The organism is Fructobacillus fructosus KCTC 3544 (assembly GCF_001438695.1).
Taxonomy (GTDB): Bacteria; Bacillota; Bacilli; order Lactobacillales; family Lactobacillaceae; genus Fructobacillus; species Fructobacillus fructosus.
Window position 1 is genome coordinate 1,782 of the sequence record NZ_JQBH01000007.1, and the last position, 57,272, is coordinate 59,053.

Annotated in this window: 62 protein-coding genes, 3 tRNA genes, 1 other RNA gene, 1 riboswitch and 2 other annotated features (1 of these 69 only partly in view); of the genes, 14 read left to right on the forward strand and 52 right to left on the reverse strand. The window is 45.1% G+C overall.

The genetic code is table 11. The features are described from left to right. Together IV71_RS07735 and IV71_RS03900 are read right to left on the reverse strand one after the other, a co-directional pair. Positions 1-534: BRO-N domain-containing protein (locus IV71_RS07735; RefSeq protein ID WP_082621255.1), on the reverse strand; the 534-nt coding region annotated here is incomplete at its 3' end. Positions 535-546: 12 nt separating this feature from the next. After that, positions 547-780 (reverse strand): helix-turn-helix transcriptional regulator, encoded by a 234-nt coding sequence (locus IV71_RS03900; RefSeq protein WP_010691491.1) that lies wholly within the window; start codon positions 778-780, stop codon positions 547-549. Positions 781-919: 139 nt separating this feature from the next. Between IV71_RS03900 and IV71_RS03905 the strand changes: the two genes are divergently transcribed. The 8 genes from IV71_RS03905 to IV71_RS03940 all read left to right on the forward strand — a co-directional run bounded on the left by IV71_RS03905 (position 920) and on the right by IV71_RS03940 (position 7,286). Continuing rightward, positions 920-1,633 (forward strand): LexA family protein, encoded by a 714-nt coding sequence (locus IV71_RS03905; protein ID WP_010691490.1) that lies wholly within the window; start codon positions 920-922, stop codon positions 1,631-1,633. Positions 1,634-1,648: 15 nt separating this feature from the next. Further along, the gene (locus IV71_RS03910) at positions 1,649-2,455 is read left to right on the forward strand and encodes an SHOCT domain-containing protein (RefSeq protein ID WP_082139159.1); all 807 of its coding nucleotides are present in this window, start codon (positions 1,649-1,651) and stop codon (positions 2,453-2,455) included. 47 nt (positions 2,456-2,502) lie between these two features. Further along, positions 2,503-3,054, forward strand: a complete 552-nt coding sequence (locus tag IV71_RS03915; protein WP_010691488.1) for a DUF5067 domain-containing protein — start codon at positions 2,503-2,505, stop codon at positions 3,052-3,054. 70 nt (positions 3,055-3,124) lie between these two features. Next, a complete protein-coding gene (locus tag IV71_RS03920) occupies positions 3,125-3,394 on the forward strand; it encodes an NINE protein (RefSeq protein WP_010691487.1) in 270 nt (89 codons plus the stop codon). A 58-nt stretch (positions 3,395-3,452) separates the two neighbouring features. Then, positions 3,453-3,947, forward strand: coding sequence for an MscL family protein (locus tag IV71_RS03925; RefSeq protein ID WP_010691486.1), 495 nt, complete (start codon positions 3,453-3,455; stop codon positions 3,945-3,947). 67 nt (positions 3,948-4,014) lie between these two features. Beyond that, entirely contained in the window at positions 4,015-4,335 is a 321-nt protein-coding gene (locus IV71_RS03930; protein WP_010691485.1) for a DUF898 family protein, read from the forward strand. Positions 4,336-4,397: 62 nt separating this feature from the next. Then, complete coding sequence (locus IV71_RS03935; protein WP_056995018.1) at positions 4,398-6,017, forward strand: SIR2 family protein; 1,620 nt, start codon at positions 4,398-4,400, stop codon at positions 6,015-6,017. 201 nt (positions 6,018-6,218) lie between these two features. Next, positions 6,219-7,286 carry a site-specific integrase gene (locus tag IV71_RS03940; RefSeq protein WP_010691484.1) on the forward strand — a complete coding sequence of 356 codons (1,068 nt, stop codon included), beginning with the start codon at positions 6,219-6,221 and terminating at the stop codon, positions 7,284-7,286. Positions 7,287-7,447: 161 nt separating this feature from the next. Here IV71_RS03940 and IV71_RS03945 read toward each other — a convergent pair. After that, a tRNA-Ser gene (locus IV71_RS03945) sits at positions 7,448-7,535 on the reverse strand. Positions 7,536-7,615: 80 nt separating this feature from the next. Further along, positions 7,616-7,945, reverse strand: coding sequence for a hypothetical protein (locus IV71_RS03950; protein WP_010691483.1), 330 nt, complete (start codon positions 7,943-7,945; stop codon positions 7,616-7,618). Positions 7,946-8,021: 76 nt separating this feature from the next. On the opposite strand from IV71_RS03950, the gene IV71_RS03955 reads away from it, so the two are divergent. Next, entirely contained in the window at positions 8,022-8,669 is a 648-nt protein-coding gene (locus tag IV71_RS03955) for an NAD(P)H-hydrate epimerase (protein ID WP_010691482.1), read from the forward strand. Positions 8,670-8,703: 34 nt separating this feature from the next. Here IV71_RS03955 and rlmH read toward each other — a convergent pair whose 3' ends face one another. The 29 genes from rlmH to IV71_RS04090 form a co-directional block, all read right to left on the reverse strand. Continuing rightward, positions 8,704-9,183 (reverse strand): 23S rRNA (pseudouridine(1915)-N(3))-methyltransferase RlmH, encoded by a 480-nt coding sequence (gene rlmH / locus IV71_RS03960; RefSeq protein WP_010691480.1) that lies wholly within the window; start codon positions 9,181-9,183, stop codon positions 8,704-8,706. A gap of 525 nt (positions 9,184-9,708) precedes the next feature. Further along, on the reverse strand, positions 9,709-10,470 hold the full coding sequence (locus IV71_RS03965) for a M15 family metallopeptidase (RefSeq protein ID WP_010691478.1): 762 nt from the start codon (positions 10,468-10,470) through the stop codon (positions 9,709-9,711). A gap of 49 nt (positions 10,471-10,519) precedes the next feature. After that, a tRNA-Lys gene (locus tag IV71_RS03970) sits at positions 10,520-10,592 on the reverse strand. Positions 10,593-10,790: 198 nt separating this feature from the next. Continuing rightward, positions 10,791-11,786, reverse strand: coding sequence for a UDP-glucose 4-epimerase GalE (gene galE / locus IV71_RS03975; protein ID WP_010691476.1), 996 nt, complete (start codon positions 11,784-11,786; stop codon positions 10,791-10,793). Between the two features lie 12 nt (positions 11,787-11,798). After that, the gene (locus IV71_RS03980) at positions 11,799-12,542 is read right to left on the reverse strand and encodes an acyl-[acyl-carrier-protein] thioesterase (protein ID WP_010691474.1); all 744 of its coding nucleotides are present in this window, start codon (positions 12,540-12,542) and stop codon (positions 11,799-11,801) included. Next, positions 12,535-13,437, reverse strand: a complete 903-nt coding sequence (rsmI, locus tag IV71_RS03985) for a 16S rRNA (cytidine(1402)-2'-O)-methyltransferase (RefSeq protein WP_010691473.1) — start codon at positions 13,435-13,437, stop codon at positions 12,535-12,537. Before rsmI ends, IV71_RS03980 begins: the two co-directional genes overlap by 8 nt. Before the next feature lie 2 nt (positions 13,438-13,439). Beyond that, entirely contained in the window at positions 13,440-14,399 is a 960-nt protein-coding gene (locus IV71_RS03990) for a DNA polymerase III, delta prime subunit (protein WP_010691472.1), read from the reverse strand. Further along, on the reverse strand, positions 14,399-14,722 hold the full coding sequence (locus IV71_RS03995) for a cyclic-di-AMP receptor (RefSeq protein WP_010691471.1): 324 nt from the start codon (positions 14,720-14,722) through the stop codon (positions 14,399-14,401). The genes IV71_RS03990 and IV71_RS03995 overlap by 1 nt, the downstream gene beginning before the upstream one ends. A 3-nt stretch (positions 14,723-14,725) precedes the next feature. Beyond that, complete coding sequence (gene tmk / locus IV71_RS04000; RefSeq protein WP_010691467.1) at positions 14,726-15,376, reverse strand: dTMP kinase; 651 nt, start codon at positions 15,374-15,376, stop codon at positions 14,726-14,728. Between the two features lie 9 nt (positions 15,377-15,385). Further along, positions 15,386-15,652: a DUF2508 family protein gene (locus IV71_RS04005; protein ID WP_010691466.1), complete on the reverse strand. Its 267-nt coding sequence runs from the start codon at positions 15,650-15,652 to the stop codon at positions 15,386-15,388. Beyond that, positions 15,649-16,254, reverse strand: a complete 606-nt coding sequence (recR, locus tag IV71_RS04010) for a recombination mediator RecR (RefSeq protein ID WP_010691464.1) — start codon at positions 16,252-16,254, stop codon at positions 15,649-15,651. The genes IV71_RS04005 and recR overlap by 4 nt, the downstream gene beginning before the upstream one ends. A gap of 9 nt (positions 16,255-16,263) precedes the next feature. After that, the gene (gene dnaX, locus IV71_RS04015) at positions 16,264-18,264 is read right to left on the reverse strand and encodes a DNA polymerase III subunit gamma/tau (protein ID WP_010691462.1); all 2,001 of its coding nucleotides are present in this window, start codon (positions 18,262-18,264) and stop codon (positions 16,264-16,266) included. 42 nt (positions 18,265-18,306) lie between these two features. Continuing rightward, positions 18,307-18,393: signal recognition particle sRNA small type (ffs, locus tag IV71_RS07740), an RNA gene on the reverse strand. Positions 18,394-18,443: 50 nt separating this feature from the next. Continuing rightward, positions 18,444-18,986 carry a nucleoside deaminase gene (locus IV71_RS04020; protein ID WP_010691459.1) on the reverse strand — a complete coding sequence of 181 codons (543 nt, stop codon included), beginning with the start codon at positions 18,984-18,986 and terminating at the stop codon, positions 18,444-18,446. After that, positions 18,986-19,615, reverse strand: coding sequence for a class I SAM-dependent methyltransferase (locus IV71_RS04025; RefSeq protein ID WP_010691457.1), 630 nt, complete (start codon positions 19,613-19,615; stop codon positions 18,986-18,988). Before IV71_RS04025 ends, IV71_RS04020 begins: the two co-directional genes overlap by 1 nt. Before the next feature lie 71 nt (positions 19,616-19,686). After that, positions 19,687-20,052, reverse strand: a complete 366-nt coding sequence (gene rplL, locus IV71_RS04030; protein ID WP_010691455.1) for a 50S ribosomal protein L7/L12 — start codon at positions 20,050-20,052, stop codon at positions 19,687-19,689. 44 nt (positions 20,053-20,096) lie between these two features. After that, positions 20,097-20,618, reverse strand: a complete 522-nt coding sequence (gene rplJ / locus IV71_RS04035; RefSeq protein WP_010691452.1) for a 50S ribosomal protein L10 — start codon at positions 20,616-20,618, stop codon at positions 20,097-20,099. A gap of 24 nt (positions 20,619-20,642) precedes the next feature. Next, positions 20,643-20,762, reverse strand: a sequence feature (ribosomal protein L10 leader region). Positions 20,763-20,798: 36 nt separating this feature from the next. Further along, entirely contained in the window at positions 20,799-21,491 is a 693-nt protein-coding gene (rplA, locus tag IV71_RS04040; protein WP_010691450.1) for a 50S ribosomal protein L1, read from the reverse strand. Beyond that, on the reverse strand, positions 21,491-21,952 hold the full coding sequence (rplK, locus tag IV71_RS04045) for a 50S ribosomal protein L11 (protein WP_010691448.1): 462 nt from the start codon (positions 21,950-21,952) through the stop codon (positions 21,491-21,493). The genes rplA and rplK overlap by 1 nt, the downstream gene beginning before the upstream one ends. 119 nt (positions 21,953-22,071) lie before the next feature. Next, a complete protein-coding gene (gene nusG, locus IV71_RS04050) occupies positions 22,072-22,641 on the reverse strand; it encodes a transcription termination/antitermination protein NusG (RefSeq protein WP_010691447.1) in 570 nt (189 codons plus the stop codon). Positions 22,642-22,743: 102 nt separating this feature from the next. Continuing rightward, complete coding sequence (secE, locus tag IV71_RS04055; protein WP_010691446.1) at positions 22,744-22,920, reverse strand: preprotein translocase subunit SecE; 177 nt, start codon at positions 22,918-22,920, stop codon at positions 22,744-22,746. A 9-nt stretch (positions 22,921-22,929) separates the two neighbouring features. Then, on the reverse strand, positions 22,930-23,079 hold the full coding sequence (gene rpmG, locus IV71_RS07745) for a 50S ribosomal protein L33 (protein ID WP_010691445.1): 150 nt from the start codon (positions 23,077-23,079) through the stop codon (positions 22,930-22,932). A gap of 58 nt (positions 23,080-23,137) precedes the next feature. Further along, positions 23,138-23,701, reverse strand: a complete 564-nt coding sequence (locus IV71_RS04060) for a hypothetical protein (protein ID WP_010691444.1) — start codon at positions 23,699-23,701, stop codon at positions 23,138-23,140. A 39-nt stretch (positions 23,702-23,740) separates the two neighbouring features. After that, a complete protein-coding gene (gene rlmB, locus IV71_RS04065) occupies positions 23,741-24,493 on the reverse strand; it encodes a 23S rRNA (guanosine(2251)-2'-O)-methyltransferase RlmB (RefSeq protein WP_010691442.1) in 753 nt (250 codons plus the stop codon). After that, the gene (locus IV71_RS04070) at positions 24,477-24,896 is read right to left on the reverse strand and encodes a Mini-ribonuclease 3 (RefSeq protein ID WP_010691441.1); all 420 of its coding nucleotides are present in this window, start codon (positions 24,894-24,896) and stop codon (positions 24,477-24,479) included. The genes rlmB and IV71_RS04070 overlap by 17 nt, the downstream gene beginning before the upstream one ends. A gap of 195 nt (positions 24,897-25,091) precedes the next feature. Continuing rightward, positions 25,092-25,541 (reverse strand): hypothetical protein, encoded by a 450-nt coding sequence (locus IV71_RS04075; protein WP_010691440.1) that lies wholly within the window; start codon positions 25,539-25,541, stop codon positions 25,092-25,094. A 113-nt stretch (positions 25,542-25,654) separates the two neighbouring features. Continuing rightward, entirely contained in the window at positions 25,655-29,314 is a 3,660-nt protein-coding gene (rpoC, locus tag IV71_RS04080; RefSeq protein ID WP_010691439.1) for a DNA-directed RNA polymerase subunit beta', read from the reverse strand. Between the two features lie 22 nt (positions 29,315-29,336). Further along, positions 29,337-32,966, reverse strand: a complete 3,630-nt coding sequence (gene rpoB, locus IV71_RS04085) for a DNA-directed RNA polymerase subunit beta (RefSeq protein WP_010691438.1) — start codon at positions 32,964-32,966, stop codon at positions 29,337-29,339. Between the two features lie 749 nt (positions 32,967-33,715). Beyond that, entirely contained in the window at positions 33,716-34,459 is a 744-nt protein-coding gene (locus tag IV71_RS04090; protein WP_010691437.1) for a sulfite exporter TauE/SafE family protein, read from the reverse strand. 135 nt (positions 34,460-34,594) lie between these two features. Between IV71_RS04090 and IV71_RS04095 the strand changes: the two genes are divergently transcribed. The 4 genes from IV71_RS04095 (at position 34,595) to IV71_RS04110 (ending at position 39,066) form a co-directional block, all read left to right on the forward strand. Beyond that, positions 34,595-35,287 (forward strand): response regulator transcription factor, encoded by a 693-nt coding sequence (locus tag IV71_RS04095; protein ID WP_010691436.1) that lies wholly within the window; start codon positions 34,595-34,597, stop codon positions 35,285-35,287. Then, positions 35,268-36,263 (forward strand): sensor histidine kinase, encoded by a 996-nt coding sequence (locus tag IV71_RS04100; RefSeq protein ID WP_010691435.1) that lies wholly within the window; start codon positions 35,268-35,270, stop codon positions 36,261-36,263. Before IV71_RS04095 ends, IV71_RS04100 begins: the two co-directional genes overlap by 20 nt. A gap of 96 nt (positions 36,264-36,359) precedes the next feature. Further along, positions 36,360-37,115 carry an ABC transporter ATP-binding protein gene (locus IV71_RS04105; RefSeq protein ID WP_010691434.1) on the forward strand — a complete coding sequence of 252 codons (756 nt, stop codon included), beginning with the start codon at positions 36,360-36,362 and terminating at the stop codon, positions 37,113-37,115. A gap of 1 nt (position 37,116) precedes the next feature. Then, positions 37,117-39,066 (forward strand): ABC transporter permease, encoded by a 1,950-nt coding sequence (locus IV71_RS04110; RefSeq protein ID WP_010691432.1) that lies wholly within the window; start codon positions 37,117-37,119, stop codon positions 39,064-39,066. A 47-nt stretch (positions 39,067-39,113) separates the two neighbouring features. Here IV71_RS04110 and IV71_RS04115 read toward each other — a convergent pair whose 3' ends face one another. The 3 genes from IV71_RS04115 to trpS all read right to left on the reverse strand — a co-directional run bounded on the left by IV71_RS04115 (position 39,114) and on the right by trpS (position 42,551). Continuing rightward, positions 39,114-40,559, reverse strand: a complete 1,446-nt coding sequence (locus IV71_RS04115; RefSeq protein WP_010691430.1) for an amino acid permease — start codon at positions 40,557-40,559, stop codon at positions 39,114-39,116. Between the two features lie 86 nt (positions 40,560-40,645). Then, positions 40,646-40,817, reverse strand: a riboswitch (Lysine riboswitch). Between the two features lie 18 nt (positions 40,818-40,835). Beyond that, positions 40,836-41,387, reverse strand: a complete 552-nt coding sequence (locus tag IV71_RS04120) for a hypothetical protein (RefSeq protein WP_158534693.1) — start codon at positions 41,385-41,387, stop codon at positions 40,836-40,838. A gap of 147 nt (positions 41,388-41,534) precedes the next feature. Next, positions 41,535-42,551 (reverse strand): tryptophan--tRNA ligase, encoded by a 1,017-nt coding sequence (gene trpS, locus IV71_RS04125; protein ID WP_010691425.1) that lies wholly within the window; start codon positions 42,549-42,551, stop codon positions 41,535-41,537. Between the two features lie 132 nt (positions 42,552-42,683). Here trpS and IV71_RS04130 point away from each other — a divergent pair, with 132 nt between their 5' ends. Then, the gene (locus IV71_RS04130) at positions 42,684-43,664 is read left to right on the forward strand and encodes a ketopantoate reductase family protein (protein WP_010691423.1); all 981 of its coding nucleotides are present in this window, start codon (positions 42,684-42,686) and stop codon (positions 43,662-43,664) included. 39 nt (positions 43,665-43,703) lie between these two features. Here the strand turns inward: IV71_RS04130 and solA are convergent, their stop codons facing one another. The 16 genes from solA to IV71_RS04210 all read right to left on the reverse strand — a co-directional run. After that, positions 43,704-44,831, reverse strand: coding sequence for an N-methyl-L-tryptophan oxidase (solA, locus tag IV71_RS04135; RefSeq protein WP_056995020.1), 1,128 nt, complete (start codon positions 44,829-44,831; stop codon positions 43,704-43,706). 43 nt (positions 44,832-44,874) lie between these two features. Then, positions 44,875-45,118, reverse strand: a binding site (T-box leader). 114 nt (positions 45,119-45,232) lie between these two features. Beyond that, a tRNA-Glu gene (locus IV71_RS04140) sits at positions 45,233-45,304 on the reverse strand. A 95-nt stretch (positions 45,305-45,399) separates the two neighbouring features. Further along, entirely contained in the window at positions 45,400-46,269 is an 870-nt protein-coding gene (locus tag IV71_RS04145) for a LysM peptidoglycan-binding domain-containing protein (RefSeq protein WP_010691421.1), read from the reverse strand. Positions 46,270-46,415: 146 nt separating this feature from the next. Further along, positions 46,416-46,856, reverse strand: a complete 441-nt coding sequence (locus IV71_RS04150; protein WP_010691420.1) for a F0F1 ATP synthase subunit epsilon — start codon at positions 46,854-46,856, stop codon at positions 46,416-46,418. An 11-nt stretch (positions 46,857-46,867) separates the two neighbouring features. Next, positions 46,868-48,268: a F0F1 ATP synthase subunit beta gene (atpD, locus tag IV71_RS04155; protein WP_010691419.1), complete on the reverse strand. Its 1,401-nt coding sequence runs from the start codon at positions 48,266-48,268 to the stop codon at positions 46,868-46,870. 48 nt (positions 48,269-48,316) lie between these two features. Beyond that, positions 48,317-49,234 carry a F0F1 ATP synthase subunit gamma gene (locus IV71_RS04160; protein ID WP_010691418.1) on the reverse strand — a complete coding sequence of 306 codons (918 nt, stop codon included), beginning with the start codon at positions 49,232-49,234 and terminating at the stop codon, positions 48,317-48,319. Positions 49,235-49,245: 11 nt separating this feature from the next. Next, entirely contained in the window at positions 49,246-50,763 is a 1,518-nt protein-coding gene (atpA, locus tag IV71_RS04165) for a F0F1 ATP synthase subunit alpha (protein ID WP_010691417.1), read from the reverse strand. Between the two features lie 12 nt (positions 50,764-50,775). Continuing rightward, on the reverse strand, positions 50,776-51,318 hold the full coding sequence (gene atpH / locus IV71_RS04170; protein WP_010691416.1) for an ATP synthase F1 subunit delta: 543 nt from the start codon (positions 51,316-51,318) through the stop codon (positions 50,776-50,778). Between the two features lie 9 nt (positions 51,319-51,327). Continuing rightward, a complete protein-coding gene (gene atpF / locus IV71_RS04175; RefSeq protein ID WP_029489868.1) occupies positions 51,328-51,837 on the reverse strand; it encodes a F0F1 ATP synthase subunit B in 510 nt (169 codons plus the stop codon). Positions 51,838-51,859: 22 nt separating this feature from the next. Further along, positions 51,860-52,087: a F0F1 ATP synthase subunit C gene (gene atpE / locus IV71_RS04180; protein ID WP_010691413.1), complete on the reverse strand. Its 228-nt coding sequence runs from the start codon at positions 52,085-52,087 to the stop codon at positions 51,860-51,862. 89 nt (positions 52,088-52,176) lie between these two features. Further along, positions 52,177-52,893, reverse strand: a complete 717-nt coding sequence (atpB, locus tag IV71_RS04185; RefSeq protein ID WP_010691412.1) for a F0F1 ATP synthase subunit A — start codon at positions 52,891-52,893, stop codon at positions 52,177-52,179. A 347-nt stretch (positions 52,894-53,240) separates the two neighbouring features. Continuing rightward, a complete protein-coding gene (locus IV71_RS04190; protein ID WP_010691411.1) occupies positions 53,241-54,515 on the reverse strand; it encodes a uracil-xanthine permease family protein in 1,275 nt (424 codons plus the stop codon). A gap of 67 nt (positions 54,516-54,582) precedes the next feature. Then, positions 54,583-55,293: a 2,3-diphosphoglycerate-dependent phosphoglycerate mutase gene (gene gpmA, locus IV71_RS04195; protein ID WP_010691410.1), complete on the reverse strand. Its 711-nt coding sequence runs from the start codon at positions 55,291-55,293 to the stop codon at positions 54,583-54,585. Positions 55,294-55,420: 127 nt separating this feature from the next. Further along, the gene (locus IV71_RS04200; RefSeq protein WP_010691409.1) at positions 55,421-55,621 is read right to left on the reverse strand and encodes a cold-shock protein; all 201 of its coding nucleotides are present in this window, start codon (positions 55,619-55,621) and stop codon (positions 55,421-55,423) included. Positions 55,622-55,823: 202 nt separating this feature from the next. After that, entirely contained in the window at positions 55,824-56,498 is a 675-nt protein-coding gene (locus IV71_RS04205; protein WP_010691408.1) for a DUF4811 domain-containing protein, read from the reverse strand. A 1-nt stretch (position 56,499) separates the two neighbouring features. Beyond that, positions 56,500-57,272, reverse strand: partial view of an MDR family MFS transporter gene (locus tag IV71_RS04210; RefSeq protein WP_010691407.1) — the 3' portion only. 733 nt of this gene lie beyond the right edge of the window; the window shows 773 of its 1,506 coding nt (coding positions 734-1,506); the start codon falls outside the window, past its right edge — the gene reads right to left on this strand; the stop codon is at positions 56,500-56,502.

Sequence of the window (57,272 nt, forward strand, 5' to 3'; positions counted from 1 at the left end):
TCCACGTTCGTCACGATCGATATGATGCAAAGCTCCATACTGATGAACACGTTTAGATACTGCTCGTGCAATAGCGTTACTATCAGTAGCCGTGATTACTTGGTTTTCAATATAGGTATCTACTTTTGTTTCGATACCATGTACCTGTTCCTTAAGCTTGGTTGTCCCTTGGGCAATCAACGCAATCTTTTCGAAGTCATCCATTGGCTGAACAGAATAGCTACCCGTCTTGCGAATGCTTGGCAGCACTTCTGACGTGACCCAGTCCTGGAACTTTTCTGCTTGTGGGCTATTAGCCTTAATCGCTAACTTATACAATTGCGGTTCCGTGATGAAATCACCACGTTTTACCAGTTGTCCAGAAGTGGACAATCCAAGGTATTGATTAAGCCTTGACCATCGAACGACTTCGTTGCCACTTTTGGCAACGGTCGTAATTCCAACACCTTTAGCCACTGTTTCTGCGTCGAACAAAATTTGTCCGTTTTCTTCTTTGACCTTCAGGTTGTCAAATACCTTTACTTCATTTGCCATGTTGGCCTCCCATCAGCTAATTACTTTTTCATTCTGTACAACAAGAATTACATCTTTTGCAAAAAAAATATCGTTTACTGTTAGTCCGTTTCCGATCGCCTTTGTGATCTTTTCCATAGTCTCTTTATTCGGGTTTGAACCATTTAGAATATCAGTAATCGTCCCTCGAGAAACTTTTGCTTTTTTTGACAAAGAAATATTGCTAAAGCCATAGAAACCCATAATTTTTCTTAAATTATTGTTCATTTCGCTCTCCTTTCTTTAACTTATGTACTAATCATACAACAAGAATTACATATTGTAAAGCGTAAATTACATAATAATAATATAAATGTATAGTAAACTGTACATATAGTAAAGCAAGCAATACATAACGGGTGTAAATATGCTGAATAATAATCAATTAGCAATCAAAATAAGCCAGCTTAAAGGCAGTGATAGTTACCGAGAAATGTCACAAAAAACTCATGGCAAGGTATCGCATTCTTATTTCAATACACTAATCAATGGTGACACTAGAAATAAGCAACCAATCAAGCCAAGTCCTGACAAGCTTCGTGCTATTGCTGATGCGTACTCTTTGAAAACAAGCTATAAAGAATTAATGACATTGGCTAATTATGATGATGATGTACAAAACATACCCAATGAATTAACTATCAGTTCTACCCCATCTACTGTATCTATTCCTATCTATGGTCGCATCTCTGCAGGATACCCCGAAGGCGCTAAAGAAGACATCGAGGGTGATATTGATGTTCCTAATAGAATATCTAATCGCTACTCATCTGATGAGCTAATCGCTTTAAGAGTTAATGGCGAAAGTATGAATAAAGTCATCCCCAATGGTGCTGTTGCTATTCTTGCAAAAATCGATAAATGCGATATTACTAACGGTGACATCTGTGGGGTCATTATTGACGGAGAAGCCGCTACACTCAAACACGTGTATCAGTACCCTGATCGTATTCGATTTGAACCGGATAGTTGGTTGAAGGAAGAATTTAAGCCTTTTGAGTATAATAAAGAAGACGTCGAGAACGGACAGCCACCTATTCAGATTATTGGCAAGCTAGTCCATCAGCAATCATCATTTTAATTGAAAGGATTTTTTATGAAATGTGCTTTATGTGGCAACAAGACAACAATGTTCACTTCATGGCCGGTTAATGTCGGCCATGGATTAATTGAAAAAATTGATTCTGCATGCTTATTAAAATTAGGAATTAAAAAAACAGATATAAGGTCACAAAATGCAATTAAACGCTTTTCAATTGATTCCCTAAGAAAAATGATTGAAAACGGTGAAAACTTTTCTTATTCAGAATATAAATCAGAATTAAAGCATCAAAAGAATCTTAATAAGGAAAATTATGAAAATTATTTCGCCGAATTTAAAGAAAATGGAAGTGTATATTATCCTTTAATTTTTAGATATGACACAAAGCAAATATTCTTTGCTTTAGACTTTTTGCAAAATGTATACCAGATTCATTCATTTTCAGAAATTGCTGATTTTAAGATAGATAAAAATGAGACGTTTATTTCAAATACGAAAAAAGATATCAGCTTTTCAAAAGGAATAACTGGCTATTTAATTGCGGGTTCTACTGGCGGAGTAATCGGAGCTAGTTCTGGAAATTCAAACACTAAAACCCTTAAAGAAGTTTCAGCCATCACCTTTACTATTCGATTTTACGATGGAAGTTACACATCATTTGCTTTAAGTGGCCATACAGAAGATGTTGCTAATGCAAATAAAATTGAATTAGAGCTCAAAAAAATTGTCAACGAAAATAACTCATCATCTTCAAAATCAAACAATCTATCTGACCTTCGTGAATTAAAGTCATTACTTGATGAAGGTATTATCACCCAAGAAGAGTTTGATTTGAAGAAAAAAGAAATACTTGGTATCTAAAAGATACGCATGTTAAATATTCATATTTGTAGCTTAAGGATAGAGTAGTGAACAATAAAAAAATTCATCAACATTTATGGTTTTGGATTATGGCCATGATAACTATTACTTCAATTGGTATTGCAGCATACGTTGTATCTAACGATGGCGAATTACCAGATTTGAAGCATCAAAAGGCTGAAAATAATAAGTGGCATTTTAAGGGTAATACATTTTATGCTGGAAAACTAAATACAACCTTTACTAAAGGCGAAATTATTGACGGTATGAACGATACAAAAATATTTGTTTTGCATGGTAACATGACAAACATTTCTAAGGAAGAAGCTGATGCACAAGCTATGTATGCCGTTGTTCATGCATATCAAAAGACGGATTCAAAAAATCAGAAATTAGATCCTGGGGTACCTGCTGTTAATGATGATTTCAGTATCCCCTATCAATCTGAAAGTGATAACTTAAATCAAAGTGTATTGCCTGGCAAGTCAGTTCCTGTCGTGCTTGAATACACTATCGTTAACAATAATCCTATTACTGTTACCTTTGAGAATTCAACATTCAAAAAAGTTGGTAGTAAAACATACAACATCAAGAGTTAAATAAATGCCCTTTTGGGCGTACATAAACGTGCAAATCTGAACCACGTTAAAAGCTGTTAGGAGAGTTATCATGGAAACAATCATTCAAGGTAACGTTAAAGTAAACAAGATTAACAAGCATGTTTTTGTGTGGGTATGCAACTTCTTAGTCGGCTATTTAGGTGTTGACCGATTCGTTCGTGGCCAAATTGGGCTTGGAATCTTCAAGTTACTTATTGGATCATGGATTACTTTTGGAATCTGGCCATTCGTTGACTTCATTATTTCAATCGTTAAGGCCTATAGCACTTACTCAGATACTCAAGATATCACCTTCCTTAACGGTCGATATTCAAAGTAACAATGCCCTCTCGGGGCGTACATAACGTGACACATACATTAATAAAAGGAAATAACCAATGCCTAAAACAATTACTGAAACGCTTAAAGAAAGCACTACTAAATTTCAATCGAATGGGTCTGCCAAAATTTCAGCATTTAGACGATTTATTTTTGCTCCCAACCTGCTGACCTTTGTCATTTCAGTTGTTGTTGGTAATAGCTTCGGCTCTGCTATTAAAGATTTAATTGCGACTGCCTCTGGTCTTATAAAGATACTAACCGTTTGGCTATTTACCAGTGGTCACAAACTTAACCTTGATTATGCACTCACTCCCCTTGCCTCACTTCTGGACAGCTTGCTTACATTGCTATTCATCGCCATCGTTGTTTTCTATACCATCCAGTTCATTAACAACTACCTTGTTCGTAACAATGATGAAAAATGGGGATATGACCAGGCCCACGTAGATGCCATTAAAATTCAGAAGCTACAAAATAAAAATAACCAACTTGTAGAGGAAAATATAAAGCTGCAGCATGAACTACTAGAAGAATTCCGCAAAAACAAATAAGCTGCACAAGCGCTACAAATATTATCTGCAATACGGAATGACATCAAAAACTGATAGGAGAAATATTATGGAAGAAAAGTTTGGTCGAAACTCTTTTTTTGACGGTGGCCTAGCTAGCCTAATCGGATGGAGCCTGTTGGGTTGGATCCTAACAGTTTGTTCTTTTGGTATCCTTTACCCATTGGCACTAGTCCTTGTATATGGATGGAAAATAAATCACACCGTAATTGAAGGCCATCGTTTACAATTTAACGGAACAGCCTTAGGGCTCTTTGGCAATTGGATCAAGTGGCTCTGCCTTATTATTATCACACTTGGAATTTATAGCTTTTGGGTCCGCATCAAATTAGAAGATTGGAAAGTCAAAAATACAACGTTCCTGAATTAGCATAAAAGCACTTATGTTGTACACATACGTGCAGGACGGAAACAGGCTAAAAGGAAAAGTATATGGGAATTCAAGAACTAAAGAAAAATAATCAATATCCAATTATATTCGTTGGATCAGGCATTTCCAAAAGATATATTAAGAACTCTCCAGATTGGTTAAGCCTTTTAAAAGAATATTGGGAAAAACTAGATGAAGACACCAATTTTTATTCTTTTTTGACAAAAATAAAAGAAAAAGAATTAAACGATGATAATAAAGATGATATAAATTTTATTGTTAATGCTAAGGCTGCTTCAATTATTCAAAAAAAATTCGACGAAAAATATCTTCTTCAAAATAATCTTGTTCCTAATCTGACACCAGAAAAGGTTTATCGAGAAGGAATTTCTCCATTTAAATTCTCACTATCAAAAAGATTTTCATCATTAGATTATTTGGAAAATATGTCTAGTGAATTAAAGGAATTCACTAAAGTTATTAAAAAATCTCGTATGGTGATTACTACAAACTATGATTGCCTTATTGAAGATTTAATTGGCAAAAATAGTGAAAACATTGACCTGTTTATTGGTGGTGAAGGATTTTTTAGGCAAACAACTAGTTGGAACGAATTATATAAAATTCATGGGTCTATCTCTGATCCTAATTCACTAATAATAACTGAAAATGACTATAAAAAATTTGAATATGATTCAATAATTCTAAATGCAAAATTACTAACAAGTTTAGTAGATTCGCCAATTATTTTTATCGGATATTCACTTAGCGACAAAAATATTAGATCATTATTACAAGAATATTCAAAGAATATCCCTACAAATGTCTCTAAAATGGCTGATCGTATAACCGTTGTTGAATATGAACCCAATATATCTTCATTAGAAGAAAATATCGAGCATGATCAAGAATTAGGAATTACTTACAACAGAATTACCACTGACAATTATTTAAGCCTTTTTGAAAATATTTCTAAAATAAATCAAGGTGTATCACCAGCATTTATAAAAAAATATCAAAAACAATTTAAAAACATAATTGACGTAAAAGGTAGGTCTGGCGAATTGGATACCTTTTTAACTTACGCAAGCAATATAGATTCTCTACCTGAAGATTACAAAAATCGTAATACAGCAATAGCTATTGGTGAACAAGGAACTCTTTTTATGGTACCAAATATAGTTGACTACCTAAATGACTACTTATTAGATAAACAAAAAATATCATTACAAATTTCAATAAAATTCTTAAATAACCAAACATCTGGAGCTCAAATACCTTATAAAAAAATAATTGATGAACTCAACAGTTCTAACGATATTACATTGACAACTAAGGACAAATTAAGGATTGATAAGCGTATAGAATCAACACGAACATTAGAGTGTCAAATTAATGCAATAAAAATAAATATAAAAGATAAATATTTCTTATCAAAAAGTATACATGAAATATGGAATAGTAAAGAACTAAAAGAAATAAACAAAATTAAACTTATTTCCAAAACAATTAAAAACCATCCTAAAGATATTGAAAATTTCATCCTTCAAGAAGCCTTACCACAATTCACAGAATTATACAACTCTGGAGCAAAAAGTAATGGTGTACATAGTGCGTATCGTAAACTATTTGTTATGTACGACCTATATAAAAATGGAAATATTGATACCACTATTAAATAAAAATGCACACCAGATTGATTAATTACAATCTAGCATGCATTGCTAAACAGACGGACACCACTATGTGGCTCATCTGTTATCAAACTAAATGTTAACACACCATATTTAATACCTCAACTTAAAAATTATTCATATTACTTAAAATCATATAAAACAGATAGGCCCTTAGGCCTTTTTATTTGTACCAAAAAGGAGTAAATCATGGCTAGTATATACAAAAGAGGCAAAACTTGGACAGCTAGTGTATCAACAAAAGTTGACGGACAGCTACGTAAAAAGACTAAATCTGGGTTCTCGACTAAAACAGAAGCCAATAAATGGGCCACATCTATTGAACAATTAAAAAACACAGGGAAACTGCCATTTGGCGACAGATTGTTTAAAGATGAATACTGGTCGTGGTATACGGTCTTTAAAGAGCCTCATATCGAGACAAACACTAAAAGCTGGTATATTTCTACATACAGACTGATTAGCGCACAGTGGCCTAATATGAAACTGTCAGAGGTTACTGTGCGCGAGATGCAACTTCTCATTAATGGTTATGCAGAAAGCCATGTGAAGTCCTCTGTTACACATATAAAAAACATGATTGGGGCATTCTGTCGGTATGCCGTTGACGAAGGAATGCTTGCAAAAGATATTTCCAGAAACATCGTGGTGTCTTCAAAAAAGAAAAGTGCCGGACGAGATACAAAGTTCTTAGAACATGATCAATTTCTAAAATTAATTGAAGCAGCTAAAACACAAAATAATATTGCTTCAAAAATGATACTAACTGCCTGTTACTCAGGATGTAGATATTCTGAAATCGCTGCATTATCTTGGACTGACTTCGACTTTAAGAAAAATACCATCAGTATCAATAAGTCATGGTCACCAAAAGATAGTGCCATTAAGGGAACTAAAACTAAAACATCAGTTCGAACAATTGATATGCCAGAAGAATATATGAATATTGCTAAGAACTGGACTTTGCCCGATAAAATAATGTTTGCTGGAATAAATGGTAAACCACTGACTGATGGATCTTGTAATGCCAAGCTGAATAAGCTACTTTCTACTTTTTCGACAAGTAAATTAACTATGCATGGCCTACGGCACACACATGCCAGTTACTTGTTAGCCAATGATATTGATATTCAATATGTGTCAGAAAGACTTGGTCATGCTGGAATCGAGATAACGATGAAGGTATACGCTCATCTGATGAATGAGAAGCGTGACAAAGAAAAGGACAAGACAATTACACTGTTGGAAAACTTGTAGCAAATTTGTAGCAAAACATTTTTATTTTTTGTATCTAATGCTATTTATAGGTTCTTAGGATTTATTAGTAATAGTGCTTACAAACGCCTATGTATCAACTATCAACGATGCTTAAAAACAAAAAAGGCCATATACCGCTATTTGCAGTATATGGCCTGTAGTGGAGAAGAAGGGATTCGAACCCTCGCACGCTTTAACACGTCTACACCCTTAGCAAGGGCGCCTCTTCAGCCTCTTGAGTACTTCTCCAATAACAGATAATACTATACCAGATTATCCGCTAGCCGGCAAGAAGTTCTCCACCCGCTCAGCCAAAGAAAGTCGTGTTCTTAGCGCGCAATCGATTTCATGATGGCCAGGTTGAAATGGTCCCAAACACCCTGATCATCTTTTTTAAAGTCTTCAATTAACGATTCGTTGATTGGCTTAATCACACCAGCAGGCTTGCCATAAACGTCGGTCAGGGCAAGGTTCCCCTGGTCATCCCATGCAACGGTATAAAACGTCCCGTCCATCCGGTAGTCAAGAATTTGTTCGAGACTACGCTTCAGCGTCCGCTTGATCACTTGATCTTCTGTCACCTGCTCACCACGGGCGTTCAAGATGGCGACCTGGTCCTTTACTTGTTGGTAGTCATCAGCCACATCCAAATTATCCATGACCCATCTCCTTTTATATGTAATTTCTGTTCTTCTATATTATAATAACTGTATCTATTATACTAAGGTGAAAAACATGACACAACTCGTAACTGGCGAAGAAATGAAGGCCATTGAAACTTACACGATTGATGAAGCTGGTTTGCCAGCTGCCGTTTTGACAGAGCAGGCTGCAATGGCCGCACTGCAAGTCCTAGCGGCAGGCCGCTTTGACTTATCAAAGGTGCTCGTTTTGGCCGGCCTTGGTCAAAACGGCGCCGATGGCGTAGCCTTGGCTCGCCTTCTTCACCAAGCGAAAATACCAGTCACCCTCCAATTCGTTGGCAACGTCAACCGGGCCAGCCAATCTGTCAAAGAACAACTCAAGGCAGCCGAGGCGTGCGGTGTCACACGAGCCGAGAAATCAGACTTTAAAGAGCCGTCCCTCATCATCGATGCCATCTTTGGCACCGGCTTGAATGCTGATTTGCCAGAAGGTCTTCAAAAAATGCTCAAGGCGGCTAACCACATCGAAAACACCGTGGTTGCCTTGGACATGCCAACGGGTATCGATGTAAACACCGGCGACAGCCACGGGGCTGCCTTAAAGGCGAAGGCCACCATCGCCTTCGGTTACCAAAAGGTGGGCACGTCGCGCTCCCTTGGTAAAAAAATGGCGGGTCGCGTCATTGTTCAATCGGCCGGTTTGATTACACCGAATGATTTTGACTTTTCAATTCAATAATTGATTCAGCTAGGAGTGGTTGCTCCTAGCTTTTTTATTTGTGGTAGGGCGAACCGACCTCGATCATTTGGGCCCGGTAGATTTGCTCCATCAAAACCAGACGCATCAATTGATGGGGCAGCGTTAATAACCCAAAGGAGAGCAGTAAATCGGCTCTTTTTTTGATTTTATCCGTTAATCCAAATGAACCGCCAATGATAAAAGTCAGGGTACCATGTCCTGATAGCTTTGCCTGCTGGAGCACTTTGGAGAACTTCTCTGAAGGTAGCTGCTTTCCCTCAATCGCGAGCACAACGACGTAGTCACGTTCGCCTATTTTTGCCCAAATGCGGTCGCCTTCCTTTGCCATGATTTCCTGGTTCTCTGCCTCCGACGCCTTTTCCGGTGTTTTTTCATCAGCTAACTCAATCATGTCAATCTTTGCGAAACGCTGCAAGCGCTTCTGATACTCCGCAATGCCCTCTTTTAAATACTTTTCTTTCAGTTTTCCCACTGTAATTACTTTAATTTTCATTTAAATTATCTCTTTTCATTTTGGTCTAAGCCAAAAAGTTATCCCCACTTTTTCGACTTATCAACGGACTTATCCACAGTTTTCCCAAAGAAATACCCGGATTTTATGCAATCTACACGACTTTTCCCCAACAAGACTCGTTATCAACGTCAAAAGACTCCATTCTTTTCCAAAGTCAGAAAGGGCATTAAATCAATCTTTTTCCCCAAGTTACCTTCTTTATCCCCAGACTTATCCCCAACTGTTGATAAGCACATTTGTTCGCTACCTTTTCGTAATGAATCCTTCGGGTTTTACCGTATGTTTACCTAGCAAAAGCCAGTCATCATGTTAAATAAAGTTTAAAGACAAACCGGAAAGCCGAACAGCTCTTTTCGGAATAAGCCTACGCATAAAGTTTACCTTAAAACAAGCGAACACGCATTCTTTAATTGGTCTAGTTGTAAATTCGTCATCACCTGTACTTGACTTTTTTGGCGCCCTTTACCTAAAAAAAGCCCGATCGCAATCGGACTTTTTAACGCCTTAACGGCCGGCTTCTTTTAGTGCTTTCACATAGGCTTCAAGCGTGAGATGGTGTTTCACCATGTATTTGGCGTTTTCCACGCCAACATAACGGAAATGCCAGGATTCATAATCAATCCCCGTTTGCTTGATTTGACTCTTCTCCTTTGGATAACGTAAGACAAAGCCATAATCCGCCGCGTGTTTGATTAACCACTGCTGTGAAGCGAACTGATCCATGTTGGCTTCCAAGTTCGGGTACTTTTCAAAAGCATCACTGCCAGCCATATCGACGGCTAAACCAGTGTGGTGTTCTGAGGAGCCTGGATTTTGGACAACTGCCGCTGTCGCTTTTTCCGCTTCGGCATCCGTCATCCCCTGGGCAATGTTGTTCTTCTTGACGTTTTCAAAGACTTCTTTTTGGTACTGAATCGACCGGTAGCCCGAAATCAAGTTCGTTTGGTAGCCGGCCGCCCGGGCACCATTTTGAAAGTCCAAAACGGCCTGCTTAATCCGTGCATTGACCGTTATGCCACCAACCGTTGCCTTTTCAAAATTCATTTCGGAGGAAAGGGGGTGCCACTTATTGACCAAGACAAGGTCCCAATCAGTGGACTTCACACCCTTTGGTAAATCAGTTAGGTTCTTGGTTTTTGCCGAATCGTTCGTACTTGAAGTACTCTGTTGCTGATGCCCTGTTCTCATGAACAAGAACCCACCCAGAACAATCGCACAAACCAAAGCCAAGGACAAAATGGTTAACAATCTCTTTTTACGTTTCACTTTTTCCTCCTATGTACAAAAAAAGGACCGGCTACGCCGGTCCTTGGGATGGTCAGTCAGGGGCTCGAACCCTGGACCCACGGATTAAGAGTCCGTTGCTCTACCAACTGAGCTAACTAACCATGGTGTCTTTATCAACAAAAAATATCATACCATAGCCGAACAGCGCTGACAAGACTTTTGTCTGGTTTTTTTACGATTTTTGGTAATCGGTTCGAGCAAACAGCAGCAAGACGCCATCAACATTCTTGCCAATCATACTGCCTCTGTCCAACAGAGGGAAACAAAAAAGAGCTGACCGAAGTCAACTCTTTCAATCATTACTTTTTGTCGTCATAACCATTTGGGTGCTTCTCAACCCAATTCCAGGCCGTCTTGATAATGTCTTCCACATTGTCATAGTTCGGCTTCCAGCCTAGGACCTCACGGGCGGCCGTTGAATCCGCCACCAAAATGTCAGGATCCCCAGCACGACGTGGACCGACTTTTGCCTGAATATCAACACCGGTTGCCTTACGGGCTGCTTCGACCATTTCCTTAACGGAGAAACCAGTTGCTGAACCCAAGTTAAATTGAGCAGATGGCTTACCTTCCTTCAAGTAATTCAAGGCCAAGATGTGCGCATCGGCCAAATCAACGACGTGGACATAGTCACGGACGTTAAAGCCGTCTGGGGTATTGTAGTCATCCCCGAACATCTCAATGTAATCGCGCTTACCAGAAGCGGCTTGTAAGATGATTGGTACCAAGTGGGTCTCTGGTTCGTGATCTTCACCAATGGAACCGTCTGGCATAGCTCCCGCCACGTTGAAATAGCGTAAGGCCACCCATTTAATACCATAGGCCTGATCAGCCCAACCCATCATCTTCTCCATCATCAACTTGGATTCACCATAGGGGTTGATGGGGTTTTGTGGATCCGTTTCCTTAATTGGAATGTGAACGGGGTTACCATAGGTAGCGGCCGTTGATGAGAAGACAATCTTCTTCACATTGTGTTCCTGCATGACCTCGAGCAAAGTCACCATTCCGGCCGTGTTGTTATCAAAATACTTCAAAGGCTCTGCAACGGATTCGGGCACGATTGAAAAGGCTGCAAAGTGAACGACGGCCTCGATGTCTTCCTTGTCAAAGACTTCGGAAAGGGCCTTCTTGTCACGAATATCAACTTCGTAGAACTTGGCTTCGGGTGCTACCGCCGCGCGGTGTCCCTTGACCAAGTTATCAACAACAACCACGTCTTGACCATTAGCCAAGAGTTGGCGAACCATGTGAGAACCGATGTAGCCGGCTCCACCCAATACTAATACTGACATGTTTGTCCTCGCTTATTTTTTATCCGCAGGGGCCCAATGAATCACGGCCTCTGCTGCTGTTTGATCACCGTTTAACACACGGTGCCTCGTCTCATTATCCCCCATCACGACTTGGGAATCAACATGGTGACCATAGTGAACCTCATTCTCGTAGCGAATGGAGAAGCCCGTTGCCTCGTGCTCCTTCAAAAAGTCGAGCGGTAACACATCGACCATCCACTCCAGATACTTCGAATTATTCACGTGACGGTTGCCATCAATGTCCAAGAAACGGACTTGGTAGGGTTTATCAAAGTCGATTGGCTCGTCCTTAATTTTCGGAATTCGAACCATCTTTGGTAAACGTTTTTGTTCGTTTCCCCCGTAAGGTTTAACCAATTCGAGTGGTAACTTGACCATGTGCCGTTTTTCAAGGTCAATCAGGGCCCACAGTGAATCGATGTCGATGATGACTTTGCCAGCCGCGTCCTTAAAATAAAAGCCACGCTGGGCAAAGTATGAGGACCACTCACCGGCTTTCGTCTCGATGGTCAATTCTTCCCCCAGAACGGGGCGACGTAAAATTTTAACGTCGTATTGTAAAATCACCCAGCCCAGTCCCCATTTGTCGGTTTCTTGATAACCGACCTTGAGGTACTCCCCTTGTTTACGTGAACAAAGAATGGCTAAATTCAGAATCATTGAAAGGGATAGCTTGCGGGTGAGGTCAACTTGATAATACTCAACTGGACGTTGAATGGAATAGATATTAGCCATTTTCTTCCTCAATGTGATGATAACTTTTATAGAGATCCTGTCGGTTCAAGCCGTTTTCTTTGGCCACCTGCTTGATGGCTGCGTTCGGCTTGAGCCCCTGGTCAATGAGTGCTTGGACCGCTTCTTCAGGATTTGCCGCGCTGGTGTCTGTCGTGTCAGCAACAGCTTTTGGTGGAACACCCGAACCGTCCGACCGCCCCTCAACTAACAAAACAAATTCACCACGAATGTCATTTTCCTCCGCCCACTGGACGGCTTCAACGGCCGTCCCCCGAAGAAACTCTTCGTAGCGTTTCGTTAGTTCGCGAGCCAGTACAATGCGACGCTTCTCGCCGAGCACTTCGACCAAATTCTGCAAGGTCTTTTTCAAGCGATGGGGCGCTTCATAAAAAATCATGGTTTCAGGGCGCCACGAAAGATCCTGCAACGCCTGAGCCTGCTCCTGTTTCTTGCGTGGTAAAAAGCCATGGAAGTAAAAGGGCTGTGGCACCAATCCTGAAGCAATTAAGGCTGTAATTCCGGCGGAAGCACCAGGAATTGGCACAACGGGCACGTTCGCCTCAATCGCTTGGGCCACCAATTCCTTTCCCGGATCTGAGATGGAAGGTAGGCCGGCATCGGAAACTTGCGCAATGGACTTACCAGCAAGGAGTTCTTGTACCAATTCTGGTGCCTTTTCCTGCCAGTTATGCTCGTGAAGCGAAGTCTTGTTATTCTTGATATCAAAATAGTTCAAGAGCAACTGCGTATGCCGAGTGTCTTCGGCCGCAATAACATCCACCTCTTGGAGAACTTCGAGGGCCCGAGAAGACATGTCCGAAAGATTACCAATGGGCGTACCCACAAGGTAGAGCGTCCCGGTGTCATGAGTTGTAAAAGACTTTTGTATCTGCATCGTTAACCTAGTAAAATGGCGCATTCAAGCGCAGTTTTTTCAAGCTTTGATTGCAAAGCTAATTGTACGTTCTTTAGTTTATCCAAAGATAAAACGTTTTCGAGGACGGCCTGCAATTGATCCGCTTGATAACGTTCCGCCGCTTTTTTATAAAAACCAACTAACTGCGGAAAGTATAAAACGGGTTGGTCGACCGTCTTTTGCATAAAGAGATCACGAGCGAGCTGTTGCAGCCAAAGCAGCACTTGCTCTTCCTTTTCCTTGTCATCAATCAATTTAATTAACGTCGTTTGCAAGAAAACCATGGAAGACACATCTCGGGCAACGACTTTTTCAAACCACTTAAAGACTGCGGGTTGAGCCGTTTCCTGGAAAACAGCCAAACTAGCGGCCGCTTCCTTTGCTACTTCTGGACTAGGCAGTAGGTGGACGACCTGGGCCCGTGATACGATGGTTTGCAACACATCATCGGCTTTGTTGGCTAATAGAATAATCAACTGTGGTCCGGCCGGTTCCTCAATGAACTTCAGCAAGGAATTGGCGGCCGCGGTCGTGAGCGTCTCCACTCGATCGATGATAAAGACCTTGACGGGCGATTCTAATGCCGTTGTGGTCAATTCTGGGGTAATGGCGCGAATTTGGGCAATCTTAATGGCTGCCCCCTTCTTCTCCGGTAAAACCGTGACCAAGTCCGGGTGGTCAAGGCGACTAATCCGCTCCTGTGTTTCCTCATCATCCCCCAGCACCATCGAAGCAAAAGCAAGGGCCAAGGCCAACTTCTGTTGATTACCGGGTCCTGCTAATAGATAAAGGTGGGACCGTCGGTCTTCAGCCACCGCCTGTTGCAACTGCTGGATGTTTTCGGGATACGATTCCTTAGCAAGTGTCAAAAAATCGGCCATCTCAAAAACGGCCGATTCTTCCTGCTTTGCCGCAGCGACTTTTTTCTTCGTCGCTACCATTAGAATTGATAAAAGTCATCGATCGTTTGCGTGAAGACCGTTGCTCCACCAACTTCGATTTCAACAGGAAAGGCAGCTGCGCGCTCTCCTTCAACACCCATTGGGGGAACCATGAACTGCTTGCGCTTTTGCGAAACAGACTTGATGATGTCGAGCACTTCCTGCACACGCTCGTCGTCAATGGCTACTAGAAAAGTCGTGTTCCCTGAGCGCAAAAAGCCACCAGAAGTCGCCAAGCGAGTTGCCTGAATCTTGTTTTTCACCAAAGCGTTTGCCAATTTTGTGGCGTCCTTGTCCTGTACAATCGCATTAATCAGTTTCATCGTTTACCTCCAGTTTTCCAGTAAAATTGCTTTAACATCCTCTAAAACCTTGTCGGCCGGTTGGTTGGCATTAACGGTTTTAATCCGTTCAGGATTTTGTGCCGCCAATTCCAAATAACTCTCGCGAACCCTCCGGTGAAAGTCAAGATTCTCTCGATCCATCCGATCAATCTTGCCAGTTCGGTGTTTGAAAACTCGTTCTAATCCGATTTCAACGGGTAAGTCCATGTAAATCGTTAATCCTGGCTCAACAGCCTGACCCGTTTCGGGATTTTCAATGGCGTAGTCATTGATAGCCTGAACAGCCTGCATTCCCAATCCTCGGCCACCACCTTGGTAGGCCAAGGAAGAATCCAAGTAACGGTCAGAGACCACGACAACCCCATCATTTAGAGCCGGCAAGATGGTCTGTACGACGTGTTCACGACGAGAAGCCGCAAGCAGCAACACTTCCGTCCGGGCATCAATGGCTGGCTCCTGCTGTTCTTTCAATAAATCTCGAACAGCCTCAGCCAGGGGATTGCCACCCGGTTCCCTTGTCGTCACAACGACTTTACTCGTCAGCTCTTCAAGGAAAGGCAGCACGGCTTGAATGGCCGTTGTTTTCCCAGCCCCTTCGGGCCCTTCAAAGGTGATAAAATTTGCTTTTTTCATACCACCCTCCTATTCATCAGTCGAACGATAAAGTTGTGGCCCGTTTGCCACGGTTCTTCGCCGTTTCGCTTCTTTATAAAGATAGGAGAAACAAGCCTTTTTCATGTCAGTCTGTGCCTGAACCATGTGCCCATTAACCCGTGCGTCAACCAAGGCAGTTTCGGAATCCTGAGCCTGTCGGTATTCACGGCGGGCGTGGTCCACTTCTTCTAACAGAATTTGGTCATACTCAGCCTTCAAATTGTTGTGTCGTACGGTTTTCTTCTTAAAAATCACAGTTCATTCCTACCTTCGATGGACTTGATCAAAGTCAACTGGTCCGCGTAGTCAATGTCCGAGCCAACCGCTAATCCAGAGGCCAAGCGAGTAACTTTGATATTGGCGGGCTTGACGAGACGGGCGATATACATGGCCGTTGCCTCGCCATCGGTGTTCGCGTTGGTTCCGACAATCACCTCTTTGATTTCGTCATCCTTGGAAAGCCGGCGAATCAACGACGGTAGGTTGATGTCTTCCGGTCCCGTACCAGCCGACGGCGAAATCACCCCGTTCAAAACATGGTACAGGCCGTGGTACTCCTGGGTCTGTTCCATCGCCATGACATCTTTTGGATTTTGAAGCACCAGAACGGTTGACCGATCTCTTGTGGTATCCGTGCAGATGACGCAGGGATTTTCATCTTTACTGGTAATATTACCGCAAATCTCACAAAAAGTAATCGAATCTTTTGCTTCTGCCAGTGCTTTTGAAAAATTCGCCACGTCTTCTTGATCCATGTTTAACGTGTAAAAGGCAAGACGAGACGCCGTTTTGGCACCAATTCCGGGTAACTTAGAATATGAATCAATTAGTTTAGCAATAGGTTCCGGATATTGCATCTTTTTTCCTTACTTTGTTTCAGTTTTTACTTGAACGATGTCATCGCCAAAGAGCGCTTTTGCTGAAGCCACAACGTCTGAGTGGTCATTTCCCTTCGTTTCCTGTGGGGTTGCGGTTTGTTGTGTCGTTTCTTGGTTAACCACAATGGGGCTTAAATCAGAAAGTGCAATCTTCACTGTCTGACCGGCCTTCAACGCCTTCACGTACTCCGCCCGATCGTTATGCCACTCATCCTTTGTTCGTAACACTAATTGAACCGGTAGCCCGCTTTGAATCAATGCCTGAGCAAGTTGTGCTTGCAACTCGGCATCCTTTTCGGCCTTGTCTTCCAATGCCGGGTAGTCAAAGGCTAACACAATTGCGTCCAGCGAAGCGGCTACTGGCTCAGCAGTTTGCAGAACCGCCTGATCCTTAACGGGCATCGTTGCAATAATGTCAGTCCACTTTGCTTGCGCTTGATTCAACTTGTCACGCTTGGCCTGTGATAGAACTGCCTGAACCGGCTCGTTACCGGTATAAAGTCGTAATGCTGGTCCAGTGGCCGTTGCTTCCGTGGCCACAGTTGCTGTCGCTGTCGCAGCAGTTCCCGTCTCGGCTTGCCCTGTGGTCGTTTCATTATCAAGTGACCGCTTTTCAACCGGACGCTCTGGCTTTTCAGTCACTTCATCAGCTGGCCGCTCTTCCGGCACACGGCTGCCTGCGGATCGCTCAGCAACTGGCTCTTCCGTTGATCTAGAGGAAGGAGTGCCCATGGCTTTTGTTTCAGATCGTTTGGACTCCAAAACGCCGTTTGTGCCGTGCTCGCTTTCTGAATCAGCCGATTCCTCATGTGCCGCACTTGCTTCAACAGGCGCTGCTTGTTCGACTGTTTTTGTGGGCTTTTCCTCAACTGGTTCCTGTCTCTTTGCTGCTGATTTCGGCTCTTCCTTAGAAGACGTTGCATGGCCAATTGATGTGTTGGCGTTTGCTGGATTCGACTTTTGCGCGAGTTGAACCGTTAAAATCTCCAAATAAATGTCGGATTGTAAGGACTGCGCCAAAGCCGTCTTTGTCTGATCAATGACTTGCAACATTTCTTGAATCTGTTCTTGTGAGCTAGCTTTCAAGAAGGCCTTCAAATCGCTTTCCTTTGACTTGGCCTTCACCAAATCAGGGGCCAAGTCAACGAGCATCACATCGCGCAAAGTCGCAATGAGGTCCGATAAAAAGCGATTAGCATCCTTTCCCGAGAGCAGAATTTGCGAAAGCGTTTCAAGGGCAACGGCTGTTTGCCCCGTCATCACTTGATTCAAGTAAGCCAAAACCTGATCAATATCAACGGATCCCGTGACCGTCAGTGCGTTGTCCAATGTGACTTTATCAGGGCCAAAGGCAATCACCTGATCCATGATGGACAGGGCATCACGCATCCCACCCTCGGCGGCAGTGGCCACAACGTCCAAAGCGGCCTCTTCGTAGTCTTGTTTTTCCTGCTTCAAAATTTCCACCAAACGGTTCTTAATGGTTTGGTTTGAGAGGCGTTTAAATTCAAAACGCTGCGTTCGAGACAAGATTGTCGCGGGCATCTTTTGAATTTCAGTGGTGGCCAAAATAAACTTTACCTGAGCAGGTGGTTCCTCAAGTGTCTTCAAAAGGGCATTAAAGGCCCCCGTCGAGAGCATATGCGCTTCGTCAATAATATAAATCTTGTAAGGGGCCTCAATTGGTGCGTAATTCGCCGAGTCACGAATGGAGCGAATTTCATCCACCCCGTTATTGGAAGCCGCATCGATTTCAATAATATCGGGTTGGGATTGACCAGCCTGATCGGGGCCAATCCCATTTACTTCACGGGCAAAGATTTTGGCCGCCGATGTCTTACCAGTTCCTCTTGGACCTGCAAACAGATAGGCGTGTCCAGTTTGATGCTGATCAATGGCGTTTTGTAGCGTCTTAGTAATCACTTCTTGTCCAACCATCTCTGAAAAAGTCTTTGGCCGGTAAACCCGGTAAAGTGCCTGATACGCCATCGTTTCTCCCTTACAAAAAAAGCCGCCTGAAGGCGGTTTTGCTATGTACACAAGCACAAGGTCAAGCAATCTTAGAGCTGCTACATCTCTGTCCTGACTCGGTTCGAAAGTAGACCCTTGCCTGCTTCTTTATTATATCGAAAATTAGGAACTGGCGCAAACAAAAGCCGAGATTTTTTCTACTCTGCTTTCTCGTCTTGCTCCCTGTTTTTCTCTAGCTTCAACGCCTTTTTTCTCGCCTTTTGCTTAGCCCGCAATTCTTGAAAAAAGCTTTTTAATAGTGCGGAAGACTCAGCCTGCAAAACACCTGGAACGACTTTGACCTGGTGGTTCAGCCGATCGTCAGCAAAAACCGAATAGAGCGAGGTCACGGCACCCGCCTTCTTGTCTTGCGCACCAAAGTAAACCAGGGGAATTCGAGCATTTAGAATGGCACCCGCACACATCAAACACGGCTCCAAAGTCACAAAGAGAGCGGTCTCCTCTAAGCGCCATGTTCCTAATTTCGCGTTTGCCTCTAGAATGGCGTGCATCTCGGCATGGGCATCCGTCTTTTGATCTTCTTCCCGTCGGTTGCCAGCCGAAGCGATGATTTTCCCGTCCTTAACAATCACGGCCCCAATTGGCACTTCGCCGCGCTGTCCAGCAGCCCGCGCTTCGTTTAGTGCCGCTTCCATGGAAGCCTTAATCTGTTCAGACGTTAAAGTCGGCACGACGGCCATCAGACTGTCTCCTTGGGCTCTTTAGCCATCAAAACAAAGTAGCCCTTCTTCTTGCCAATCACCGAAACATCATTGAAAACAGCTTCCAAGTTTTTCTGTGCGGATGGCGCCCCCTGTTTTTTTTGCAAAACTGCGATGATGGCGCCACCATCAACAAGATGCTTAGTCGCTCCCTGCAACATGGCCGTCACCACGACTTTTCCAGCACGAATCGGGGGATTGACCAGAATTAGCGCGTACTTATCCACAACAGCGTCATAAACGGAGGATTGAAAAACCCGTGTCAGGTCATTAACCCCGTTCTTTTGACAGTTCGTTTTGGCTAGATCCAGGGCACGGTCGTTAACGTCAACCATATCCACTTCACGCCCCCAGGCCTTAGCCACGGCATTGCCGACTGGTCCATAGCCACAACCTAAATCCAAGACTTTTCCAGCAACAAAGTGCTGTTCAGCCGCTGCATCGAGCATCACTCGCGTACCAAAATCAATGGTTTTCTTTGAAAAGACCCCCGCATCCGTTTGGAAATGCAAATTCTTACCTAACAGAGTAAAGTCAAAGTTTTGGTAATCATGTTCAGCCGTTGGATCAGCCGTAAAATACTGCTGTCCCCCTGTTTTTTCACTCATCTTCTTCTCCTTAATTGACAAAATCTAATTTATGTACAAAAAAAGAGCACCAAGTGCTCTTCTTTTATGAATTACTTCAAAGTAACTGAGGCACCAGTTTCTTCCAAAGCTTCCTTCATTGCGTTGGCATCTGCTTCAGGAACAGCTTCCTTGATGACAGAAGGTGCGTTGTCAACCAAGTCCTTAGCTTCCTTCAAACCAAGACCAGTTGCTTCACGAACTGCCTTGATAACCTTAACCTTTGCAGTACCTGCAGAAGTCAATTCAACGTCGAAGTCTGACTTGGCAGCGGCTGCGCCGTCACCTGCACCAGCAGCGGCAACAGGTGCAGCAGCTGAAACGTCAAATTCTTCTTCGATAGCTGAAACCAAGTCAGCCAAGTCCAAAATCGTTGCATCCTTCAATGATGCGATAATCGCGTCTTTATCAAAAGCCATGATTAATTTCCTCCAATTTATAAATGTTTTCTAATAAGTCAAACTTATTCGGCAGCTTCGGCTGTTTCGCCTTCAGCTTCCTTCTTTTCTTGCAATGCCTTAACAGCATAAGCAAAGCTCCGGATTGGGAACTGGAACTCGGCCATCAACTGACCAAGCAAACCTTCGCGTGAAGGCAATGAAGCGTACTTGTTGATTTCATCAATTGAAACAATTGAACCATCAATCACACCACCCTTGATAACGAGCTTTTCGTTAGCATCGGCGTACTTCTTCAAAATGCGGGCTGGGGCAACGGCGTCTTCTTCAGAGAAGGCAACGGCCGTAGGACCAGCAAACAAATCGTTCAATCCTTCAAAACCAGCGTCCTTAGAAGCACGGACAAGAACCTTGTTCTTGATAACTTCCAATACGACACCTTCTTGACGTAATTGGTGACGCAAGTCAGTTGATTCTGCAACAGTCAAACCACGAGGGTTAACAACAACGGCAGAAGTTGAGTTCTTGAACTGGTCAGCGATCTCAGCAACCTTTTGCGCCTTCAAAGCAATAGCTTGTTCACTCATGTGAAATTCTCCTTCCTCAAGATTTTTTTGCAAAAGAAACCCGCCTGCCAAAAGACAGACGGGTCAGTTATCTTTAATAACTTCCTCGGCAGGAGATTAAGGTGCAAGCACCACCTGAGTCTTAGGCAAAATTGATTTAATTTACTTTGTTAGTCTAACAGGTTAATTGACAGCTGTCAATTAAAGAGACGTTACATCCAAGGTAACGGCTGGTGACATCGTTGAGGCCAAAGCCACGTTTGAAACGTAAGTTCCCTTAACGGCGGCTGGACGAGCCTTCAAGATAACAGCAGCGATTGCCTTGATGTTTTCTGCCAACTTAGCATCATCAAATGATACGCGGCCAACAGTTACCGCAACGTTTCCGTCACGATCAGTACGGTAGGTCACTTGACCACCCTTGGCGTCAGAAACAGCCTTCTTAACATCCATGGTAACCGTACCAGTCTTAGGGTTAGGCATCAATCCCTTAGGACCCAATGCACGACCCACACGACCAACTTGAGCCATCATGTCAGGCGTTGCGATAGCAACGTCAAAGTCAAGCCATCCACCTTGGATACGCTGAACCAAGTCAGCGGCACCAACGACATCAGCACCGGCAGCTTCTGCTTCCTTAGCCTTGTCACCTTGGGCGAAGACAACAACCTTCTTATCCTTACCAGAACCGTTTGGCAAAACAACGGCACCACGGAGTTGTTGGTCAGCTTGACGCGTGTCAACGTTCAACTTGAAAGTCAATTCAACTGAAGCGTCGAAGTTGGCGTATGAAACTTCCTTCAACAAGGAAACACCATCAGTCAAGTTGTAGGCCTTTTCGGCTTCAACCTTGGCTGCGGCTTCTAAATACTTCTTTCCATGCTTAGTAGTCATTATGCTTCCTCCTTGATTGCTGTTCCATCAACAGTCAAGTCCACACCGTCGACCGTAACACCCATTGAACGGGCAGTACCTTCGATCATCTTCATGGCAGCTGTGATGTCATTGGCATTCAAATCGGCCATCTTGTTTTCGGCGATAGCACGAATTTGGTCAAGAGTAACGTTTCCGGCCTTCTTGACGTTAGGTTCACCAGAACCCTTACCAACAATCTTACGCAATTGGTCAGCTGCTGGTGGTGTCTTCGTAACGAATTCGAATGAACGGTCATCGAAAACTGAGATTTCAACAGGGATTGTTGAACCAGCTTGGTCAGCAGTCCGGGCGTTGAATTCCTTAGTAAACTGAGCAATGTTAATTCCAGCTTGTCCCAATGCAGGACCAACTGGAGGAGCTGGGGTTGCCTTAGCGGCAGCGATTTGTAGTTTAACTACATTTACGACTTTTTTAGCCACGATATTTTCCTCCTCGTGTTGTGGTAGAGCGCAGCTTGAGTGCTGCTTCCACACATGTCTTTGACATGCCCTATTATCATAACAAAAAAAGCCCCTTTCGTAAAGGGACTTCTCAGCAATTAAATGTTTGTGTCAATATCGTTAAAGCCAAGTTCCGTTGGTGTCTCACGACCGAAGACTTCAACCGTCGCTTCCACTTCCTGCTTTTCAGGATCGATGGAACGGATGATTCCCTCCATGCCGTTAAATGGTCCGGCAACAATCTTGATTGTTTGACCAACTTCGACGTCCAAGTCCACGACTTTTTCACCGGTCATGCCCATTCGCTTCATCAACAAATCAACTTCTTCAGGAAGCAATGAGTTGGGCTTTGATCCGGCACCGTGGGAACCAAGGAATCCAGTAACCCCTGGCGTGTTACGAACAACATACCAAGCTTCGTCTGTCATATTGCCGTCCTGTGGCGTGGCCATTTCGACCAAAACATAACCAGGAAAGTCGTTTTCAATCGATGTCTTCACTTCGCCGTCTTGAACGGTTGATACTTCTTGTTCAGGAACCAAAATGCGGAAAATTTGATCCGCCATTCCCATTGTTTGGGTACGTGATTCCAAGTTTGCTTGGACCTTGTGTTCGTATCCTGAATAAGTGTGCACAACAAACCATGCTTTTTCGATTGAATCCGTCATATCGATGCGGGCATGTCAGCCCGCCCTCCTTTAGTTTTTTTTGTAAATAAAAAAGAGCCGTTAGACTCTTTTTTCGCTGTTTTTAGTATACTACAGCTTTTCTTAGTGCGCCACCAAGAAATTAACACCTTGCTTCAAGACCCAATCGAAGGCACCAATCAAGACACCAAAGAGAATGGACATAGCAATCACCGCAATGGTTTCACGATTCGTCTGCGCCCATGACAACCAGGTCACTTTCTTCATTTCTGAAGCAACATTCTTAAAATAAGTAATCATGAAAAAACCTCACTTAGTTTCTCGATGGAAGGTGTGCTTCCCACAATGGGGACAAAATTTATTAACGCCTAGACGTTCTGTCCGTCCCTTTGAAAGGGTTACGGTGTAGTTTCTTGAACCACAGACGTCACAGGCTAACGATGCTTTTTGACTAGGCATAGTTTACCTCACTTCCTGCTATCATAGCACGATTCAAAGGCGAGAACAAGCAAGCAGCCTATTCCTCCTTTAGAGCGCGATACACGGTCTTTTTAAAATGGTACTGAACCTGTTGCATTCGTCGTGCCTCTTTCGCATCGAGGTGCTTTTTCAGTGGTTGCAATCCGACCAGTTTCGAAACGCCATGGGCATAGCCCTTCCCTCTACGAAAGCGAATGTCTCGCAGAGCCTCTTTGACAAGCAAAATTTGTTCAGGATTAAAGGAATCCGTCACAAGAGTTTGGCCCAAACTCGGGCTCTCGTCAAAAGAAAGCATTTCAGCAGCGGCCCGTCCCTTATGACTCATGGCCTTGCGCTTAATATCACGCGAGCGATTAAGTAGGGACTGCGTGTAATAGGTTGAAAAGCGAGCACTTCGCTCAATCAATGCAAAACAACGGACGGAATTAATCAAGGAAACTAAGGCATCGGCTTCCCAATCATCAAAACGGTAACGACCAGATAATTGTTCCTGATAGACTTTACCAACCAAACCGCGTGTCGCCCGTTGTAAAAAACAATAGGCGCACTCATGCCCACGCTGTGCAGCAATCACTGCTGGTAGTAACGGATCACGATTCATCCACACACCCCCTGTTGAACGGGGGCATTTGCCACCCGTTTATTTTAATGGGTGTCTCGAGCCAAAGGCTTGGTAGATCAACAGCGAGGCGGCAACGGAAGCGTTCAAGGACTGAACATGGCCAATCATCGGAATCGTCAGCATGGCATCCACCTGCTTTTTCAGCAACGGCGAGATACCCTTTCCTTCATTTCCAATAATTAAAGCCGTGGCGCCCTTGGCATCCCAGGTCCGGTAATCCTGCCCGTTCATATCAGTTCCAAAGACCCAGAGGCCGCGTTCTTTCAAGGTCTTCACCGTTTGAACTAGGTTCGTTACCCGACAAACAGGAACGTGTTCAATGGCACCGGTCGATGCTTTGGCGACGGTTCCGGTTAATTGAACCGAGCGACGCTTGGGGATAATGAGACCATGCACACCAGCAGCATCAGCCGTACGCATAATGGAACCCAAGTTGTGCGGATCTTCAATCTCATCCAGAATCAAGAAGAAGGGATCCTCTCCGGCTGCTTCGGCTTTTTCGAATAGCTGATCTAAATCAGCGTAATCATAGGCGGCCACCGAGAGAACTAGGCCTTGGTGATTGCCACGGTCAGCCAGTTCATCCAATTTACCCTTAGGTCCCTGCGTGATAACTAAACCACGTTCTTTTGCCAACTTGCTGGCTTCCTGCGCCAACCGAGGGTTCAAACCAGTTTGAATCCATAGTTTGTTTAAACTTTGATCGCCCTTTAGCGCCTCGATCACCGCATGGTGCCCATAAATAAAGGCTTGCTCACTTTGTTTTGGCATCGTCTACTCTCCCTTGTTCGACCTGTTCATAAATCCAGTCCATCATCTGATCCAAACGCTCACTTTGTCCTGAAAGGTACAGATACCCCACCATCGCTTCAATTCCTGTCGAAATTCGATAAGCCACGACATTCGTGTTCTTAGCTTTGGTATAGGACTTGGCGTTACGTCCACGCTTAAAGTAGTGCAACTCTTCTTCCGTCAAGTAGTGGTCATCGCGCATCAAGTTAAAAATAGCAGCGTGAGCCTTGGCTGAAACATAGTGCCTGGATTTCTTTTGCAAATCATTAACTTTTGTTAATCCCGTGCTAACCAGGTGCGTTCGAACCTTGATTTCGTAGATTGCATCACCGATATAGGCAAGAGACAACCCATTCATTTGTTCATAGTCGAGTTTTTCCATTGTATCCTCTAACGAAGACGTCTCCTCCCGACTGTCTTTAGTATAATTCCAATTCGGAATATTACCTGACAACCAAGACCTTTGTTGCTTCAAAATAGCCTAACTAACTGATAAAAGACTATTTTACTAAAGACGCCCACTACTTCCCTGCTTCTTCCATTAAAAAGAACCCCAAACAAAGGGGCCTCCTGTGCATTATTCGTTATTTTTTTGCTGGCGAATACCATTAGACCAACGCCAAGTCCACATAGCAATGAAGCCGAAAACCGCTGAGCCCACCACATGTAAAGCAATTTCGGACTGGTTTAGGGGAGGCCAAATTAACAAAGCGACAATCAACAAAACCACTGAAACCAACATAGCTTGTGTCCACTGGTTCCAGCTTGTTACTTGGTACTGGTTATGCGGAACAGCTTTTGGAAAGAGTCGGTACTGAATCTGTTCACCGGCCGGACTAAAGGCTGCCACATAGTACAAAGTCAAGGCATAGGCAAACCAATTAGCATTATACTCCGAATTACCGGACTTCAATCGCCAAATAAAGAGGGCCACCACAATGAGCGCTGGCACGATGGCAATCGCCCATAATTGTTTCTTTGATAATTTCTTAACCCAGTCAATCCAATTAATCGTTACCTTTGCCATGCGATCTCCTTTATTCCTACCCTTAGTCTACCCTATTTTAGGTCTCCACTCAATAAAAAAGCCAGTTGATCAGCACGATAACCGTGCTAACAACTGGCTTTATATTGCCTTCATTAGTCTTCTTGGTCCATCTTTTGGGCCACGTCGTCCAATGATTGAATGTCTTCCGTTGCTTCTTCTGGCTTTGCAACCACTTCACCAACAACTTCAGGCTTAATCTTACGGTATTCGGACATACCAGTACCGGCTGGAATAATCTTACCGATAATGACGTTTTCCTTCAATCCAACAAGTGGATCGTTCTTACCGCGAATAGCAGCATCCGTCAAGACACGTGTAGTTTCCTGGAAGGAAGCGGCTGACAAGAAGGAGTTCGTCTCCAAGGCAGCCTTCGTAATTCCAAGCAAGACAGGACGAGCCGTCGCAGGTACCTTACCAGCAAAGAGTGCTGGTTCGTTAGCCCGCTTAAAGTCGGCAATGTCCATCAAGGTTCCTGGCAACAAGTCAGTTTGACCTGGATCCATGATGCGAACCTTACGAAGCATCTGACGAATCATTACTTCGATGTGCTTGTCGGAAACTTCGATACCCTGCAAACGGTACACCTTCTGAATTTCAGAAAGCATGTATGATTCCGTCGTTAACGTATCCGTTACAGCCAACAATTCCTTCGGATCGATTGGTCCTTCGTTAATCGCTTCACCACGCTTGATAGAGTCACCTTCACCAAAGCGCATACGAGCAGTCAAAGGCAAAGTATAAGTCCGAGTATCGGTCTCACCTTCGATTGTTACGTCCTTAGTACGTTCGGCTGGGTTTTCTTCGATTGCGGTAATCTTACCCGTTACTTCAGAAATTTCAGCGCGTCCCTTAGGGATACGTGCTTCCACAATTTCTTGCACACGAGGCAAACCTTGCGTGATATCGTTTCCACCGGCAACACCACCCGTGTGGAAGTTACGCATGGTCAACTGTGTACCTGGTTCACCGATTGACTGGGCGGCAACCGTACCAACGGCTTCCCCAACTTCAACCTCTTCACCAGTGGCCAAGTTACGTCCGTAATCGAGAACTGAAACACCGTGCTCCGTCGTTGAAGTAAAGACAGAACGGATGGTTACTTCCTCAATACCGGCTGCCACAATCTTCTTAGCGGCAGCTTCATCAATCATCTCGTTACGGGCAACAATCTTTTCGCCAGTTTCTGGGTCAAAGACAGTCTTCATCGCATAACGACCAAGGATACGGTCGTACAATGGTTCCACGATTGAAGAACCATCGGTAATGGCTGCGACTTTAACACCGCGGTCAGAACCATTGTCATACTCACGCACGATAACGTCCTGGGCAACATCGACCAAACGACGGGTCAAGTAACCTGAGTTGGCCGTCTTCAAGGCCGTATCGGACATTCCCTTACGGGCACCGTGGGTTGAGATAAACATTTCCATAACCGTCAAACCGTCACGGAAGTTTGACGTAACTGGCAATTCGATAATCTTACCGCCAGGTCCGGCCATCAAACCACGCATTCCGGCCAACTGAACGAAGTTCGAAATGTTACCACGAGCTCCAGAATCCTGCATCATGTAGATTGGGTTTCGGAGGTCGAAAGTCTGAATCAATTCGTCTTGGATAACATCCTTGGCCTTTGACCAGATTTCAATAACTCGTTGGTAACGTTCGGCATCGGTAATCAGTCCACGACGGAACTGCTTCGTTACCGTTGCCACTTCTTTGTGGGCGTTTTCCAAAATTTCTGGCTTATCAGAAAGTTCGGTAACGTCGGTCATGGCAACCGTCAAACCAGACTTGGTTGAGATGTCATAACCGATATCCTTCATGCGGTCCAAGAGCAATGACGTTTCCGTCACCTTGTACTGCTTGTATACCGCTGCAATGATGTCGGACAAGAAGCCCTTCTTGAATGGCTTAATAACAGCCTTACCATCCAAGTAATCGTGGATATCTTCACCGGCATCCATGAAGAAGTCATCAGAGATTCCTTCAAAGTTTTCATCGGAAGGTTCGTTAATGTATGGGAAATCAACTGGCAAGATTTCGTTAAAGAAGAGCTTACCAACTGAAGTAACCATGATCTTACCGCGCTGTTCGTCGGTAAATGGCTTTTCTTCGGGGAATGATGAAGTTTGGATACCAACACGCGTGTGGTAGTGAACCAACTTGTTTTCAAAAGCCAAACGGGCTTCATCAACAGAGGAGAAGATCATGCCTTCCCCTTCACGACCGGCTTCTTCAGTAGTTAGGTAGTAGTTACCGATAACCATATCCTGAGAAGGGGCAACGATTGGCTTTCCATCCTTCGGTGCCAAGATGTGGCCGGCAGCCAACATCAGCAAACGAGCTTCAGCTTGTGCTTCGTCAGACAAAGGCACGTGAATGGCCATCTGATCACCATCGAAATCGGCGTTATAGGCTTCACAGATCAATGGGTGCAGACGCATGGCCTTACCTGAAACCAAAACTGGTTCAAAGGCCTGAATTCCAAGACGGTGCAAGGTAGGTGCTCGGTTCAAAAGAACTGGGTGTTCCTTGATTACGTCTTCCAATACATCCATGACGTCTTCGTCGGCCTTGTCAATCTTACGCTTAGCAGACTTCACGTTGCCAGCGAGACCACGAGCCGTCAATTCCTTCATGATAAATGGACGGAACAATTCGATTGCCATTGGACGTGGCAATCCCATTTGGTTCATCTTCAAGAATGGTCCAACATCGATAACGGAACGACCAGAGTAGTCGACACGCTTACCAAGCAAGTTTTGACGGAAACGTCCTTGCTTACCCTTCAACATGTGTGAAAGGGACTTCAATGGACGGTTACCAGGACCGGCAACGGGACGGCCACGACGACCGTTGTCCATCAGCGCATCGACGGCTTCTTGAAGCATACGCTTTTCGTTTTGAACGATAATACCAGGTGCGTGCAAATCGAACAATCGCTTCAAACGGTTGTTACGGTTAATCACACGACGGTACAAGTCGTTCAAATCGGAAGTGGCAAAACGACCACCTTCCAATTGAACCATCGGACGCAAGTCAGGTGGAATGACAGGAATAACATCCATGACCATCCATTCTGGCTTGTTATCTGATTGCAAGAAGGCCTCGATAATGTCCAAACGGCGAACCGCACGAACACGCTTTTGACCAGTTGCTTCTTGCAATTCAGCCTTCAAGGCAGCGGCTTCACCAGCCAAGTCAACGTCGGCCAACAATTCCTTGATGGCTTCGGCTCCCATTCCTGCCTTAAAGTTCGCACCGTATTCCTTCTTCAAGTCGCGGTATTCGCGCTCTGTCAGAAGCTTCTTCTTTTCAACCGGTGCATCACCTGGGTCAACCACAACGTAAGAAGCAAAGTAGATTACTTCTTCCAATGAGCGTGGTGACATGTCCAAGACCAAGCCCATTCGTGATGGGATTCCCTTGAAGTACCAGATGTGAGTAACGGGTGCAGCTAATTCAATGTGCCCCATCCGTTCACGGCGGACCTTCGCTGAGGTAACTTCAACGCCACAGCGGTCACAAACGATTCCCTTATAACGGATTCGCTTGTACTTTCCACAGGCACATTCGTAATCCTTAGTAGGACCAAAGATTCGTTCATCAAACAAGCCGTCTTTTTCGGGCTTGAGTGTTCGATAGTTAATCGTTTCAGGCTTCTTGACCTCACCATGAGACCAGTCATGGATTTGGTCGGGAGAAGCGAGACCGATTTGCATCGATTCGAACTTGTTAACATCAATTGCCATCTATTCGGTCACCTTTCTAAAATTATTGTTCTTCATCACTAAAGGTGCTTTGTTCTTGGGTCTTTTCTTGACCATCCACCTTATCAAAGGCGACCTTGACTTCTTCATCGTCACGGTTCAATAGATCTGGGTTGGTACGGGCCAACTTTTCCAAAGCGTCAACAGGCAAGACGGAATCGTCTTCGTCCATTTGCTTCAATTGAACGGCTTCACCTTCTTGGTTCAAGACACGCATGTCCAAACCGAGGGCCTGCAATTCCTTCACCAAAACTCGGAATGATTCAGGAACGCCTGGCTTAGGAATGGCTTCACCCTTGATGATTGATTCGTAAACCTTTACACGACCAGCAACATCATCAGACTTGTAAGTCAAGATTTCTTGCAAAGTGTAAGCGGCACCGTAGGCTTCCAAAGCCCAAACTTCCATTTCTCCGAAACGCTGTCCACCGAACTGGGCTTTTCCACCAAGAGGCTGTTGCGTAACAAGGGAGTAAGGACCAATTGAACGGGCGTGAATCTTGTCATCGACCATGTGGGCCAACTTCAAGTAGTGCATCACACCGACGGCAACACGCTTATCGAAGGCTTCACCGGTTTGACCGTCGTAAACGACCGTCTTACCATCGGCTGGCAAACCAGCTTCGGCCAAAGCTTCTTCGATTTCATCATCGGTTGCTCCATCGAAAACAGGAGAAGCAACGTGGATACCCAATTTCTTAGCGGCATAACCCAAGTGCAATTCCAAAACCTGTCCGATGTTCATACGAGATGGCACACCCATGGGTGACAAACAGATGTCAACTGGTGTTCCATCTGGCAAGTATGGCATGTCTTCTTCGGGAACAACGACTGAAACAGTACCCTTGTTTCCGTGACGACCGGCCATCTTGTCACCGACTTGTATCTTACGCTTTTGGGCGATGTAAACACGAACCATCTGGTTAACACCAGGGGCCAATTCATCACCGTTTTCAGGCGTAAAGACGCGAACGGATTGCACAACACCGCCACCACCGTGCGGTACCTTCAATGATGTATCGCGAACTTCGCGAGCCTTTTCACCAAAGATAGCATGCAAAAGTCGTTCTTCGGCTGATAGGTCAGTCACACCCTTAGGCGTTACCTTACCAACCAGGATGTCGCCATCCTTAACTTCGGCACCAACACGAATGATTCCGTTTTCATCCAAATCCTTCAGTTGTTCTTCACCGGTATTTGGAATTTCACGAGTAATTTCTTCAGGGCCAAGCTTTGTATCACGAGCCTCTGAGTCAAATTCTTCGATGTGAATTGACGTATAAACGTCTTCACGAACCAAACGTTCGTTCAACACGATGGCATCTTCGAAGTTGTAACCGTGCCAAGTCATGAAGGCGATAACAGGGTTTTGTCCAAGGGCCAATTCACCCTTTTCCATTGATGGTCCATCAGCCAATACTTGGTCATCGTCAATCTTTTCACCGACTTTGACGATTGGCTTTTGGTTATAGTTCTTACCACCGTTAGAGCGGCGGAACTTCATCAATTCGTAGGTATCCAACTGACCGTCTTCTCGACGCACGCGGATTTCCTTCGCATCAACGTATTCCACTTCACCAGGAGCCGTTGAAATAATGGCAGCACCTGAATCGTGGGCAGCCTTGTATTCAACACCAGTTCCAACGATTGGCGCGTGTGGGTCGAGCAAAGGCACAGCCTGACGCTGCATGTTGGCACCCATCAAGGCACGGTTCGAATCATCGTTTTCCAAGAAAGGAATAACAGACGTTCCAACCGAAACAACTTGCTTAGGGGAAACATCGACGTAATCGATCTTTTCAACTGGCGTTTCGATGTTTTCTTCACCGAAACGAGCCATGGCTGTGTTGTGGACGAATGAACCATCGTCTTCCAACTCCGTGTTGGCCTGAGCAACGATGTAGTTATCTTCTTCATCGGCCGTCAAGTAATCAATCTTTGAGGTAACTTTGTGCGTACCCCAGTCAACACGACGGTATGGTGTTTCGATGAAACCATACTTGTTGATGCGACCGTAAGTAGCCAAAGAGTTAATCAAACCAATGTTAGGACCTTCGGGCGTTTCGATTGGGTCAATACGGCCGTAGTGGGTGTAGTGAACGTCTCGAACTTCAACGCCGGCACGGTCACGAGTCAAACCACCAGGTCCAAGGGCTGACAAACGACGCTTGTGGTTCATTTCCCCAAGTGGGTTGGTCTGGTCCATGAACTGTGACAGCTGTGAGGAACCGAAGAATTCCTTAATTGAAGCAACAACCGGACGGATGTTGATCAATTGTTGTGGTGTTACCGTTGCGGCATCTTGGATTGACATCCGTTCGCGAACGACACGTTCCATACGAGTCAAACCAATGCGGAATTGGTTTTGCAACAATTCCCCAACGGAACGGATACGACGGTTACCCAAGTGATCAATATCATCAACTTGACCAACACCTTCTTGCAAGTTCAAGAAGTAGTTCATACCGGCAATGATGTCGGCTGGACGAACGTTGTGTTCGTTTTCAGGCAAGTGACCGTTTCCAATCAAGACCAACGTCTTGTCTGGATTTTCAGGTGATTCAATCTTAATCTTTTGAAGAACAACGGGGTCCTGCAAAACGGCATCGCCAGATGGCGTGTATGAAACCGTCTTAAAGTCAGGGTTGTCCAAGAATGGTGCCAACTTAGCCATAACAGCCTTGTCCACAACTGTTCCCTTTTCCGCAATGATTTCACCAGATTCAGGGTCAGCCAACGTTTCGGCCAAGGTCTGGTTCAACAAACGGTTTTTAAGTGACAACTTCTTGTTGATCTTGTAACGACCAACGGGAGCCAAATCGTAACGCTTTGGATCGAAGAAACGAGCCACCAAAAGGGCACGAGATGAGTCGGCCGTCTTAGGTTCTCCTGGACGCAAGCGTTCGTAAATGTCCTTCAATGATTCTTCAACACGGGAATCGGACATGTTCTTGTGAACGTCCTTTTCCAAAGTCATGTTCAAGGCATCATATTGGTCAGAGAAGATGTCGATGATGTCAGAATCTGATCCAAAGCCAAGGGCACGAACCAATTCCGTCATCAGCAACTTACGCGTCCGGTCGATACGAACGTTAGCGATACCCTTGGCATCCGTTTCGTATTCCAACCAAGCACCACGGTTAGGGATAACCGTTGTACCAAAGTGTGGACGACCGTTCTTGTCAGCTTCCTGGTTGTAATAAATACCAGGTGAGCGCACAAGCTGTGAAACGATAACACGTTCCGCACCGTTAATGATGAAAGTTCCCTGCTTCGTCATCAATGGGAAATCACCAAAGAAGACGTCCTGGGACTTAATCTCACCCGTTTCCTTGTTCGTCAAGCGAAGCGTGACGTGCAAAGGTGCTGAGTAGTTCGCATCATGTTCACGGGCCTCATCGATGTTGTACTTTGGCTCCATTAACTGGTAGTCAACGTATTCCAAAGACAAGTTTCCTTGGAAGTCTTCGATTGGCATGATGTCGTTAAACATCTCCTTGATTCCTTCATCAAGGAACCATTGGTAGGATGCCGTTTGCACTTCGATCAAATTTGGAAGATCCAAAACTTCTTTAATCTTCGAGTATGAACGACGAGTACGGTACTTACCATATTTTACTAAATGTCCTGCCACACTTATCACCTCATCTAAAATTCACTGTTCATGCAAAATAAAATTGACAATTTTCGTAAAAATTTAGCAAAAAAGTCCTTATTTTTGGGCCGAAAGGCACAAAAAAAGCAAGTCTCGCGACCGTTAGGGCGCGGACCTTGCCTGCTATAAGGGCTCTGATGGACAATAGATCACCAGCCGCCATATTTATTTACAGTGTTACTGAATACTATTATACGGGTCTTTTCAAAAAATACAAGGGATATTCTTGACAAATTTGTTGAAAAGGGGTAAGAGGTACGGACCAATGAAAAAACTTGCCACTGACAAACGACGGTTTTGGAGAAGTTCATCAATCCTTACGTATTAATAAGTAAGGGTCGTAGTTATGCCCCCGGAAGGGAGGTGATAACCGTGATTTGCAGCTACTTCATCGTGCAACTGCTTAACGCCGTGCTAACTGTTTTAACCGCTGTTTTGACAGAATTCGCATTAACTAAGTTGCACAAGTGGTTTAATCGAAAGAAATAGCCACATGTGCCTCGGTTTGACAGCCGGGGCTTTTCTTATACCGACATCATGTTTTGGTAAAAATGCATTCAAATAAAAAAGCCGTCGCTGACAAACGACGGCTTTGAAAAGAAATGATAACCTTTTCAACTACTTCACGCTCGAAGTATAGCAGTGGCAACAAAAAAATTCAATCCAATATTCCTTATTGGAACCATTAGGTCAAATAAAAGCCCTCAATGACATAAATATTTTCGACATCATCCCCACGCCTGCCAAGCCAGCACTGTCGACAGCACCAATGCAAAGATACCGACGTAGCGCTCAATTTTATTTTGTGGAACATGGCGGACGACAATTGGACCGAGAAAGCCACCGGCGAAGAGGCCCACTAACAGGATTGGGATGACCACCCAGTGGACAGGCATGGTGAAGGCGAATAGAATTCCTGCCACACCGTTGTTTAGAAAAGTCGCAAAGTTACGAATAGCGTTGTAGGTCGCATACTTTTCGTTCAGCGCCCGGGACAAGACGGCAATCATCAGCAAGCCCGACCCAGCGCCGAAGTAGCCGATGTAGAGGCCGACCAAGAAGATGCTAATCCAGCCCATGGCTTTAACCCATGGGCTTTTTGTTAGTCCTTCCCGCTGTTTCTTTGGCAGCAAAATCATGATGGCGGCTAACAGGATAAAGAGTGGCACGACTTTTTTAAAGTCCGCATCGGAACTGTGAATGAGGAGCGAGGCACCTAGAATACCAGCAGATGTGTTGATGAGGGCAATCAGAATCGCTTGCTTCCAGTGGTGCTTCAATTCCTTAAAGGACGAAAGCAAGGTCCCAATCCCAGACCCCATCTGAGAAATCGTGATGGTAGCGTTGGCACTGACCGGGGCAATCCCAATGGAAAGCAGAACAGGATAGAGCGTTAGCGCAGCCATCCCCACAATGCCGTTCAAGACACCGGCGATGAGACTCATCAATAGTAGATATAACATGCTAGCCATGGTCAGTTCTCCCTTACCCAAATCATTCTTAATTACTATTTAGTATAGCACTGTCACTTTCCCTACTGGAGGGATACCCGTCCTATGTTAAGATAAAACCAACTACCTTATATAGAAGAAACCGAGTGAACTAACATGGCAGAACGCATTTTTATCGTTGAAGACAATCAAGAAATCGTCAGCCTTTTGGAAAAGGGGCTTTCAGGTTGGGGCTTTTCCACAGGTGCCTGCGAGGACTTTCATCAAGTGGCGGAAGAAACCTTGGCATTTCAACCCGATTTAGTCTTGATGGACGTTAACTTGCCCTTTTTCAATGGCTTTTACTGGACGCAGGCCATCCGAAAAAAGTCGGCACTCCCCATCATTTTCTTGTCTTCGCGCAACGAAGATGCCGATCAGATTATGGCCATGAACTTGGGCGCTGATGATTACATGACGAAACCCTTCAACCTGGACTTACTCATTGTTAAAATCAAAGCACTGTTACGGCGAACCGCTGGGCAATCACAGGAATCAACGGCCAGTCTTACCTTCAAAGGGTACCAACTCGACTTATTAAACAGCGAATTGGCCGCTGGCAGCCACCACATCCCTCTCAGCAAAAACGAGGTGAAGTTACTCTACCCACTTTTCCAGCAGCCGGGCGAAATTGTTTCACGTGAAGCAATTATGGAGGCCCTTTGGGAAGACGAACTCTTCGTTGACCGCAATACCCTAGCCGTCATGGTCAACCGCATCCGGGCCAAGACCAGGGCAATTGATTTTGACCAAGTCTTAAAAACCGTCAAGGGAAAGGGGCTACGTCTGCATGATTCAGAACAGTTTTAAAAATCTTGTCCTTTTTCTCAAAGACAACCTGACCTTTTACCTTTTTGCCGGCTTTGTCGTCCTATTCGAACTCTGGGTAGCGGTTTTAAAGGCTGATAGTTGGTCTCTTTTCTTTGACTTACTCTTACCAGAAAGCTATGTACTGTTCATTATGACCCTGGCTCTCGCCGTTCGTTGGCGAAGGAAGCACCGCTTGGCCATGCAAGCGTTAGCTGAAAACGAACTGGCAAACAGCGACGATCAGCTCGCCACGACCAGCCAGGAGCAACTACTCCTTAATCTACTGAATAAGTCATTGAAGGAAAAAGCCGGTCTCAACGAGGAACAACAAAAAGAAGCCCAGGCACTCAAAGACTACTACGCCCTCTGGGCTCATCAAATCAAAGTGCCGCTGTCGGTTCTGGATTTAATGAACCAAACAGACACGGTCGACAAGAAACAGACGGCCGAACAGCTCTTTTTAGTCAACCAGTACCTCGACATGCTCCTCTCCTTTATCCGTCTACAAGACATGAACAGCGATCTAACGTTCACCCGATTGTCCGCCCGCTCTTTGGTGCTAACTGTGCTAAAGGAGTACCGGGTTTTCTTCATTCAAAAGGACTTATCGTTGGTTGTGGCTGAGAGCGACTTTGACCTTGTGACTGACCAGAAATGGCTAACCTTTGTTCTGGGGCAGGTAATCTTTAACGCGATTAAGTATACACCGTCCGGGGGTATTCGGATTACCTGCACGAAAGACCAGCAGATTATTATTCAGGATTCCGGAATTGGCATCGACCCAGCCGACCTCCCCCAGGTGTTCAAACATGGCTACACCGGCTTTAATGGGCGGGTTGAGGACAATGCTTCCGGGCTAGGACTTTATCTAACGAAGGAGATTCTAGACCGTTTGGGTCATCACATCACCATTGAATCTGCCGTTGGTGTCGGAACCAAAGTCACCATCGACTGCTCTCAGCGAAACCTTTCTTAATCTTACAATCTTGTAAGGATGGTTACCCGACCTGTTAGTACGGGGACCATCCTTTTTACGTTAAGATTGATTTATCAAATAAAAAAGGAAGCAACCATGCCATTATTAACCGTTGATCACTTAAAAAAAGAATACAAATCGAAGCGTTCAAGTCAGAAAGTGCTGGCGCTAAAGGACGTCGACTTTCAGGTCGAAGAAGGTGAGTTTATCGCCATCATGGGTGAATCGGGCTCCGGAAAGTCAACGTTGCTGAACTGCATTGCCACCTTAGACAAGCCAACCGCTGGCCACATTCTCCTAAAAGACGCTGATTTATCCCAACTAAAGGACAAAGACCTCGCGGCCTTTCGCCGGGATCACCTCGGCTTTGTTTTCCAAAACTTCAATCTACTCGACACGTTGACTGTCCAAGATAACATCTACCTGCCCCTCGTTCTGGCTAAAAACACGAAGGGCAAGGAGAAAAAGCTCCTCACACTCGCGCAACAACTTGGCATTGCAGACTTACTCCACAAGTACCCCTATGAACTTTCCGGCGGGCAGCAACAACGCGTTGCTATCGGTCGGGCTTTGATTACAAAGCCCGAACTGTTACTCTGTGACGAACCAACTGGCGCCCTCGACTCGAAGAACGCCGAAGACATTTTAAAGCTCTTTAGTGACTGTCACGAAAACGGGCAAACCATTCTCATGGTCACCCACTCTTCCCTGTCGGCTTCCCACGCCGGTCGTGTTCTCTTTATCAAAGACGGGACTGTTTTTCACCAACTTTACCGCGGCGACAAATCCGATCAGGAAATGCTCGTGGCGATTAACGACGCCATGACCAACCTACTAGGAGGGCAAGCTTAACATGTTTCACTTCAAACTTGCTCTCGACTCACTACGTAAAAACAAGGAAAGCTACTTGCCCTTTCTACTAGCCGGGGGCGTAGCCGTTGCCTTGAACTTCTTGGTGCAGTTGCTCATTTACTCCTCTGGTGTAAGACACTTAGAAATTGCCGCAGACATCGTCCGACTCCTGCTAATTCTCGGACAGGTTATCATTGCGCTGCTATCCTTAGTCATCACAATCTACACCTACTCCTTTCTCAAAAAGGGAAAAGAAAAGGAATTCGGGCTATACAGTATTTTAGGCATGAAAAAGTCTGATTTAATCAAGATTTCCCTGATTCAGCAGCTACTTTCCTTTAGCATCACCATCGTGACTGGTCTGGTATCCGGCTTCGTTTTTGCTAAACTCATGATTCTGTTGCTAGTAAAGATGGTTGGTGGTCAAACCTTTGGTCTCGAACTTTCTAGTCCGGCCATTTGGACTACAGTGGCTTTCTTCCTAGTCGTTTTTCTATTGCTAACCATCATCGATGTCTTTGCCGTCGCCAAAACAAAACCCATCGATCTGATGCGGGCCAAGCAAAAGGGAGCTTCCGCACCAAAAAATCGCTGGCTCTTCTTCCTCTGCGGTGCCATTGCGCTTATCTGGGGATACACGCTTTCGCTCACCGTTTCGTCTCCCCTTCAAGCCGTCAATCAATTTTTCTTGGCCGTCTTGCTAGTGGCTGTCGCCACCTACCTGCTCTTTATCGCTGCTTCGACTTTGATTTTGAAATCCCTACAAAAAAACGACCGTTATTATTATCAAAGTAAGCATTTCATTACCGTTTCGAACATGCTCTTTCGTATGAAACAAAACGCAGTTGGGCTTGCTTCGATTGCCCTTTTAACAACCATGACTTTGGTCGTGACGGTCACCACCGCTTCCATGTTTTTCGGTAAAGCCGACCTGGTTTCGAAGATGTTCCCCCGTGACGTTACCGTTTCGGTAAGCAACAACGCGTTATCAAAAAAACAAGTGGAAGATCTAGTGGCCAAAGCGGGTCTAACTATCTCAAAAGAGTACAGTCAAACGACAACCGAGCCCATCCGAATGGCGTTGAATGACAGTCAAAAACTAGTGCCAACGGAATTTGCTAATCAGCAAAACGAACGCAACGTTCAATTCATGAGCCTCGCTGACTACCGGGCATTGACCGGTGCAAAAGTCCAGTTAACAAGCAATCAAGTTCTTGCCTACACGCGCAACGGTAAGGCGCTCAACCAATCATCTGTTTCGTTTGCAGGACAAAAATATACAATCAAAAAGAATCTGACTAGTATCAAGGGGATGCCAGCTGCCACTGCCGACACCACTCCCGCCTACGTTTTTGTGTTACCAACGGAAGCAGACCTCCATTCTGTGACGAAATTACTCTTCAAGGCAGACAGCAATCCCATGCAGACCAGCTATTACTTCAACGTAGCAGGATCCGACAAGCAGCAGGAACGGTTATACGAGGTACTGCAAGATAAGGAGTCCGATAACGTTACCTTCCAGCTCCGCTTCATGACACAAAAAGTCATGAGCGCCCTCTACGGCGGCTTCTTCTTCATCGGCATTCTTTTCTCCATCGCCTTCATTTTGGCCACCGGTCTCATGATTTACTACAAGCAGATTTCCGAAGGAAAGGCCGACCGAGCCCAGTTTGAAATCTTGCAAAAAGTCGGGATGTCTGAGCATGAAATTAAGAAAACGATTCGCTCCCAAATCATCTGGCTCTTCGGTCTCCCAATTGCTGTATCACTGATTCACCTCAGCTTTGCCATGCCAATGATTAATAAGCTGCTGTTAGCTTTCTCAGTACCACTAACGGACGCCGTTTACATCGTGATGGCGACAACCATCCTTCTCATGGTCCTCATCTACTTCATCATCTACAAAATTACCTCCCATACTTACTTCCGGCAGGTAACGGGTTTTAATTAATCCACATAAAAAGTCGTTCATGGAAATCCATGAACGACTTTTTCAGTTTATTTCTTACCCGTCAAATCCACGTCTTCTAGCGGAATCAACTTAGTTTTCTTTGACCATTTGTAACCAAAGTATGGAATCACAAAGATTGGCACGGACAAGTAGGTCACGGCAATCTTATCCCATTCCCAGTTTGCAAAGGAAGCGGGATCCTGCAAACAGATAACGATGATGGACATGAGCAAAGCAAAGATTGGCCCGAATGGGAACCACTTTGCCTTGTAAATCAGGTCATCGACTTTGTGTCCTTGCGCCACATAGGCCCGGCGGAAACGGAGGTGGGCAATGGCAATACCCATCCAGGCGATGAAGCCGGTCAAACCGGAAGCGGACACCAACCAACCATAAACGATGTTGCCACCCTTCATTTCAGAAGTGAAGGCAAGCAAGCCAACGGCCATTGTTAAGAGCAGCGCTGCCCAAGGAACACCGTTCTTGCTTAAGCGACCAAAAATCTTTGGTGCTTGCCCCTTCTTAGCCAGCGAGTAAAGTGTACGTGTTGACGCGTACGTACCGGAGTTGGCGGCCGACAAAACAGACGTCAGGATAACGGCATTCATCAGAGAAGCAGCGAAGGCAATCCCCGCGTTCTTAAAGACAATCGTGAAGGGTGACATCAAGATGTTGCCGGAATCGGCAGCTGACATCAAACGAGGGTCCTTGTAGTAAACCAAGGCGGAAATCACGAAGATGGCCCCGATGTAGAAAAGCAAGATTCGCCAAAAGACGGAGTGAATGGCCTTAGGAACGGACTTGCTAGGGTCCTTGGCTTCACCAGCCGTAATCCCGATTAGTTCAGTTCCTTGGAAAGAGAACCCAGCCACAACGAAGACGGACAAGATACCACCCATGCCACCAACGAAGCCATGGTTACCAACCGTCAAGTTGCGAACCACGTCCGTGTGAGAGTTAATGATACCAAAGATGGCCAAAACCCCGATAAAGAGGAAGAAACAGATTGTCACCACTTTAATCAAGGACAACCAGAACTCCGTTTCACCAAAGGTGCGCACGGAGAAGAGGTTAATTAGGAAAATCAAGACCAAGGCAATCGCTGAAAAAATCCAGGATGGTACTTGTGGCAGCCAGAACTGGGCAACTAACCCAACCGTGACGGTATCCACGGCCAAGGTGATGGCCCAGTTAAACCAGTAGTTCCAGCCAAGGGCAAAGCCAAAAGCCGGGTCAACGAAACGATTGCCGTATTCAGCAAACGATCCTGACGTTGGGGCAAAAGTCGCCATTTCACCCAAAGACGTCATCAGGAAGTAGACCATGATACCGATTGCCACGTAGGCAGCAATGGCACCAAATGGCCCGGCTTGTGAAACCGAAGCGCCCGATGTTAAGAAGAGACCAGTTCCAATTGAACCACCAAGCGCAATCATTGAGACGTGGCGGGTTTGGAGCTGGTGCTTGATTGTATTCGCATTTGTTTCTGCCATGAGCAAAAACCTCCATTTTGTTTTGACAAACAAAAAACCTACTTCTGTACAAAAACAAAAGTAGGCGTCATCACATTTTTTAAGCATGATAGCAAAGCGCACCGTTTAAAAAACGACAGTCCGGGAAATTTTCTTTCACGTCCCAAGTTCCCCCTCCCCCGAGGGGAAACTTTCGGCAACCGCACCTTTAACACTGGTTCAACGTCCTGGGTGGACTCTCCAATGCGACTCATCTTGGTTGCAACCTCTTTGTTTGTTAGCTTTAGATTAGCACAATTAAATTTTACCGTCAACACCAAAAAATTGTTGGAGACGCTTTCCACCACGAATGTATATAGTAGCAGCCAGACGGAAGTAGTAATAACCGATTAGAGCAGCCCCAATCAACGTGATGGATGAAAAGTCGTAATCGACGATGGCAGCAAAGGCCAAGTCAATCCAAAACAAGACCATGATGACTTCAATTGTTTTTTTCACCCATTGCGCCACCGGGAGTCGAACCACCAATGCTTGCTTAATTTGAAATAACAAAAAGACCCAAACCACGCTGGCCACAGCCGGCATCCACTGCGATAACACCGGTCCATCGTCCCAGTAGAAGAAAGTCAGCAAAGACCATCCCCAACTAGCCACCACTAGAATCGATGAACAGGCCAAAGACCACCAGAAACCGACTTTGAAATCGAGCGTCCGCAAGAAAGCTGCCCAGGCAATGCTCAGCACCCAAACAATCCAGAATTTTTTCAAGAAATAGGCGGGTACGAGCAAGAATCCAATTTTGCTAGCAGCCACGGTTTGAATAATGATGGCTACTACGGCATCAATCATGGTCAAAAATGTACTGTTAAAACGCAACATGATCGATAAGATAATGAAGACGATTAATGAAAAAATGGGTAAAAATCGTCTCTTTTTCAATGGGTAGAACAATGCCGTTACGACCTTTCCTTCTCAATACAACTCATCATTTGGTGCTTAACCAAAGTAATTAATGCCCATGGCAGCTCGGACCTGCTTCATGGTCTCTTCCGCCTTTTCATTTGCCTTACGGGAACCCTCTTGAAGCATGGCCATGACCGCATCCATGTCCTTGGCATATTCCATGCGCCGTTTCCGGATTGGTGCCAATTCAGCCTCCATGACTTCAAGCAAGTGCTTTTTCAACTTCATGTCCCCCAGGCCACCACGTTGGTAGTGTTCCTTTAATTCCTGGACCCGCTTCTTATCCGGATCAAAGATGTCCAAGTAAGTGAAGACAACGTTTCCTTCCACGTGGCCAGGATCTTCCACCCGAATGTGGGTCGGATCAGTATACATGGACTTGACTTTCTTAGCCAACGTCTCGTCATCATCTGACAGATAAATGCCGTTGTTCAAAGACTTGGACATCTTGGCGTTACCGTCAATCCCTGGTAGGCGACCCTGTCCCTTTGGTGGGAAAACCCCTTCAGGTTCGACCAAAATATCAGTATGGTACGCATTGTTAAAGGCGCGAACCAGCTCTCTTGTCTGTTCAATCATTGGCTTTTGATCATCCCCAACCGGTACCTTCGTTGCCTTAAACAACGTAATGTCGGCCGCCTGTGAGACAGGATAGGTCAAAAAGCCAGCAGGAATCCCTTCTCCAAAGCCCTTTTGTTGAATTTCTGTCTTAACCGTTGGGTTACGCTCCAAACGCCCCAAAGAAACTAAGTTCATGTAAAACATCGTTAGTTCCGCCAAAGCCGGAATCTGAGACTGAACAAAAATCGTTGACTTCTTTGGGTCAATCCCGACCGCTAAGTAATCCAAGGCAACTTCACGAAGTGACCGTTGAATCTTCTCGGGATCACGGGCGTTGTCAGTGAAGGCTTGCGTATCGGCAATCATAATGTAAGGGTCGTAAATTCCCTCGTTTTGCATGGCCACCCGGTTCTTTAGGGAACCGATATAGTGCCCAATGTGCAGTTTTCCGGTTGGTCGGTCACCGGTTAAGTAAATTTCTTTTTCCATGATTGAATGAATTCCCTTTATTTTCTAACCCTCTTATTATAACGAATTACATAAAGTCTTGCAGACAAGCTTTGTTATTGGTATATTATTAAAAACAAATGAAAAACATTTAATGAAATAGGAGGTTGTACGATGAAATATGCTGTTGTTGGAGCGGGTGCCATGGGGTTGCGCTATGGGCTTTTGCTTCAGGAAGTGGCTGGTAAGTCTGTTGACTTTGTCGAGCCGACAAAAGAATCGCTCGACAAAATTAAGGGACAGGGCAACCTCGTCTACCAATCACGCGATCACGAAGACAAGCACCCCGTGCTAGTCAATATTTACTCACCAGAAGAATATACCGGCGAGCCGGATGTTTGGATTTTCTTCATGAAGCAAATGCAACTGGCTGAGACCCTGGAGCGTATGGCACCCCACTTCAAAGATAACCAAGTGGCCGTCGGGGCTATGAATGGAATGGGACACATTGAGAAATTGCAATCCTACTTCAAGGATGACAAGATCATTGGTGGAACGGCCATGATCGCGACGATTTTGAATGACTTTGGCGACGTCGATTTCATCGGTAAAGCCAATTCCGGCGCTTCCGCATACTCGAATCTATCCGGAGAAGAAACGGAAGCCACCAAAGAAGTCATGGAAGACTTTCAAGCTGCCCACTTGAATCCAACGTATTCAAACAACTTTATGGGCACGTTGTTGACCAAGGTATTCTTTAACGCCGTGGAAAACTCAATCGCGACCATGTTCCAGGCCCGCATGGGCAACTTGCTTTCCTATGACCAATTCGTGCCAACCATTGCAAAGCCATTGGTGGACGAAGCCTACGATGCAGCTACTGCAGCCGGTATCACTTTATTGGAGACGCGCGAAGAAATGCTCGTTCAAGTTGACTACGTGGCCCGTGAAGTGGTTCCTTTGCACTTCCCTTCCATGTATCAAGACTTTGTTAAAAACCGTCCGACCGAAGTTGACTACATCAACGGTTGGATTGCCGACTTGGCGGAGGCAAACGGTGTGGCAGCGCCAACCCAGCGCTTCATCACTAACCTCGTGCACCTGGCCGAAGCCATGCGTGAATTTAACCCACCAGTTAATCAATTGGCACAGTAAAACAATAAAAAAGCCCCTAGCGGGCTTTTTCTTTTGTTCTTATTGAAAACGATTAAGCGAGAAGGGTTTCAAATCAAGGAAAACATCCTTGCCGGCCACTTGATCTGCCAAGACTTTTCCAAGGACACTAGCGAACTTAAAACCATGCCCCGACAGGCCGGTGACCAGTTTAACTTGAGGATGTCCTGGTAATTGATCAATGATAAAGTCCTCGTCGGGCGAAACATCATAGGTACAGGCTGCCCCAAAGTCCAGTCCCGCTGTCCCCGTCAGGTATTGTGCCAACAAGGGCTTAATCTCCTCCTTGTCTTCTGGATACGAACCATAGGTAGTGCGTTCAGCGGGTTCTGTAATCACTTGACCGCCGTCGTGCTTGCCGATTTTAATATCACCATTTTCTCCTGGAAAACCATAGTAAGTTGCATCACCCGCAATTTCAATCGTAAAGGCGGGAAAGCCCCGCTGTTCCGTCAAGCGTTGATCATCAATTTTAAACCAGGCAAAGACCTTACGTTTCACCGTGATTGGCAACGTTGGAACCAACTTCTTCACCCAGCTACCGGTGGTCAAAATAACCTCTTTGGCCAGATAAGTCGTTTGGCCGTTTGTAATGGCCACTAGGCCATCCTCTCGGTAGTTAATGCTGGAAACAGCTGAGGAAAAGTCCTGATCAACACCAAGCTTATCCGCAAGTCTCAGATAAGTTTCGATTGCCACCTCTGAATGAAGGTAGCCAGCATCTTTTTCATAAACCGCTCGGTAATCATCATTAAAATGCAAATTTGGAAAAGCGTCGTTAATTTCCTGACCTTCCAAAAACTGCACGTTCAAGTCAAACTTATCGGCCGTGTGCGCCACGTTTTCAATGAAGTCCGCTCCCTTAGGACCAACATTCACCACACCGACTTGATGAAAAATATCTTGGCCAGACTGTTCCTGAAGATCTGCCCATAGTTTTTTCGCTTCTAGAAGCAGGGGCAAATACTTCTCGCCCTCTCCATAGGCATAGCGAATGATTCGCGTTTGACCATGGTGCGATCCCTGTTCATGTGGTGGCCGATGGCTATCTAATTCTAAAACCGCTAACCCTTCTTTAGCTGCATAGTATCCGGCTGCCGATCCAACTGACCCTGTTCCAATAACCGCAACATCATAAACTTTTCCCATTTTCCTTCTCCTTTTATAACTAAAAAGTCCCGTAGTCAAAAGACTACGGGACAATCGAAATCGTGTTACCACCCTGATTTTAATCAGCATCACTACTAATTACTCAACAGGTACGCCCATACAAGAGATACCCTAACGCCTTAACGGGCGCACCCGGTACCGGCTGACTCGAAGCTCACCGGTACAAAACTCAAGGACCATCTTCAAAGGTTTCTTCTTACCAGCTTCCATCACCGCTGGTTTTCTGTAAAGCATCCACCTTTTACTTTTCCCATCACCGTTTGTTACCAGTAGTTTATCAATCGCATTGCACCCTGTCAATGTTTTATTAGAGAAAAATGAAAATAAATCTTGATAAAAGCAAACAAAAAAGCCGCCAGCAAATGCTGGCGACTCTTTAGTAGCCCGTGAGAGAATCGAACTCTCGATTCCGCCGTGAAAGGGCAGCGTCTTAGCCACTTGACCAACGGGCCATGGTCAGTTGTTATTTGATATCGCTATCAAACAACTATGTTAGTATAGCAAGCTAACCCTGACCTCGTCAATAGAAAATTTAAAAAAATTTATTTTAGTACCAGTTGTACTGACGATGATGTGCTAAAGCAGCAACCGCTGAACCGTATCGATCGGCAATGTAGCTCTTCATTGCTTGCAACTGATCTTGGTAGTCAGCCGTGTTTCCACCATAACGGGCACGCAATGATGGTGACAATTGACCAATTCCGTAGTAGATACCGTTCGTCGCATTGACGTTACCACCTGATTCAAGCATGATGATGGCCTGCAAAGCACTTTGTTCATCCGTTGAATCAGCCGTTGTTGATTGGTTACTTACTGTAGCAGAAGTGCTAACAACCGTTGCGGCAGACGTGTCTTGCGTTGTAGCAGCAGTATCTGTTACCTGAGCAGTGGTTGATGCTGAAGTAGCCTGTGCTTCTGATTGTGTATCAGTTTGGCTCTGCGTATCCGTGGTCGTCGCTGCAGTTTGCGTTGACTGATCATCGGCTGACGTTTTCAACACTTGCCCAACCGTCAATTGGTCAACATTTTGAATGTTGTTCCAAGATGCCAAGTTTGACACTGTGGTGTTGAAACGGGATGCCAATGTCCAAAGGTTATCACCTGATTGGACAGTGTATGAGCCATCAGCGTTGGCTGCGTTTGTTGTTTGTGCTGATGTACTATCAGTACTTGCAGAAGAAGTATTGGCTTGACCGATAATAAGGTTTTCACCAGTGTAAATCTGGTCAACGTTTGAAATGTTATTCGCCTTCGCAATTTCATCAACTGACGTGTTGTACATGTTGGCAATGGCGCTCAACGTTTCACCGGACTTGATTGTATGTTGCTGCGTATCATTGGCTGAAGCGGCTTGATGCCCGAGGGCAACCGAGCCGGCCAATCCAGCAGCGATTAATAACTTATTCTTAATCGTCATTTTGTTCTCCTTTTTGCTTCATTCATCAAAACAACCGTCGGTTAGTAATGACTACTCCATACACTATGATACACTTCCAAAGTTTAAGCCTGCATTAAAATATCAAAATAAAACAAAAAGGACTGACAGATGTCAGCCCTTTTCGTTTATTGACCACTACGGATCGAAGCGACGTGAATGCGGTTAACTGCTCGCATTAACGCAACGTGTGCCATGGCAATTTCACGACTGTCCTTCACTTCTTGCGCGTGAGCAAGACGTGATTGAGCACGTTCTTTGGCATTTTCAGCACGGTTAACATCAATATTATCAGCAATTTCAGCCGAATCAGCAATCACCGTCAATAGGTCGTGTGAAAACTCAGCCACACCACCATTGACCGCTAACGAACGCTTTTGGTCATCTTTTTTGACAATCATTTCATCAATGGCAAGGGCAGCCAAAACTGGCTCGTGCCCTGCCATGATTCCCATTTGTCCACCTTTGGTGTTAATTACCGCAATTTCGGCACCTGTCTGGTCATAAATCTCACCTTCTGGTGTCACAATCTTAACGGCAATTCCCTTTTGTTGTTCTTGTTCAGCCATGGATTACCCCCTTATTGGGCCATTGACTTCGCCTTGTCAACCACTTGTTCAATTGGTCCAACGTTACGGAAAGCATCTTCTGGCAGATCATCATACTTACCAGCAAGAATTTCCTTAAATGAACGAACCGTTTCAGCAATTGGGACATATTCCCCCTTCACACCCGTAAAGGTCTCAGCAACTGAGAAAGGCTGTGAAAGGAAGAACTGAATGCGACGGGCACGGTTAACCGTAACCTTTTCCTCATCCGACAATTCATCCATACCCAAGATGGCAATGATGTCTTGCAATTCACGGTAGCGTTGCAACGTTCGCTGCACTTCCGTAGCAACATCATAGTGTTCCTGTCCAACAACTTCAGGATCCAAAGCGGAAGAAGTTGAGGCCAAAGGATCAACGGCAGGGTAAATTCCTTGCTGTGTCAATGAACGTTCCAAGTTGGTCGTGGCATCCAAGTGGGCAAAAGTCGTGGCAGGAGCAGGATCGGTATAATCATCGGCAGGCACATAAACGGCCTGGATTGACGTAACGGCACCCTTCTTTGTTGAAGTGATTCGTTCCTGAAGCTTACCCATTTCAGAAGCCAAAGTTGGCTGATAACCAACGGCAGAAGGAATACGTCCAAGCAAGGCGGAAACTTCAGATCCGGCCTGCGTGAATCGGTAGATGTTGTCGATGAAGAGCAAAACATCCTTTCCTTCGTTATCACGGAATGATTCGGCCATTGTCAAACCAGTCAAGGCAACACGCATACGTGCACCAGGTGGTTCGTTCATCTGACCATAAACCATGGCGGTCTGCTTCAGAACGCCTGATTCCTTCATTTCGTGGTACATGTCGTTACCTTCACGGGTACGTTCACCGACTCCGGTAAAGACAGAGATACCGTTGTGTCCCTGGGCGATGTTGTGAATCAGCTCTTGAATCAAGACCGTCTTTCCAACACCAGCACCACCGAACAATCCAGTCTTACCACCACGAATATATGGTGCTAACAAATCAATCACCTTAATTCCCGTTTCCAAAATTTCACGGGAAGTGGTCAACTCATCATATGCTGGTGCTGCACGATGAATTGGGTGACGTGCAACGGAAGGAGCAATTGCTCCTGCATTATCAATCGGTTGGCCCAAAACGTTAAAGACACGACCAAGCGTTGCTTCCCCTACGGGAACTTCGATTGGCTTACCAGTGTCTTGAACAGCCATGCCGCGCTGCAACCCATCCGTTCCGTCCATGGCAATGGTCCGGACGACGCCGTTCCCCAAGGCCAACGAAACTTCGATTGTCAGAGTCTTACCGTCTCCCAAATCAACAAGCAAAGCATTGTTAATTTCTGGAATTTCAACCCCTTCATCAAAGGCCACATCAACGACTGGACCGATCACTTGTACGACTTTTCCAGTAGTCATGCTTGTTTCCTTTCTCTGCTAACAGTGTCAAACACCGTCTTCATTAACTTATTCCAGTGCGACCATTCCACCAGTGATTTCAGTGATTTCAGTCGTGATTTGTGATTGACGAGCACGGTTATACTGCAAACCGAGTGATGAAATAATGTCATCAGCTGAATCAGTTGCAGAAGACATTGCCGTCGATGAAGCAGCATGTTCGGCTGTCTTAGCATCAAGCAACGCTTCAAAGACGAGTGACTGAATGTATTGTGGTAAAACCACGTTCAAAACAGTCGTCGCATCCGGCTCAGAATCATAGGCAGAAAGCGTATCAAAGGATTGCTCCTGACCATCTTCACCCTCTTGTACCCGTGTTTCCTCAACGACCTCACGCGTCAACGGCAATAACTGCACATTGCGCTGGTCAGCTTGAAGACGGTTAATAAAGTGGTTGTAGACAAGGTGCAATGAATCAAAAGCCTCCGCCTCATAAAGAGAAATCACGCTTTTCAACACCTGCCGCACTTCATTAAAAGTCGGTACATCTGACAAACCACGGTGTTCAAGAGCAACGGTGAAGCCACGTTTTTTATAAAAGTCGGCCCCGTTACCACCAATCGCTAAAATGACCGCATTGTCTGGCGTTAAGTTATTTTCTTTCATCAAGGCATTTGTTTTCTTGATGATGTTGGCATTGTATGACCCAACTAAGCCACGGTCAGAAGTAACCAGCAAAATTCCTGTCTTTTTAACAGGTCGCTTGGCAACCATTGGCAAATGAGACGCGTCAACATTATCCAAAACATGGGCCTCAATCAAATGTGAGACAACCGCCTTCAAACGGTACGCATATTCATGGTAACCAGTTGTTGAACGTTGAATCTGACTCAATTTGGCTGTCGACACCATCTGCATGGCTGATGTAATCTGTCGCGTTTTCTTAGTTGAGGCAATCCGCCGTTTAATATCTTGTAAAGAAGCCATTTTGCCTCCTTTTATTGATCAGCAGAAGAGCCTGTATAGCTGTCCTTGAAGTTCTTCACCGCTGCGTCCATCTTATCGGTATCTGGCAATTGCTTTGTTGTCACAATTTCATCCAACAAATCTTTTTGGCTCGCATTCAAGTAAGCAATGAATTCATCTTGGAAGTGTTGAATATCATCAACATCAACATCATCCAAGTAACCATGAGTCAAGGCATAAAGCACAAAGACCTGGTGTTGAACAGCCATTGGCTTGTGCAACGGCTGCTTCAAAACTTCAACCGTTCGCTTACCACGGTTCAACTTAGCTTGTGTTGAAGCATCCAAATCGGAACCAAACTGAGCAAAGGATTCCAATTCACGGTAGGAAGCGAGATCCAAACGCAAAGTTCCAGAAACCTTCTTCATGGCCTTGATCTGGGCATCCCCACCAACACGGGAAACAGAAGTTCCAGCATCAATGGCTGGTCGAACTCCGGCACGGAATTGATCAGCATCCAAGAAAATCTGTCCATCGGTAATGGAGATAACGTTCGTTGGAATATAGGCCGACACATCCCCGGCCTGCGTTTCAATGATTGGCAAAGCCGTCATTGAGCCACCACCCAATTCGTCTGACAACTTGGCTGCACGTTCAAGCAAACGTGAGTGCAAGTAGAAGACGTCACCAGGGTAGGCTTCACGACCAGGCGGACGACGAAGAATCAAGGATATCTCACGGTATGCCGTTGCTTGCTTTGACAAATCATCAAAGACAATCAAGACATGCTTGCCGTTATACATGAATTCTTCACCCATCGCTGCACCGGCATATGGCGCCAAGTACAATAGAGCGGCCGCTTCAGCAGGTCCTGCATTCACGACAATTGTGTAATCCATGGCACCCATGCGCTTCAACGTGGCAACCTGTTCACGAACCGTTGAATCCTTTTGACCGACCGCTACATAGATAACAATCATGTCTTGATCCTTTTGGTTCAAGATTGTATCGATGGCAATGGATGTCTTACCAGTCTTACGGTCACCGATAATCAACTCACGCTGACCACGACCGATTGGAACAAGGGCATCAATGGCCTTAATTCCGGTTTGAACTGGTTCAGAAACTGACTTACGAGCCATGACACCAGGTGCCTTGGCTTCGACAGGTCGAGTCTTTGTTGTTTTCAAGTCGCCTAAACCGTCAATGGGTTGCCCCAAAGCGTTAACGACACGCCCGATAAGTTCTTCACCGACAGGGACTTCCATTACGTGTCCCGTCCGCTTAACTGTATCACCTTCGCGAATACCTTCTGAGGAACCCAAAACAATGATTCCCACTTCAGATTCTTCCAGGTTTTGAACCATTCCGTATGCACCGTTGTTAAAAGTCAACAACTCACCAGAAAGGGCATTTGCCAATCCAGTTGCTCGTGCAACACCATCACCGATGTAGGTAACGGTTCCAATTTCTTCTACAGTCAGTTTTGTGTCGAACTTTTCGAGCTGCTGCTTAATTAAAGCAGAAATTTCTTCAGCTTGAATCGCCATGTCTTTCCCTCACTAACCTAGTAACTCTGCCTTCAATTTGGCAATCTTCGTCTTCAGCGATCCGTCAATCAAAATTGACTTGGATTGCATGGACACACCGGCAATCAAATCGGGATTGATTTGGTAAGTAGCTTCAACCGTTTTTGCGCCACTTTGCTTCAAAAAGGCTTGTTCCAACCGTCCCTTTTGCTCATCATCAACAGCTACTGCTGACGTGATAACGACGGGTTCGATTCCTTGACTCTGTTGGTACAGCTCAATGAATCGATTGGTAACAGCGCCTAGCAAGGCGAAATGGTGGTGTGACAACAAAATCTTTGTTAAATTCACAACCGCCTGGTTGGCTCCCTTAGTCAATGTGTCCAATAAGGAGACTTGGTCTTCTTCTGAAATCGTTTGTGCAGCTAAAAGCGCCGTCAATTTTGGCGTGCTTTCAACCACTTGTGTCACGACTTTCAAATCAGCCAGTAGGCTGTCAAAAGAATCTTGGTCGGCGCCGTAGGCTAAGAGTGCCTTAGCGTATTGGTCGACCACTTTTCCTTTTTTATTAGCCATCTGTCCTCCTTACTGCTGACCCAATTCTGCTAAGTATGCATCAATTAGGGCCCGCTGGTCATCAGCAGATAATTCTTTTTGAATCAACTTTGACGCAATCGTTACGGACAAGTCCGCCACGTCCTTTTTGGCCGTGTTCATTGCATCATCCTTCATCTGTGCAGCATCTTCTTGAGCAGACTGGCGCATACCAGCAACTTGCGTATTCGCTGCTTGAATCAAGGCGTCTGATTGTTCCTTGGCGGACTTCTTAGCCACGGTAATCATTTGACTGGCCTGATTCTTTGAATCGGACAATTCCTTTTGACGTTGTTCAACTAAGGAAGCGGCATCTTGGTTCTTTTGTTCAGCCTCATCCAAATCCTTATTAATCTTATCTGCACGTTGGTCCAAGACCTTTGTTAACGGTCCATAGGCCACGTTCTTGAGAATGACCATCAGTAGGAGGAAGGCAACAATAATAAAGACCATATCGCCAAGAGGCATCGCCTTTGTCATTAATAATGTTTGTGCCATCATCTATCTCCTCTAGGGCTTTTGCTTACTTGTTAATCAAAGTAAAGGCCATACCAACAACGATGATTGGTAGGGCTTCGGCCAAAGCCAACCCAAGGAAGGCACGTGACAAAAGCTTTCCAGCTAATTCAGGCTGGCGAGACATTCCGGCCAAAAACTGTGAATACATGATACCAACACCGATACCACCACCAATGGCAGCTCCGGCGAAGGCGATTCCAGCTGCAATAACTCCTAAGTTCTGTAAATCCATTTGCTTTCTCCTTTTAATACGAAAGAGCGTTTCTTCTTTACTATTGGATGATAACGGTCCCCCGTGTTGACTACATCAGCAACAAAGTCCTATTCTTCGCCTGATAACTGGGCCGTAAACACAGCCGTCAGCATAACAAAGACGTAGGCCTGGATGCCACCGATCAATAACGAGAAGGCCTGCCAAGCCATCTCTAGCGGCAATGCAATGATCCAACCAAAGCCATTTAATGAAAAGGCCATACTTGCCAGCAAATTCAACATCAATTCTCCAGCGAAGATGTTTCCAAAGAGTCGTAGCGCAAGTGTCAAAAAGTTCGTCACTTGTTCAACGACATTCAACGGGAACATGGCAGCATATGGTTTTAGGAACATGTTCTTCAGATAGCCACCCAAGCCCAGTGTTTTCACACCAGTTGCATGAGCAAGCATCAAAGACATAATGGCTAAACTAAATGCAATTAAAGGATCGGCCGTTGGGGACTTAATCAAGGTCACATCTGAAGCTGTCTTAACTTGTAGCAACAGTCCCATTTCGTTTGAAACAACAAGGAACAAGAACAGGGTAAAGCTATACAGCCCAAATTGACGGGCCAGGTTGTTAGGTAACTGGTCCCCTAAAATTCCCCTGACAAAGTCCAAGACATACTCAATCACGTTTTGCCCACGTGACGGTCGAATCGCAACTTTTCGCGTTAGGAAGACTGCCAACAAGACAACAACGGTCATCGCTAACAAAGTTGAAATCACTGTTGTCCAGGTGAAAGTCAGACCCAACAACGAAAAGGTTGATGTCGGTTCATCCATCGGTTTTCTCCTTTCTGCAGTTCTTTATTTTGGTATAAGACATTCGCTCCCATACCTCAAAATATACCCCCAATAATACGCCCACTATTTTCTAAATACAAGCGATTTTGTGCTAAATTCACAACAAATCAAGAAAATTTTAAATGTATCGTACAATTATGCAACAAAATGTTTAATATGTTGGTTAACTGCTTAGAAAAGGCTTTATCAAGCCCTTCAAAAGAAATAAATGATAAAAACTCACCAGCTATTCTTTTGTAATTTTCCTATTGAAGCGCCTCTTTTTTCTCTTTTTTGTGAAAATCCAACCAAATAGATGACGACGTAATCATACTTCTTTGGATGAGTTACTTAGTTGACTTTGGTAAACAGAGATTTAAAATCACGCCCAATACAGTCGCCAAGGCCACACCTGAAAAGTCAATTTGTGAGGTCAACGCTAAGTGGAAGTTTCCAATCCCAATAACCATCACTGGTCCGGCAATTAACAAGTTACGCTTTTGTGAATAATCGACTTTATTATCAACCAACACCTGTAGTCCGGCAGCAGCGATAACACCATACAGCATCAAACCAACACCACCCGTTACGGCGGCGGGAACCGATTGAATAATGGCCGTTAACTTACCAATAAAGGCAAAGACAGCAGCAAAGACAGCAGCCCCTCCGATAACCCAGACGGAATAGACCTTTGATAACTGCATAACCCCGATGTTTTCTCCATAAGAAGTCACGGCGGGACCACCAACTAGACCGGCAAAGACAGAGGCTAAGCCATCGCCAGCCAAGGTCTTATTCAAGCCCGGATCCGTGAAAAAGTCGTGCTCCGTAATCTTTTTCAAGACAAGTAAATGCCCAATGTGCTCAGATAACGTGACCAAAACAAGCGGCACCATCGTCAGCATGGCCAGTGGATAAAAGTTACCATCAAAGTGCCCATGGTTCATGAACAAAAAGTCAAACTTAGGCATCGAGAACCAGCTGGCCTGCCCAATTCCTGACAAGTCCACCAAGCCAAAGGCAAGGGCTAGCACATAGCCAACGACGATTCCAATTAAAACCGGAATCATCCCGAGGAAGCCCTTTAAGTATTGATTGGTAAAGATCATGACCAACAGCGTGAGGCCAGCCACCAAAAAGGCCCGCCAGTCGTATTGCCCATTAATTTGGGTTCCGGACTGTGCAGCCGTCTGGGCCAATGAAAGGCCAATCACCATAATCACCGGACCCACGACTTCGGGAGGAAAGATTCGATCCATCCAACCGGTACCGACTTTAGCAACGAGCAGGGCAATGACTAAATAACACAAGCCGACAGCCACCACACCCTGGCCAACCGCAGGGTAGCCAAATGTCTTCAGAAGCGAAGTCATCGGAATAATGAAGGCGAACGATGAGCCCATGTAGGCGGGTACACGCCCCTTTGTCACGAGCAAATGAATCAGCGTACCAATTCCAGAAGAAAAAAGGGCAACACTGGGGTTCAGTCCGACCAATAACGGAACCAAGATGGTCGCACCAAACATCGAGAAAAGATGTTGGAGAGAAAGACCGATTAAGGTTGGAAAGGGTGGTCGTTCATACAATTTATAAAGTGGGGCGTTATTTTCTTTTTTTACCATGTTTGCGCTCCTTATTTTGCCTGCAGAAAAAGCCCACCAAAACGATGAGCTTTAGTGGACTTTTTAATTACTTCAATGTCTTCTTGTCGTTAATTGACAAATCAGCGTTCAAATCATAAACGATTGGTTGACCGTTTGCGATTTCAACGTTCAAAATGTCGTCATCGGAAATGTTTTCCAAGTGCTTTACCAAAGCACGAAGTGAGTTACCGTGGGCAGCAATGACAACGTCCTTGCCGGCTTCCAAATCCTTCTTGATTTTAGCATCAAAGAAAGGCAAAACACGTTCCAAAGTAACCTTCAAGTTTTCACCCAATGGCAAATCACCGTAAGGTACATCAGCGTAACGAGCATCAAAAGCAGGGTATGTCTTACCCTGTACTTCAACCGTCTTTTCGTAGTCATCAAGCAATGGAGGCAAAACATCGTAGGAACGACGCCAGATGTGAACCTGCTCGTCGCCCCACTTCTTAGCTGCTTCCGCCTTGTTTTGTCCCTGCAAAGCACCGTAGTGACGTTCGTTTAGGCGCCATGACTTTTCTTCTGGTACGTAAAGTTGACCAGCTTCTTCCAAAGCATAGTGCAAAGTCGTAATGGCACGGGTCAAAACTGATGTGTAGGCTTGGTCAAAAACAATGCCCTCTTGCTTCAACAATTCCCCTGCGTGCTTGGCTTGTTCAATACCTTGTTCGGACAACTTTGTGTCCACCCATCCGTTAAACAAGTTCAATGCGTTCCATTCACTTTGTCCGTGACGGATCAAAACTAATTTTGCCATGTTCTAGCTCCTTTGTTTGCTTGAATAATTCTTGTTTATTATACAACATTATCCAAGTTCTTTGCATTTTTCGGACAAAAGAAAAAAGCCCAGACAAATGTCTGAGCTTTTAAAACTAATGAAAGAATTAGTCCTTAACGATGTTTACAGCTTGCAAACCGCGGTCTGAGTTTTCAACATCAAACGTTACGTTTTGTCCGTCTTCCAAAGTCTTGAAGCCGTCGCCTTGGATAGCTGAGAAGTGTGCGAACACATCTTCACCGTTTTCGCGAGTAATGAAGCCGTAGCCCTTTTCGCTGTTAAACCACTTTACAGTGCCTTTTTCCATGATTGTTTCTCCTTCGGGATCATCCCATCTGTGTCATGTATATAAATATGATTCTTTTGGTATGACGCCTTCCGAAAAAAACAAATCAAAATCAAAATTCAAACTTAAATACAAGATTAGTGTAGCACAGTCAGCTGGCTTTGGCAATTAATAAGTCCGATTTCTCACATAGTGGTCAAGACCAATTGCTAAAACCATTCGCTTAACCGTTATTTAATACGTTTTGGTAATAAGCAACTGCATCACGCGCAGCCTGTTCAGGGTTATCAACCGCTTCCTGCTTATTTTGTTGAATAAAGCTGATAAAGTCGGCGTCCTTAGCAGCTGTTTTGGCAGCTAAGATGCTCTTTAGCTTAGCCCCTTCCTCTGCAGACAGTGCAATCCAAGTACTTGGTACTTGGTAGGTCACGACTTTCGACTTAACCTCGTGGTTGTTACCAGCCCAACCAAAGAGGAACTGATAAAAGCCGTTGTCATACACGTATTCCTTCGCCTTTGTCACTTGGAAAGCCTGATTGCCATCAACATGCTCAATCGAAGTCGTTGTCTTGAGGTCAGGCTTGGCAACCGTTGTCTTCAAAGAGTTTGCTTGTACCTTGTAAACATAAGCCTTTTCACGGCCTGAAGTCCCAATTGGTTGGTATGCCAAGACACCATACGTGTTTTGGTCTTGGGCAGAATAAATCTGTACCTTAGTCGTGACCGTCTTGACTTTCATCCCCCAATGATCATGAGCGTTACCAGTAATCAACACAAGAGAACCAGCAACAGCGATAAAGGAAACAACGGTAGCGGCAATCCGTACCTTAGAATCCTTAACCAGCATGATGGAAAGGAAAGCCAGAATAACAAATAAAATTAATAGAACGATAATCATCTTAGTTCTCCTTTATTTCTGGTTGGTTGACCTTTCCGTTGTGTAGGAAGAAGGCAAGGACGAAAGCGGCCAAGGCAAACATGGCTGCCACGAAGAACGACGTGTGGAAACCGTCAAGCGTTGCCGTAATCGCCTTTGATCCATAGGCAATCGGATCTGCCGACTTCAAGGCGTTGCTTGGCATGTTGTCGTTTGCAACCGACTGCATGACGGAGGCCAAGACAGCCGTTCCAAGTGAAGCAGCAATTTGACGGGCCGTGTTGTTGACGGCCGTTCCTTGAGCATTTTCTTCCTTAGCCAACGCACCCATGGCCGATGACGTCAACGGCATCATGGTAAAGGCAATGCCGGCCATTCGAACCATGTAGAGCGCCGTAATGTAAATGGTTGGCGTTTCTGCCGTTAGGTAGTAGTAAGGCAAAGTGGCCAAGGTGACGAGGGCAAAGCCAAAGATTGCCAAGCGCTTGGCACCATATTTGTCGTAGAAAGAGCCGGCAATTGGTGAAATCAAGCCCATCATTAAGGCGCCGGGTAGCAAAGTCAGACCAGAATTCAAGGCCGTCAAACCACGTACCGTCTGCATGTAGGTTGGCAGTACCATTTCAACACCCAACATGGCGATGAAAGTTAAGGAAACCATCGTTGTCGTCAAGGCGAATTGCTTGTTCATCAGCACGCGAACATCCAAAAACGGTGTTTCCATGTGTAACTGATGACGGGCAAATTCCGCAATAACCAAGGCACCCACAATGATTGGTGCAATAACATAGCTGA

Bases quoted from the DNA above. Each gene is read 5' to 3' on its own strand.
- IV71_RS04070 (WP_010691441.1), bottom strand. From the start codon at position 24,896: ATGGAAAAACTCGACTATGAACAAATGAATGGGTTGTCTCTTGCCTAT.
- IV71_RS04145 (WP_010691421.1), bottom strand. From the start codon at position 46,269: ATGACGATTAAGAATAAGTTATTAATCGCTGCTGGATTGGCCGGCTCG.
- tmk (WP_010691467.1), bottom strand. From the start codon at position 15,376: ATGAAAAAAGCAAATTTTATCACCTTTGAAGGGCCCGAAGGGGCTGGG.
- atpE (WP_010691413.1), bottom strand. From the start codon at position 52,087: ATGGATTTACAGAACTTAGGAGTTATTGCAGCTGGAATCGCCTTCGCC.
- atpF (WP_029489868.1), bottom strand. From the start codon at position 51,837: ATGATGGCACAAACATTATTAATGACAAAGGCGATGCCTCTTGGCGAT.
- IV71_RS04115 (WP_010691430.1), bottom strand. From the start codon at position 40,559: ATGGCAGAAACAAATGCGAATACAATCAAGCACCAGCTCCAAACCCGC.
- trpS (WP_010691425.1), bottom strand. From the start codon at position 42,551: ATGGAAAAAGAAATTTACTTAACCGGTGACCGACCAACCGGAAAACTG.
- IV71_RS03940 (WP_010691484.1), top strand. From the start codon at position 6,219: ATGGCTAGTATATACAAAAGAGGCAAAACTTGGACAGCTAGTGTATCA.
- atpA (WP_010691417.1), bottom strand. From the start codon at position 50,763: ATGGCGATTCAAGCTGAAGAAATTTCTGCTTTAATTAAGCAGCAGCTC.
- IV71_RS04105 (WP_010691434.1), top strand. From the start codon at position 36,360: ATGCCATTATTAACCGTTGATCACTTAAAAAAAGAATACAAATCGAAG.
- gpmA (WP_010691410.1), bottom strand. From the start codon at position 55,293: ATGGCAAAATTAGTTTTGATCCGTCACGGACAAAGTGAATGGAACGCA.
- dnaX (WP_010691462.1), bottom strand. From the start codon at position 18,264: ATGGCGTATCAGGCACTTTACCGGGTTTACCGGCCAAAGACTTTTTCA.
- rpoC (WP_010691439.1), bottom strand. From the start codon at position 29,314: ATGGCAATTGATGTTAACAAGTTCGAATCGATGCAAATCGGTCTCGCT.
- IV71_RS03905 (WP_010691490.1), top strand. From the start codon at position 920: ATGCTGAATAATAATCAATTAGCAATCAAAATAAGCCAGCTTAAAGGC.
- IV71_RS03935 (WP_056995018.1), top strand. From the start codon at position 4,398: ATGGGAATTCAAGAACTAAAGAAAAATAATCAATATCCAATTATATTC.
- atpB (WP_010691412.1), bottom strand. From the start codon at position 52,893: ATGGATGAACCGACATCAACCTTTTCGTTGTTGGGTCTGACTTTCACC.
- IV71_RS04095 (WP_010691436.1), top strand. From the start codon at position 34,595: ATGGCAGAACGCATTTTTATCGTTGAAGACAATCAAGAAATCGTCAGC.
- IV71_RS04090 (WP_010691437.1), bottom strand. From the start codon at position 34,459: ATGGCTAGCATGTTATATCTACTATTGATGAGTCTCATCGCCGGTGTC.
- atpH (WP_010691416.1), bottom strand. From the start codon at position 51,318: ATGGCTAATAAAAAAGGAAAAGTGGTCGACCAATACGCTAAGGCACTC.
- IV71_RS04100 (WP_010691435.1), top strand. From the start codon at position 35,268: ATGATTCAGAACAGTTTTAAAAATCTTGTCCTTTTTCTCAAAGACAAC.
- atpD (WP_010691419.1), bottom strand. From the start codon at position 48,268: ATGACTACTGGAAAAGTCGTACAAGTGATCGGTCCAGTCGTTGATGTG.
- rlmH (WP_010691480.1), bottom strand. From the start codon at position 9,183: ATGAAAATTAAAGTAATTACAGTGGGAAAACTGAAAGAAAAGTATTTA.
- IV71_RS04190 (WP_010691411.1), bottom strand. From the start codon at position 54,515: ATGGTAAAAAAAGAAAATAACGCCCCACTTTATAAATTGTATGAACGA.
- rplJ (WP_010691452.1), bottom strand. From the start codon at position 20,618: ATGAGTGAACAAGCTATTGCTTTGAAGGCGCAAAAGGTTGCTGAGATC.
- IV71_RS04060 (WP_010691444.1), bottom strand. From the start codon at position 23,701: ATGAATCGTGATCCGTTACTACCAGCAGTGATTGCTGCACAGCGTGGG.
- IV71_RS04025 (WP_010691457.1), bottom strand. From the start codon at position 19,615: ATGAGTGAAAAAACAGGGGGACAGCAGTATTTTACGGCTGATCCAACG.
- galE (WP_010691476.1), bottom strand. From the start codon at position 11,786: ATGTCAGTATTAGTATTGGGTGGAGCCGGCTACATCGGTTCTCACATG.
- IV71_RS03990 (WP_010691472.1), bottom strand. From the start codon at position 14,399: ATGGTAGCGACGAAGAAAAAAGTCGCTGCGGCAAAGCAGGAAGAATCG.
- recR (WP_010691464.1), bottom strand. From the start codon at position 16,254: ATGCAATATCCGGAACCTATTGCTAAACTAATTGATTCATATTCTAAG.
- secE (WP_010691446.1), bottom strand. From the start codon at position 22,920: ATGATTACTTATTTTAAGAATGTTGCTTCAGAAATGAAGAAAGTGACC.
- IV71_RS03900 (WP_010691491.1), bottom strand. From the start codon at position 780: ATGAACAATAATTTAAGAAAAATTATGGGTTTCTATGGCTTTAGCAAT.
- IV71_RS03910 (WP_082139159.1), top strand. From the start codon at position 1,649: ATGAAATGTGCTTTATGTGGCAACAAGACAACAATGTTCACTTCATGG.
- rplL (WP_010691455.1), bottom strand. From the start codon at position 20,052: ATGGCTTTTGATAAAGACGCGATTATCGCATCATTGAAGGATGCAACG.
- IV71_RS03925 (WP_010691486.1), top strand. From the start codon at position 3,453: ATGCCTAAAACAATTACTGAAACGCTTAAAGAAAGCACTACTAAATTT.
- IV71_RS03980 (WP_010691474.1), bottom strand. From the start codon at position 12,542: ATGGCTAATATCTATTCCATTCAACGTCCAGTTGAGTATTATCAAGTT.
- solA (WP_056995020.1), bottom strand. From the start codon at position 44,831: ATGGGAAAAGTTTATGATGTTGCGGTTATTGGAACAGGGTCAGTTGGA.
- nusG (WP_010691447.1), bottom strand. From the start codon at position 22,641: ATGACGGATTCAATCGAAAAAGCATGGTTTGTTGTGCACACTTATTCA.
- IV71_RS04200 (WP_010691409.1), bottom strand. From the start codon at position 55,621: ATGGAAAAAGGCACTGTAAAGTGGTTTAACAGCGAAAAGGGCTACGGC.
- IV71_RS04205 (WP_010691408.1), bottom strand. From the start codon at position 56,498: ATGATTATCGTTCTATTAATTTTATTTGTTATTCTGGCTTTCCTTTCC.
- IV71_RS04020 (WP_010691459.1), bottom strand. From the start codon at position 18,986: ATGGCCGTCGTGCCGACTTTAACGTCTGAACAGATTAAGGCTTCCATG.
- IV71_RS03955 (WP_010691482.1), top strand. From the start codon at position 8,022: ATGACACAACTCGTAACTGGCGAAGAAATGAAGGCCATTGAAACTTAC.
- IV71_RS03950 (WP_010691483.1), bottom strand. From the start codon at position 7,945: ATGGATAATTTGGATGTGGCTGATGACTACCAACAAGTAAAGGACCAG.
- rplA (WP_010691450.1), bottom strand. From the start codon at position 21,491: ATGACTACTAAGCATGGAAAGAAGTATTTAGAAGCCGCAGCCAAGGTT.
- IV71_RS03995 (WP_010691471.1), bottom strand. From the start codon at position 14,722: ATGAAACTGATTAATGCGATTGTACAGGACAAGGACGCCACAAAATTG.
- rlmB (WP_010691442.1), bottom strand. From the start codon at position 24,493: ATGCCAAAACAAAGTGAGCAAGCCTTTATTTATGGGCACCATGCGGTG.
- IV71_RS03920 (WP_010691487.1), top strand. From the start codon at position 3,125: ATGGAAACAATCATTCAAGGTAACGTTAAAGTAAACAAGATTAACAAG.
- IV71_RS04150 (WP_010691420.1), bottom strand. From the start codon at position 46,856: ATGGCTGAACAAGAACAACAAAAGGGAATTGCCGTTAAGATTGTGACA.
- IV71_RS04110 (WP_010691432.1), top strand. From the start codon at position 37,117: ATGTTTCACTTCAAACTTGCTCTCGACTCACTACGTAAAAACAAGGAA.
- IV71_RS04120 (WP_158534693.1), bottom strand. From the start codon at position 41,387: ATGATTGATGCCGTAGTAGCCATCATTATTCAAACCGTGGCTGCTAGC.
- rpmG (WP_010691445.1), bottom strand. From the start codon at position 23,079: ATGCCTAGTCAAAAAGCATCGTTAGCCTGTGACGTCTGTGGTTCAAGA.
- rsmI (WP_010691473.1), bottom strand. From the start codon at position 13,437: ATGCAGATACAAAAGTCTTTTACAACTCATGACACCGGGACGCTCTAC.
- IV71_RS04130 (WP_010691423.1), top strand. From the start codon at position 42,684: ATGAAATATGCTGTTGTTGGAGCGGGTGCCATGGGGTTGCGCTATGGG.
- IV71_RS04075 (WP_010691440.1), bottom strand. From the start codon at position 25,541: ATGGCAAAGGTAACGATTAATTGGATTGACTGGGTTAAGAAATTATCA.
- IV71_RS03930 (WP_010691485.1), top strand. From the start codon at position 4,015: ATGGAAGAAAAGTTTGGTCGAAACTCTTTTTTTGACGGTGGCCTAGCT.
- IV71_RS04160 (WP_010691418.1), bottom strand. From the start codon at position 49,234: ATGGCTTCTTTACAAGATATTAAACGGCGGATTGCCTCAACTAAGAAA.